This is a genomic window from Streptosporangium brasiliense (genome assembly GCF_030811595.1).
GTDB lineage: Bacteria > Actinomycetota > Actinomycetes > Streptosporangiales > Streptosporangiaceae > Streptosporangium > Streptosporangium brasiliense.
In genome coordinates this window covers 3067544-3124796 of the sequence record NZ_JAUSRB010000002.1, presented here as the reverse complement: position 1 = coordinate 3124796, position 57253 = coordinate 3067544, and the positions used below count along the sequence as shown (strand labels likewise).

Annotated in this window: 48 protein-coding genes (2 of these 48 cut by a window edge); 20 read left to right on the top strand and 28 right to left on the bottom strand. The window is 71.8% G+C overall.

The genetic code is table 11. The features are described from left to right. Both J2S55_RS23075 and sppA read left to right on the top strand, forming a co-directional pair. A protein-coding gene (locus J2S55_RS23075; protein WP_306864647.1) for a S8 family peptidase crosses the window boundary here: on the top strand, window positions 1–965 show its end. The gene continues 1051 nt to the left of window position 1, outside the view; 965 of the gene's 2016 nt are visible here — the last part of the coding sequence; the start codon falls outside the window, past its left edge; the stop codon is at window positions 963–965. Between the two features lie 30 nt (window positions 966–995). Beyond that, window positions 996–2696: a signal peptide peptidase SppA gene (sppA, locus tag J2S55_RS23070; protein WP_306864645.1), complete on the top strand. Its 1701-nt coding sequence runs from the start codon at window positions 996–998 to the stop codon at window positions 2694–2696. Here the strand turns inward: sppA and J2S55_RS23065 are convergent. Then, a complete protein-coding gene (locus tag J2S55_RS23065; protein ID WP_306864644.1) occupies window positions 2693–3160 on the bottom strand; it encodes a MerR family transcriptional regulator in 468 nt (155 codons plus the stop codon). The two genes, sppA and J2S55_RS23065, sit on opposite strands and share 4 nt — an antisense overlap. A 72-nt stretch (window positions 3161–3232) precedes the next feature. Here J2S55_RS23065 and J2S55_RS23060 point away from each other — a divergent pair, with 72 nt between their 5' ends. Beyond that, window positions 3233–4183, top strand: coding sequence for an NAD(P)/FAD-dependent oxidoreductase (locus J2S55_RS23060; RefSeq protein ID WP_306864642.1), 951 nt, complete (start codon window positions 3233–3235; stop codon window positions 4181–4183). After that, window positions 4180–5673, top strand: coding sequence for an MDR family MFS transporter (locus tag J2S55_RS23055; RefSeq protein WP_306864641.1), 1494 nt, complete (start codon window positions 4180–4182; stop codon window positions 5671–5673). The genes J2S55_RS23060 and J2S55_RS23055 overlap by 4 nt, the downstream gene beginning before the upstream one ends. An 84-nt stretch (window positions 5674–5757) precedes the next feature. Here the strand turns inward: J2S55_RS23055 and J2S55_RS23050 are convergent, their stop codons facing one another. From J2S55_RS23050 to J2S55_RS23040, 3 genes are all read right to left on the bottom strand, one after another. Then, window positions 5758–6237: a flavin reductase family protein gene (locus J2S55_RS23050; protein ID WP_306864639.1), complete on the bottom strand. Its 480-nt coding sequence runs from the start codon at window positions 6235–6237 to the stop codon at window positions 5758–5760. Window positions 6238–6330: 93 nt separating this feature from the next. Further along, complete coding sequence (locus tag J2S55_RS23045; protein WP_306864638.1) at window positions 6331–8640, bottom strand: transglycosylase domain-containing protein; 2310 nt, start codon at window positions 8638–8640, stop codon at window positions 6331–6333. A 190-nt stretch (window positions 8641–8830) separates the two neighbouring features. After that, window positions 8831–9409: a helix-turn-helix domain-containing protein gene (locus tag J2S55_RS23040; protein ID WP_306864637.1), complete on the bottom strand. Its 579-nt coding sequence runs from the start codon at window positions 9407–9409 to the stop codon at window positions 8831–8833. A 133-nt stretch (window positions 9410–9542) separates the two neighbouring features. Between J2S55_RS23040 and J2S55_RS23035 the strand changes: the two genes are divergently transcribed. Together J2S55_RS23035 and J2S55_RS23030 are read left to right on the top strand one after the other, a co-directional pair. Continuing rightward, window positions 9543–10502: an NAD(P)/FAD-dependent oxidoreductase gene (locus J2S55_RS23035; RefSeq protein ID WP_306864636.1), complete on the top strand. Its 960-nt coding sequence runs from the start codon at window positions 9543–9545 to the stop codon at window positions 10500–10502. Further along, window positions 10502–11788 carry an MFS transporter gene (locus J2S55_RS23030; RefSeq protein WP_306864635.1) on the top strand — a complete coding sequence of 429 codons (1287 nt, stop codon included), beginning with the start codon at window positions 10502–10504 and terminating at the stop codon, window positions 11786–11788. The genes J2S55_RS23035 and J2S55_RS23030 overlap by 1 nt, the downstream gene beginning before the upstream one ends. Window positions 11789–11841: 53 nt before the next feature. On the opposite strand, the gene J2S55_RS23025 is transcribed toward J2S55_RS23030, so the two are convergent. Genes J2S55_RS23025 through J2S55_RS23010 form a run of 4 tightly spaced genes read right to left on the bottom strand, consistent with a single transcriptional unit; the run spans window position 11842 to window position 15226 of the window. After that, the gene (locus tag J2S55_RS23025) at window positions 11842–12762 is read right to left on the bottom strand and encodes an ABC transporter substrate-binding protein (RefSeq protein WP_306864634.1); all 921 of its coding nucleotides are present in this window, start codon (window positions 12760–12762) and stop codon (window positions 11842–11844) included. A 37-nt stretch (window positions 12763–12799) separates the two neighbouring features. Then, window positions 12800–13495 (bottom strand): ABC transporter permease, encoded by a 696-nt coding sequence (locus tag J2S55_RS23020; RefSeq protein ID WP_306864633.1) that lies wholly within the window; start codon window positions 13493–13495, stop codon window positions 12800–12802. Beyond that, window positions 13468–14130: an ABC transporter permease gene (locus J2S55_RS23015; protein ID WP_306864631.1), complete on the bottom strand. Its 663-nt coding sequence runs from the start codon at window positions 14128–14130 to the stop codon at window positions 13468–13470. Before J2S55_RS23015 ends, J2S55_RS23020 begins: the two co-directional genes overlap by 28 nt. Then, entirely contained in the window at window positions 14123–15226 is a 1104-nt protein-coding gene (locus tag J2S55_RS23010) for an ABC transporter ATP-binding protein (RefSeq protein ID WP_306864628.1), read from the bottom strand. Before J2S55_RS23010 ends, J2S55_RS23015 begins: the two co-directional genes overlap by 8 nt. A 310-nt stretch (window positions 15227–15536) precedes the next feature. Here J2S55_RS23010 and J2S55_RS23005 point away from each other — a divergent pair, with 310 nt between their 5' ends. Next, a complete protein-coding gene (locus tag J2S55_RS23005; RefSeq protein ID WP_306864626.1) occupies window positions 15537–17252 on the top strand; it encodes an RNA polymerase sigma factor in 1716 nt (571 codons plus the stop codon). Window positions 17253–17424: 172 nt separating this feature from the next. Next, complete coding sequence (locus J2S55_RS23000; RefSeq protein WP_306864625.1) at window positions 17425–21144, top strand: S8 family peptidase; 3720 nt, start codon at window positions 17425–17427, stop codon at window positions 21142–21144. Between the two features lie 141 nt (window positions 21145–21285). On the opposite strand, the gene J2S55_RS22995 is transcribed toward J2S55_RS23000, so the two are convergent. From J2S55_RS22995 to J2S55_RS22965, 7 genes are all read right to left on the bottom strand, one after another. Continuing rightward, entirely contained in the window at window positions 21286–22284 is a 999-nt protein-coding gene (locus tag J2S55_RS22995; RefSeq protein WP_306864624.1) for a helix-turn-helix domain-containing protein, read from the bottom strand. Between the two features lie 121 nt (window positions 22285–22405). Beyond that, the gene (locus J2S55_RS22990) at window positions 22406–23578 is read right to left on the bottom strand and encodes a lipid-transfer protein (protein ID WP_306864623.1); all 1173 of its coding nucleotides are present in this window, start codon (window positions 23576–23578) and stop codon (window positions 22406–22408) included. Window positions 23579–23644: 66 nt separating this feature from the next. After that, complete coding sequence (locus J2S55_RS22985; protein WP_306864621.1) at window positions 23645–24058, bottom strand: MaoC/PaaZ C-terminal domain-containing protein; 414 nt, start codon at window positions 24056–24058, stop codon at window positions 23645–23647. Beyond that, window positions 24055–25014, bottom strand: a complete 960-nt coding sequence (locus tag J2S55_RS22980) for a bifunctional MaoC family dehydratase N-terminal/OB-fold nucleic acid binding domain-containing protein (protein WP_306864619.1) — start codon at window positions 25012–25014, stop codon at window positions 24055–24057. Before J2S55_RS22980 ends, J2S55_RS22985 begins: the two co-directional genes overlap by 4 nt. Beyond that, window positions 25011–26165, bottom strand: a complete 1155-nt coding sequence (locus J2S55_RS22975) for an acyl-CoA dehydrogenase family protein (protein ID WP_306864618.1) — start codon at window positions 26163–26165, stop codon at window positions 25011–25013. Before J2S55_RS22975 ends, J2S55_RS22980 begins: the two co-directional genes overlap by 4 nt. Beyond that, window positions 26165–27250, bottom strand: coding sequence for an acyl-CoA dehydrogenase family protein (locus tag J2S55_RS22970; RefSeq protein ID WP_306864617.1), 1086 nt, complete (start codon window positions 27248–27250; stop codon window positions 26165–26167). The genes J2S55_RS22975 and J2S55_RS22970 overlap by 1 nt, the downstream gene beginning before the upstream one ends. Further along, on the bottom strand, window positions 27250–28935 hold the full coding sequence (locus tag J2S55_RS22965; RefSeq protein WP_306864615.1) for an AMP-binding protein: 1686 nt from the start codon (window positions 28933–28935) through the stop codon (window positions 27250–27252). Before J2S55_RS22965 ends, J2S55_RS22970 begins: the two co-directional genes overlap by 1 nt. A 190-nt stretch (window positions 28936–29125) precedes the next feature. Here J2S55_RS22965 and J2S55_RS22960 point away from each other — a divergent pair, with 190 nt between their 5' ends. The 6 genes from J2S55_RS22960 (at window position 29126) to J2S55_RS22935 (ending at window position 34727) form a co-directional block, all read left to right on the top strand. Next, window positions 29126–29839 carry a TetR family transcriptional regulator gene (locus J2S55_RS22960; protein WP_306864614.1) on the top strand — a complete coding sequence of 238 codons (714 nt, stop codon included), beginning with the start codon at window positions 29126–29128 and terminating at the stop codon, window positions 29837–29839. A 114-nt stretch (window positions 29840–29953) separates the two neighbouring features. Next, entirely contained in the window at window positions 29954–31108 is a 1155-nt protein-coding gene (locus J2S55_RS22955; RefSeq protein WP_306864613.1) for a steroid 3-ketoacyl-CoA thiolase, read from the top strand. A gap of 103 nt (window positions 31109–31211) precedes the next feature. Continuing rightward, a complete protein-coding gene (locus tag J2S55_RS22950) occupies window positions 31212–32231 on the top strand; it encodes an MBL fold metallo-hydrolase (RefSeq protein WP_306864611.1) in 1020 nt (339 codons plus the stop codon). 36 nt (window positions 32232–32267) lie between these two features. Then, window positions 32268–32942, top strand: coding sequence for a FadR/GntR family transcriptional regulator (locus tag J2S55_RS22945; protein ID WP_306864610.1), 675 nt, complete (start codon window positions 32268–32270; stop codon window positions 32940–32942). Between the two features lie 76 nt (window positions 32943–33018). Further along, entirely contained in the window at window positions 33019–34011 is a 993-nt protein-coding gene (locus tag J2S55_RS22940) for an Lrp/AsnC family transcriptional regulator (RefSeq protein WP_306864607.1), read from the top strand. Window positions 34012–34256: 245 nt separating this feature from the next. After that, the gene (locus J2S55_RS22935) at window positions 34257–34727 is read left to right on the top strand and encodes a MarR family winged helix-turn-helix transcriptional regulator (protein WP_306864604.1); all 471 of its coding nucleotides are present in this window, start codon (window positions 34257–34259) and stop codon (window positions 34725–34727) included. Between the two features lie 105 nt (window positions 34728–34832). On the opposite strand, the gene J2S55_RS22930 is transcribed toward J2S55_RS22935, so the two are convergent. The 7 genes from J2S55_RS22930 to J2S55_RS22900 all read right to left on the bottom strand — a co-directional run bounded on the left by J2S55_RS22930 (window position 34833) and on the right by J2S55_RS22900 (window position 42456). Then, entirely contained in the window at window positions 34833–35774 is a 942-nt protein-coding gene (locus tag J2S55_RS22930) for an aldo/keto reductase (protein ID WP_306864600.1), read from the bottom strand. 118 nt (window positions 35775–35892) lie between these two features. Continuing rightward, window positions 35893–36906, bottom strand: coding sequence for an ABC transporter permease (locus J2S55_RS22925; protein WP_306864597.1), 1014 nt, complete (start codon window positions 36904–36906; stop codon window positions 35893–35895). After that, entirely contained in the window at window positions 36906–38399 is a 1494-nt protein-coding gene (locus J2S55_RS22920; protein ID WP_306864594.1) for a sugar ABC transporter ATP-binding protein, read from the bottom strand. The genes J2S55_RS22925 and J2S55_RS22920 overlap by 1 nt, the downstream gene beginning before the upstream one ends. Further along, the gene (locus J2S55_RS22915; RefSeq protein WP_306864592.1) at window positions 38399–39460 is read right to left on the bottom strand and encodes a sugar ABC transporter substrate-binding protein; all 1062 of its coding nucleotides are present in this window, start codon (window positions 39458–39460) and stop codon (window positions 38399–38401) included. The genes J2S55_RS22920 and J2S55_RS22915 overlap by 1 nt, the downstream gene beginning before the upstream one ends. Before the next feature lie 119 nt (window positions 39461–39579). Then, the gene (locus J2S55_RS22910) at window positions 39580–40326 is read right to left on the bottom strand and encodes an SDR family NAD(P)-dependent oxidoreductase (protein ID WP_306864590.1); all 747 of its coding nucleotides are present in this window, start codon (window positions 40324–40326) and stop codon (window positions 39580–39582) included. Continuing rightward, window positions 40319–41614: an L-fuconate dehydratase gene (locus J2S55_RS22905; protein ID WP_306864587.1), complete on the bottom strand. Its 1296-nt coding sequence runs from the start codon at window positions 41612–41614 to the stop codon at window positions 40319–40321. Before J2S55_RS22905 ends, J2S55_RS22910 begins: the two co-directional genes overlap by 8 nt. Beyond that, window positions 41611–42456, bottom strand: a complete 846-nt coding sequence (locus J2S55_RS22900; RefSeq protein ID WP_306864584.1) for a fumarylacetoacetate hydrolase family protein — start codon at window positions 42454–42456, stop codon at window positions 41611–41613. The genes J2S55_RS22905 and J2S55_RS22900 overlap by 4 nt, the downstream gene beginning before the upstream one ends. Window positions 42457–42924: 468 nt before the next feature. Here J2S55_RS22900 and J2S55_RS22895 point away from each other — a divergent pair, with 468 nt between their 5' ends. The 4 genes from J2S55_RS22895 (at window position 42925) to J2S55_RS22880 (ending at window position 48813) form a co-directional block, all read left to right on the top strand. Continuing rightward, complete coding sequence (locus J2S55_RS22895) at window positions 42925–45846, top strand: glycosyl hydrolase family 95 catalytic domain-containing protein (RefSeq protein WP_306864581.1); 2922 nt, start codon at window positions 42925–42927, stop codon at window positions 45844–45846. Between the two features lie 320 nt (window positions 45847–46166). Continuing rightward, complete coding sequence (locus J2S55_RS22890; protein WP_306864578.1) at window positions 46167–47372, top strand: cytochrome P450; 1206 nt, start codon at window positions 46167–46169, stop codon at window positions 47370–47372. Window positions 47373–47458: 86 nt separating this feature from the next. Then, window positions 47459–48115: a TetR/AcrR family transcriptional regulator gene (locus tag J2S55_RS22885; protein WP_306864575.1), complete on the top strand. Its 657-nt coding sequence runs from the start codon at window positions 47459–47461 to the stop codon at window positions 48113–48115. 56 nt (window positions 48116–48171) lie between these two features. After that, complete coding sequence (locus J2S55_RS22880; RefSeq protein WP_306864574.1) at window positions 48172–48813, top strand: class I SAM-dependent methyltransferase; 642 nt, start codon at window positions 48172–48174, stop codon at window positions 48811–48813. A 169-nt stretch (window positions 48814–48982) separates the two neighbouring features. Here J2S55_RS22880 and J2S55_RS22875 read toward each other — a convergent pair whose 3' ends face one another. From J2S55_RS22875 to J2S55_RS22850, 6 genes are all read right to left on the bottom strand, one after another. Continuing rightward, window positions 48983–49963, bottom strand: coding sequence for a polyprenyl synthetase family protein (locus J2S55_RS22875; RefSeq protein ID WP_306864572.1), 981 nt, complete (start codon window positions 49961–49963; stop codon window positions 48983–48985). A 224-nt stretch (window positions 49964–50187) separates the two neighbouring features. Continuing rightward, window positions 50188–51186, bottom strand: coding sequence for an RNA polymerase subunit sigma-70 (locus J2S55_RS22870; protein WP_306864569.1), 999 nt, complete (start codon window positions 51184–51186; stop codon window positions 50188–50190). 336 nt (window positions 51187–51522) lie between these two features. Beyond that, window positions 51523–52314, bottom strand: coding sequence for an SDR family NAD(P)-dependent oxidoreductase (locus tag J2S55_RS22865; protein ID WP_306864566.1), 792 nt, complete (start codon window positions 52312–52314; stop codon window positions 51523–51525). Between the two features lie 155 nt (window positions 52315–52469). Next, window positions 52470–53684 carry a macrolide family glycosyltransferase gene (locus J2S55_RS22860; protein ID WP_306864563.1) on the bottom strand — a complete coding sequence of 405 codons (1215 nt, stop codon included), beginning with the start codon at window positions 53682–53684 and terminating at the stop codon, window positions 52470–52472. A 166-nt stretch (window positions 53685–53850) separates the two neighbouring features. Beyond that, complete coding sequence (locus tag J2S55_RS22855) at window positions 53851–54201, bottom strand: hypothetical protein (RefSeq protein WP_306864562.1); 351 nt, start codon at window positions 54199–54201, stop codon at window positions 53851–53853. A gap of 252 nt (window positions 54202–54453) precedes the next feature. After that, window positions 54454–55482, bottom strand: coding sequence for a GDP-mannose 4,6-dehydratase (locus J2S55_RS22850; protein ID WP_306864559.1), 1029 nt, complete (start codon window positions 55480–55482; stop codon window positions 54454–54456). A gap of 241 nt (window positions 55483–55723) precedes the next feature. Between J2S55_RS22850 and J2S55_RS22845 the strand changes: the two genes are divergently transcribed. Together J2S55_RS22845 and J2S55_RS22840 are read left to right on the top strand one after the other, a co-directional pair. Then, window positions 55724–57004, top strand: coding sequence for a glycosyltransferase family 4 protein (locus J2S55_RS22845; RefSeq protein WP_370879793.1), 1281 nt, complete (start codon window positions 55724–55726; stop codon window positions 57002–57004). 46 nt (window positions 57005–57050) lie between these two features. Beyond that, on the top strand, window positions 57051–57253 hold the 5' portion of the coding sequence (locus tag J2S55_RS22840) for a class I SAM-dependent methyltransferase (RefSeq protein ID WP_370879693.1). 511 nt of this gene lie beyond the right edge of the window; the window shows 203 of its 714 coding nt (coding positions 1–203); its start codon is at window positions 57051–57053; the stop codon falls past the right edge of the window.

The following is a 57253-nucleotide window of genomic DNA, read 5'->3' as shown; positions in this document are numbered from 1 at the left end:
CCGGGGCGCCCGGGTGCATCTCCAGCGCGGTGACCGTGGGGGCCACCGACGGTGGCGACGTCATCCCCGACTGGTCCAACCGCGGCTCGATCCTCGACCTCTTCGCCCCCGGCGTGGACATCGACTCCTCGGTGCCCGGTGGCGGCCGGCAGGTCTACAGCGGGACCTCGATGGCGACCCCGCACGTGGCGGGCGCCTTCGCGCTGCTGACCCAGAAGTCGGCGGAGGCCACCCCGGACGCGCTCCTGGAGCAGTTGCGGAAGGCCGGCCGCCCGATCGTCTACGACGGGGTGACCACTCCCCGCCTCGACGTCTACGGCGCGCTCACCGACCGGGCCCCTTCTCCACCGGCGACCCAGTCGCCGGGCTCGGGCGACCCCACTCCGGACGATCCCGACGACGGCTCCGATGACGACCCGAGCCCCGACCCTAGCTCCGGCCCGGTGCCGGCCCCCGGCCCGGCGGACCCGCCCGCCCCCAGCCCGGTCCCGCTGCCGACGGTGACGGTCACGGTGACCGTCACCGCCTCACCCGCCACCGCGCCGGCGGTGTGCACCCGGGGCAAGGCCACCAAGACCCTGACCGCCGCCGGGTGGGCCACGGAGATGACCCGGGGCAAGGGAACGCTGACGGACGAGACGCTCGGCTGCTACCTGCGCCTGGTCGCGAAGGCCAGTGACGTCTTCCCCGAGCTCACCCGCGCCTCCACGCCGGGCGCGGCCTACCGGGTCCTCAAGCCCGCCAAGAAGACGAAGCTCACCAAGAAGGTCAAGCTGGAGAGCGAGCTGCTGGCCGCCTGGCTGAACTGGGCGCACGGCGGGGTCAACTTCACCGCGAAGGTCAACGGGTCGACCACCGTCAAGGAGGCTCTCGCCTCGGCGGAGAGGCAGCGGCTGAAGGGTACGTCCTCCGCTGCATACACCTCAATGCTGAAAAAGCAGGTGAACGAACGCCGTATCGCTTAAGTCCGAGATAGGTCGCTTAGGGTGATAGCCATGGACGCGACCAAGGTGATCATCGACACCGTCGACCGGTTCCGGCAGCGGCGCACCGCTCCACTGGTCCTTGAACTCGACCTCACCGAGGGCCTGACAGAGGGTCCTCCAGCCGATCCGCTGGGCGCGATCCTGTCCATGCGCAAGACGAGCCTGACCGACGTGCTGTCGGGGCTGAAGCGCGCCAGGAAGGACGACCGGGTCAAGGCGTTGATCGTTAAGATCGGCACCCAGCCGATGGGGCTGGCGATGGTGCAGGACCTGCGCGAGGCCGTGACCCGGTTCCGGGCCTCCGGCAAGCTGACCGTCGCCTTCGCCGAGACGTTCGGCGAGTTCGGCGCCGGCACCGTGCCCTACTACCTCGGCAGCGCCTTCGAGCGGGTCTACCTGCAGCCGTCGGGCGACGTCGGGCTGACCGGCGTCGCGATGGAGCAGCGCTTCCTGCGGGGGGCGCTCGGCAAGCTCGGCGTCGAGTACCAGATGGGCCAGCGGCACGAGTACAAGACCGCGGCCAACACCTTCACCCAGGACCACATGACCGACGCCCATCGCGAGTCGATGGGCCGCATCACCGAGTCGGTCACCGAGCAGGTCGTCGCGGGCGTCGCCGACGGGCGCGGGCTGGACCCCGCCAAGGTCCGCGAGCTCATCGACCGGGGCCCGTTCATCGGCGCCGAGTCGGTCGAGGCGGGGCTCGTGGACCGGCTGGCCTATCGCGACGAGGTCTACGACGAGGTCAAGCAGGCCGTCGGCGACGACGCCCTGCTGCTCTACGTGAGCCGCTACGCCAAGGGCCCGATCGCCAAGAAGCTCCCGCGCCCCGGCGAGCAGACCGTCGCGCTGGTCCACGGCCACGGCGCGATCCGGCTCGGCCGCAGCGGGCGGAGCCCGCTGGGCGGCGGCAGCGCGATGGGCTCCGACACCGTCTGCGCCGCCCTGCGCGCGGCCCGCCGCGACGAGCACGTCAAGGCCGTCGTCTTCCGGGTGGACAGCCCCGGCGGTTCGTACGTGGCCTCCGACGCCATCTGGCGCGAGGTGGTCCTCACCCGCAAGGCGGGCAAGCCGATCGTGGTCTCGATGGGCGACATGGCGGCCTCCGGCGGCTACATGGTCTCGATGGCCGCCGACACGATCGTGGCCCAGCCCGGCACGCTCACCGGCTCCATCGGCGTGTTCGGCGGCAAGGCGGTCATCAGCGGGCTGCTGGAGAAGATCGGCGTGTCCTCCGAGACGGTCGGCGAGGGCGCCAACGCCGGGATGTTCTCCTCCACCAACGCCTTCTCCGAGGCCCAGTGGGCGCGGGTCAACGCCTGGCTGGACCGGGTCTACGACGACTTCGTGAACAAGGTGGCCGAGGGCCGGGGCCTGTCCCGGGAGCGGGCCCACGAGCTGGCCAGGGGCCGGGTCTGGACCGGCGCCGACGCCCACGCCGGCGGGCTCGTCGACGAGCTCGGCGGCCTGGAGGACGCCCTCATCCTGGCCCGCAGGCAGGCCGGCCTGGCCGCCGACGCCCCGGTGCGCGTCTATCCCAAGCTGAGCCCGCTGGAGCGCCTGCGCCCGGCGGAGTCCAGCGAGGACAGGACCGCCGCCATGGCACGGCTCCGCCTGGAGGCCTGGGGACCGCTCGCCCAGCTGGCCGCCGAGCTGGGCCTGCCGTCCTACGGCCCGCTCATGCTCCCCGGCGGGTGGACGGTCCGCTAGAACGATCTCGGCGACGGTCGGCCGAGGGTCTCCCCGGCGGGCGGGTCTTCCCGCCGGCCGGTGGGGACGGGCAGGTCCGCGCACAGCCGCTGGAACGTCCGGCACCGGGTGAAGTCCTCCTCCCGGCAGTCCAGCGCGTGCTCGACCAGTTGCTTGGACATCTGGGTCTGCTGGATCCGCAGCTCCAGCTCCGCCCGGTGCCGGCTGAGCAGCTCGCGCCGCTCGGCGGAGGTGGCGGCGTTGAGGATCTCGCGGAGCTGCTCCAGGCTGAGACCGCCGGCCTTGCCTCGGACGATCATCGTCACCCGTGACAGGTGGTCGTCGGTGTAACGGCGCCGCCCGTTCGCCCTCCTCGCCGGGGTCAGCAGCCCCATCGCCTCCCAGTGCCGCAGCACGTGCGGGGCGAGGTCGAACCGCGCGGCGAGCTCTCCGATGGTCATCTCGGCCCCGGCGCTTGACTTCATGTTCACATTAACTTGCAGAGTTGGTCCCGCTGTCAAGGAACGGGGACCCGTCCCCGCCGCAGAGGAGACGACATGCTTGATGTGATCATCATTGGCGGCGGCCCGGCCGGACTCGCCGCGGCCCTGACCCTGGGCCGTGCCCACCGCACCGTGCTGCTGCTGGACGCCGGAGAGGGGCGCAACGCGCCCGCCGGGGCCGTGCACAACTTCTTCACCCGGGACGGGACGCCGCCGACCGAGGTGCGCCGGATCGGGCACGAGCAGCTCGGGGCCTACCCGTCGGTCCGGACCCGGAACGTCGCCGTGGACGAGGTGGGCCGCCTGCCCGATGACGGGTTCGAGGTCCGGCCGGCCGGCGGCGGCGCCGAGCGGGGCCGGCGGCTGCTGCTGGCCACCGGCCTGGCCGATGAGCTGCCCCCGATCAGCGGCGTCGAGGAGCTGTGGGGCCGCTCGGCCTTCCACTGCCCCTACTGCCACGGGTACGAGGTCAGCGGCGGGCGCGTCGCCGTGATCGGCGCGGGACCGGACCGGGTACGGCTGGCACTGCACCTGAGCCGGTTCACCGACGACGTCGTGCTGTGCACCGGCGGCGCCCCGCTGGAGCCGGCCATGCGGGACCTGCTGGCCCGCAACGGGATCCCGGCGCGCTGCGAGCCGATCACCCGTCTGGAGGGCGAGGACGGCAGGATCAGGCAGATCGTGTTCGAGGGCGCCCAGCCGCTGGCCCGCGACGCGCTGTTCGTCAAGACCACGCTCCGGCAGCGCTCCGGCATCGCCGGGAAGCTGGGGTGCGCCGGCTTCCCCGACTCCACCGTCGAGGTCGACGAGTTCGGCCGGACCAGCGTGCCCGGCGTCTACGCGGCGGGGGACATGGCCCGGCGGGCCACCGTGCCGATGCCGCTGGCCGCCGTCGTCGCCGCCGCGGCCTCCGGCACCGTCGCGGCCGGCGTGCTGGACCAGGACCTGCTCAGCGCGGACTTCGCGCTGCCCGCCCCGTTCCCCGCCGGGAAGGACCAGGCATGACATCCGACCGGACCGCCTCCCCCGACACCGGCACCGGCACCGGCACCGGCCAGAGCGTCCCGGCGGGCGGCCACGGGGCCGGGACCGGGAGGCTCCCCTTCGCCGTGGCGGGGCTCGTGCTGGGCATCCTGATGTCCGTCCTGGACCAGACGGTGGTCGCCATCGCCCTGCCGGACATCGCCGCCGACCTCGGCGAGGCGGGCTCCATCGGCTGGATCGTCACCGCCTACGTGCTCGCCTCCACCGCCACCGGCGCGGTCTACGGGCGGCTGAGCGACCGTTTCGGACGGCGTGCCGTCTTCCTGTCCGCGATCACCGTCTTCACCGTCGCCTCCGCCCTGTGCGGCCTCGCCCAGTCCATGCCCCAGCTCATCGCCGCCCGGACGCTGCAGGGCGTCGGGGCGGGGGCGCTGTTCACCGTCCCCAGCATCGCGCTCGCCGAGCTCTTCCCCCTCCGCCTGCGGGCCCGGGTGCAGGGCTACGTGGGCGGCGTCTTCGCCCTGGCCAGCGTGGGCGGCCCGCTCGTCGGCGGCTCCCTCACCGACGCCGCGGGCTGGCGCTGGATCTTCTACGTCAACCTGCCGATCGGCCTGCTGTCGATCGCCCTGGTCGCCACCTCGCTCCGGCTGCCCAGGAGCGGGGACGGCGCCCGCATGGACGTCGCGGGCGCGGTGCTGCTCGCCGGGGCCACGGTGAGCCTGCTGCTGGTCACCGAGTGGGGCGGGCGCACCCACTCCTGGACCTCGCCGGCCGTCCTGGGGCTCGTCGTGACCGCCCTGGCGCTGGCGGCGGCCTTCTGGTGGCAGGAACGGCGTGCCGCCGCCCCGCTGATCCCGCCGAGGCTGTTCGCCGGCCGTACGCTGCGCGTCGTGTTCCCGGCCACGGCGCTGCTCGGCGCCCTGCTGTACGGCTCGATCGTGTTCCTGCCCACCTACCTGCAGGTCGCCTTCGACCTCAGCGCCACCCAGGCCGGACTCGCCGGCAATCCGTACTTCATCACCTTCATCGTGGTCTCCGCGATCACCGGCGGCCGGGCCGGGAGAAGCGGGCGTTTCACGCCGTATCTGCTCTCCGGCGCGGTCATCGTGGTGCCGGGGCTGCTGCTGCTGAGCCGGGCGGACCTGGACAGCCCCTACGCGCTCGTGGCCGCGGGGATGGCGGTGCTCGGCGTCGGTTTCGGCCTGATCATGCAGAACCTCATGACCGTCGCGCAGAACGCGGTACGGCCCGCCGACCTCGGGGCCGTCACCTCGGCGGTGGTGACGGTCCGCGGGTTCGGCATGGCCGTGGGGGTCGCCCTGTTCAACAACCTCCTCATCCGCCACGTGGGGGACGACCAGCGGCCGGAGGCGATCGCCGGAGCGGTCCCCGAGGTCCTGGTCTGGGGGGTGGCGCCGGCGGTCGCCCTCGTCGCCCTCATGGCCGCCATGCCCAGGGCGGAGGCGTCCGGGAGGGCCGGGGCCGCTCCGGAGACCGTCCGGCCGTCGTGACAGCGGCCGCCGGGCGCTCGCCGTGACAGCGGTCACCGGGTGCGCGCCGTGACACCGGTCACCGAGTGCGCGCCGTGACAGCGGTCAGCCGGCCGGACGGTACCGGCTGCGGAGCCGTACGAGCGGGAGGACTCCCGCGTCGACGTAGCTCACGTCGAGCACCCGGGCGATGTAGAGGGTGTGGTCCCCGGCCGGGACGACCTGGGCCGTCTCGGCCTCCAGGGCGGTCACACCGCCGTCCACGACGAGCGCCTCGCTCAGCTCCCCCCGGTGGTGGGGCACGCCCGCGAGCAGCAGCCGGGCACCGGGCCGGCCGGCGGTGGCGAAGCGGCTGGCGATCGCCTTCTGCCCGGCGGACAGCACGCTGGCGGCCCAGCGGTCCCGGCGCAGCAGCAGCTCATTGAGGTAACCGGTGTTCTCCAGGCTCACCATCACCAGCCGGGGGTCGAGCGAGACGGAGACAAGGGTGCCCACCGTCGCCCCCACGTCGTCGCGCCCGTCCTTCACGGTGATGACCGTCACGGCGGTGGGCACCTGCGCCATGGCCTCGATGAACTCGTTCATACGGCAATCATTCCGGAAGGCCGCCGGCTCCAGGGTCCGGCGGCCGCCGGGGCCGGCCCCGGGAGCTCCGTCCCGGACCGGCCCACCGCACCGTCACCCCCGGTTACGGCCGTTCCCACGGCCCCAGCCGTCCCAACCGTTCCCCCGGTCCCGGCCGTTCCGGAGGTCCCAGCCGTTCCCTCGGCCGCCCTCGTCGTCGGTGTTGCGTCCCCTGTCCCAGGGCTCGTTCCGGACCTCCCGGCTGTCGCCGTCCGACCGGTCGGGAGCGCAGTCCTGGCCGCAGCCACCGAAGCGGGCGGAGTTGATCGGGTGGAAGGAGGTGGCCCTGACGCCCTTCAGCGCCGCCATCATGGTGTCCTTCCAGATCGGGCCGGGGAGGCTGGCGCCGGCGACGATGCCGTAGTACCTGCCGCCGATGGTGACGCCGGTGAGCTTGTGCTTCGTCGAGCCGCGGGGGTCGCCGATGCTCACCGCGCCGGCCAGGTCGGGGGTGAACCCGGCGAACCACGCGGTGGCGTACGCGTCCGTGGTGCCGGTCTTGCCCGCCGCGGGGCGGCCGATGCCGCCCACGCCGCGCATGGTGCCCTTGGTGAACACCCCGGACAGGACGTCGGCCGTCGCGTCGGCGATCTCGGGGTCCAGCGCCTGACGGCACTGCGGCGTGTAACGGGTCACCTTGCCGTCGCGGTCGGTGATCTGGGTGATGGCCATCGGCGCGCAGTACTTGCCGCGCGCGCCGATCGCGGCGTAGGCGTTGGCCACCGTCACCGGGTCCATCTCGTTGATGCCGAGGGTGAAGGTCTCGTACTCCTGCAGCGCCTGCCCGTCGGACCGCTTGATGCCCAGCGACTTGGCGGTCTCCACCGTGTCACACAGCCCCACGCGCTGCTCCAGGGCGACGAAGAAGGTGTTGACCGATCCCCAGGTGCCGGTCTGCAGCGTCTTGAACCCGGGCGAGCCCTCGTCGTTGGTGACGGTGTGGGTCGGGTCGCCGATGCTCTCGCCCTTGCAGTTCTTGAAGGCCGCGTAGCCGGGGGCGCGGTAGCCGGCGCCGGTGGTGATGCCGTCGCTGACCTTCATGCCCTTCTTCAGCGCGGTGATCAGTGTGAAGGTCTTGAACGTCGAGCCCGCCTGGAACCCCACCCCGCCGCCGTGCGCCGCGTCGGCCACCACGTTGTAGGACATCTCGTTCCTGCGCTTGGCGATGCCGTACTTCCGGCTGGCCGCCATCGCCTTGATCGCACCGGTGCCCGGCTGCACGAGCGCCTGGGAGGCCATCGGGTTGTCGGAGGCGTACACCCGCTTCCTGATCGCCGCGTCGGCCGCGGCCTGCATCCTCGGGTCCAGCGTCGTCCTGATCGTCAGCCCGCCGCGGTTGAGGAACTGGAGGCGGGCCTTCTCGGTCTTGCCGAAGGCCGGGTTGCCGGAGATCTCGTTGCGCACGTAGATGCAGAAGTAGGGGTAGGGGCTGGCCTCGCACCCGCCCGGCAGCGGCGTGCCCTTGTAGCCCAGCTTCTCCTTCTTGGCCTTCGCGGCCTCCTCCGGCGTGATCTTCTTGAGCTGCGCCATCCGGTCGAGCACCAGGTTGCGCCGCTCCAGCAGCCGCTGCCGGGCCTTCCTGCCGGCCTCGGGGTCGGTGCTGTTGGGAGACTGCACGGCCGCCGCCAGGGTCGCCGCCTGCGGCAGGGTGAGCTTGGACGCCGGCACCCCGAAGAACCGCTTGGCCGCCGCCTCGACCCCGTTGGCCCTCGCCCCGAAGAAGGCGATGTTCAGGTATTTCTCCAGGATCTGGTCCTTGGAGTATTTCTGCTCGACCGCCATCGCGTGACGCAGCTCGTTGAGCTTGCGCGCGTAGCTGGCCTCCAGCACCTTGTTCTTCTCTTTCTCGGTGACCGCCGCGTTGAGCAGCACCTGCTTGACGTACTGCTGGGTGATGCTGGAGCCGCCCTGGCTCACCCCGCCCGAGGAGAGGTTCTTGGCCAGGGCCCGCATGGTCCCCTCGATGTCGATGGCGCCGTGCTCGTAGAAGCGGTAGTCCTCGATCGAGATGATCGCCGTCTTCATCACATCGGCCACCTTGCTGAGCGGCACGACCTCGCGGTACACGTCCCAGAACTGCGCGATCTGGTTGCCCCGGGCGTCCAGGACCGTCGTCTTCTCCGCCAGCGGGGGCTCCTTGAGGTCCACCGGCCTGATGTTCAGCTCCTCCGAGGCGGTGAGGACCACCGCCCCCGCGCCGCCCACGGCCGGCAGCGCGAGAGCGCTGGCCAGCAGCCCCGCGGCCACTGCCGCTCCGGCGAGCCGGGCGACCTTCCGGACGGCCGATCCGTCGGCTCCGGTGTCGTGCGACCGGCGGCCGGTCCCCCTGGCGTCGGTGAGCAGCCGCTCGACGGGCGCACGCATACGGTTCTCCCTCGTTACCCCTTTATGGCCGGTCTTTAACCTATATGTGGAATGAAGGGCATGCCGCTGGATGTCGCGGAACGGGGCCTCCTCGACGCCGTACGGTCCGCGTGGTCACACGGATCCCGCTCACCTGATCGGCTGATCCGGACGAGCGCGGCCGGCTCACGGGCCGGCACGTGCTCCCGCGTCAGCGCCGTGGGGTGCGCAGGTGGATGCGTTCGCCCTGCTTCCCGAAGAGGCTGAGCAGTTCGACGCTGCCGCGTCCGGCGGCGCCGAACCAGTGCGGGATCTGGCAGTCGAACTCGGCCGCCTCGCCGGCTCCCATGAGGAAGTCGTGGTCGCCCAGTTTCACGCGGAGCTGTCCGCGGAGCACGTAGAGCCATTCGTAGCCCGAGTGGGTCCGCAGGTGGGGCTCTCCGTCGTGCGCCGGAATGGTCATCTTGTACGCGCGTGGTTCTCCCTGGTGTCGCGACAGCGGGATCAGCACTCGGCCGTCTTTTCTGGTGGGCTGCTGCGGCACGCGCGGATCGAGTATCCGGGGTACGGCGACGATCTCGTCGAGGGGGATGCCCAGCACCGCGGTGATCGGCAGGAGCAGCTCAAGGCTCGGCTTGCGCTGAGCCGACTCCAGCCGGGACAGCGTGCTGGTCGAGATGCCGGTGGCTCGCGCGAGGTCGGCCAGGCTGATGCCCTTCTTCTCGCGGGCGCGTCGCAGCCGAGGGGCGATCTGCTCTATCACGGCACTGACGCTCGGTTGCTCGTCCATGGGACGCAGTCAACCAATGTGTCCCGGAATCAGCAACAGAGTTTGTCGATTCCGGCCAAGTCTCCCGATCCTCTCCATGGAGGTGATCCGAATGGACGCAACAACGGACCCAACGAGCGGATCGGGGTCAGAGATGCTGTGGGACACGATCGTCATCGGCGGCGGGGCCGCCGGCCTGTCGGCCGGGGTCGTGCTCTCGAGAGCACGGTTCGCGACTCTGGTCGTCGACGGCGGAGAGCCCCGGAACGGGCCCGCCGATCACATGCACGGGTACCTGACCCGGGACGGCATGGCGCCGGGAGAGTTCGTCGCGACCGGACGAGAGGAGCTCGCCCGTTACGGCGGGACACTTGTGCGGGCATCGGTGACCGGCGCGCGGCGCGCCCCGGACGGCACGTTCGAGCTGCGGCTCGACGACAACCGCGCCCTGCGCGCCCGGTCGGTGCTGGTCGCGACCGGGCTGACCGACGAACTGCCCGACATCCCGGGGCTGTCCGAGCGGTGGGCGTCCGAGGTGCACCACTGCCCCCACTGCCACGGCTACGAGGTGCGGGGGCGCACCATCGCCGTGATCGGCGGCGCGATGGCGGCGGTATCGGCGCACCTGGCCGCGCTGATGCGCCGTCACAGCTCCTCGGTGACCTTCTGCGTCAACGGCGCCGAGGTCAGCACCGCCCAGCGGCAGCGCCTCACGGCGTACGGCGTGCGCCTGATCGACGCGCGCGTCACACGGGTCGTGGCGAATGCCGGCACCGCGGGCGGGGACCCGGTCGCGATCGAGCTCGACAACGGCGGGACGGTCGCGTGCGAGGCCATCTTCGTGGCCCCCCGCCCGGTGCCCCATGAAGCGGTCCTGACCGCGCTCGGCGCGGGCAAGGACCCGGTGAGCGGACTCGTCGCCGTCGATCCCCAAGGTGCCACGGATGTCCCCGGGGTCTGGGCGGCCGGGAACGTGGTCAACCCCCGGGCGCAGGTCATCGCCGCCGCGGGCGCGGGCTCCACCGCCGCCATCAACATGACAGGCTGGCTGCTCGAACGGGAGCTGTCCGCTGCCCTCTCGCCCGACGGGCCCGACGCCGGGGGTGCGATCTGATGGCGGGCATCACCGCGGAGACGCCCCGGGACACTCCCTCCGCCAGGTTGCCCGCCGGTGTGTACCTGCTCGGTTTCAGCCTGTTCGCGATGGGGACCGCGGAGTTCCTGCTGGCCGGCGTACTGCCGGCGGTGGCCGCCGATCTGGACGTCACGCTCTCCTCGGCCGGGTTCCTGATCACCGCGTTCGCGCTGGGTGTCGTGATCGGCGGGCCACCGTTCGCGGTGCTCAGCCTGCACTGGCCTCGCCGCACCGCGCTGGTGGCGACGCAGGGCGTCTTCGCGGCCAGCATCGTCGTCGGCCTGCTGGGCGACTACCAGGTCCTGCTGCTGTCGAGGGTGGTCTCGGGTATCGCCTACGCGGGCTTCTTCGCCGTCGCGTCGGTGACCGCGATCAGCCTGGTGACGCCGGACCGGAACGCCCGCGCCTCCGGAGTCGTGGTCAGCGGGCTCAGCGTGGCGATGGTCATCGGCGGCCCCGCGGGCACGCTGCTCAGCCACTTCATCCAGTGGCGCGGCGGCTTCTGGGCCGTCGTGGCCCTGACGGTCGCCGGGATCGCCGGTTGCCTCCTCGGACTCCCCGCCGCCGGCTCGGGCGTCGACCGGTCCACCGGGCCGAGTGTCTCGCGGGAGCTCGCCACGATGCGGAGACCGATGCTCTGGGGCATCTACGCGATCACGATCCTGACCACCGCGGCGTACATGATCACGTTCAACTACCTGGCGGCCATGCTCGCCGACATCACCGGCGTCCCCGAGGTCTGGATCCCGGCGATCCTCGCGCTCTTCGGGGTCGGCGCCTTCGTCGGCCTGTCCGTCGGCGGCCGCGTCTCCGATCGGCGCCCCCACCTCGCGCTCCTCACCGGCGCGTCGGCGATCGTGATCCTGTCGGTCGTGATGGCCGGCGTGATCCAGCAGGTCTGGGCGGTGGTGCCCACGGTTCTCCTGATCGGCGTCGCCGCGTTCGTGCTGAACCCCGCTCTCTACGGACGTGTCTTCGCCATCGCGGCCGATGCGCCGACCCTCGCCGGCGCCACCACCGTGTCGGCGTTCCAGCTCGGCATCAGCATTACCCCCGTCCTGGCAGCCGCCCCACTCACACAAGGGGTCACTCTCACATCGGTCTGCCTGATCGGGGCCGCCCTCGCCGCGGCCGCCGTACCCCTCATCCTCCTGGACCGGGCACGACAGGACCGCCCGACGCGACGCGCGGCGGCTGACACGGCCCCGGCCGCCGTCCGTCCGGCTCACGACGGGGCCGCCGGGAAGGCCCGGCCGGTGGCCTGACGCGGCGCGGCCCGCGCGGAGGTCCGCGCGGGCCGCAGGCGGTGCCGGAGTGCCTAGAGCAGGTTGTTCTGGGTCAGCCAGTCCTTGGCGACCGTGGCGGCGTCGTCCTTGTCGATCGCCACGCGCTTCATCAGCGCCAGGAGCCCGGCGGTGTCGAGCTTGGCGGAGACCGCGTTCAGCGTGGTCCGCACGGTGTCGTTCACCCCGGCCTTGTTGACCAGGGGAGCGATGTTGTCGGCGGCGAAGGCGTTCTTGGTGTCCTGCAGCGAGACCAGGTCGTTGAGCACGATCTTGGGGTCGGTGGTGAAGACGTTGCCGACCTGGACGGTGCCGTCCTTGATGGCGTCGGCGGTGGCGTCGCCGGTCTTCTTCCACTCCTTGAACTCAAGGCCGTAGGTGTCCTTGAAGTTCTTCTCCTGGCGGGACTGGAACTCCGGCGGGCCGCCGACCGCGTAGTTCTTGGCGACCTTGACCAGGTCCTCGATGGTGGTGAGGCCGTCCTTGGTGGCGGTCGCCTTGGTCACCGTCAGCGAGTTGTTGTCCTCGGCGGCCGCGGGCTCCAGCACCTCCAGCTCGGCCGGGAGCTTCTCCTTGAGTCCGGCGACGACGTCGTCCTTGGTCTTCGCCGTGGTCGTCTTGTCGACGAAGGCGAGCAGGGAGCCGATGTATTCCGGCAGGACCGTCAGGCCGCCGCTCTTGGCCTGGTCGAACAGGACCTCGCGGCTGCCGATGTTGAGCTTCTTCTCGACCTGGACGCCCTTGGCCTCCAGCGCCTGGGAGTAGATCTCGGCGAGCAGGACGTTCTCCGGGAAGTTGGCCGAACCGACGACGACCTTCCCCCCGGGGGCGGCCGCGGATCCCGAGCCCGCGGGGCTCGCGGACGCGCTGGTCAGCGGGTCACCACCACCACCGCACGCGGTAAGAGTGAGCGCCGCGGACAGGACGACTGCCGCGGTGCGGAAAAGGCGCTTCATCGTGCTTTCCCTTCTAAAACGGGGGGTAATAAGGAGATTACCGTACGGTCTGGCGCTGACTCACCCCCGGGGAGACCGTGACGCGTTGCACCAGAGCGAAACCCAGTTGGACGATCAGAGCCAGCAGCGCCACCAGGACGGCCCCTCCGATCGTGCGTGGGAAGTCCTTGGTCGCCAGGCCGTCGACGATGTAGCGGCCGAGGCCGCCCAGCCCCACGTAGGCGGCCACGGTCGCGGTCGCCACCACCTGGATCGCGGCGATCCGCAGGCCGAGCAGGATGAGCGGCAGCGCGACCGGCACGAGCACCTTGCCGAGGACCTGGCCGCCGCGCAGACCCATGCCGTAGGCGGCGTCCCGCAGGTCGGGATCCACCCCGCGCAGGCCCTCGTAGGTGTTGACCAGGATCGGCGGTACGGCGAGCGCCACCAGCGGGATCAGCACCGGGACGATGGTGCCGACGCCCATCAGCAGCACGATGAGCACCAGCAGGCCCAGCGTCGGGAGGGCACGGGCCGCGTTGGCGCTCAGGATCGCGAACAGCGCGCCCCGGCCCGTGTGGCCGATCCACAGCCCCAGCGGCAGCGCGATCAGCATGGCCAGCAGCAGCGAGAGCCCGGAGAACTCCAGGTGCTCCAGCAGCCGGGCGGGGATGCCGTCCGGGCCGGACCAGTTGTCCGGGTCCCCGAAGAAGTCGATCAGCCAGTTCACGCCGTCCCCCTCGCCCGCGACCATGGGGTGAGCAGCCGCTGCGCCAGGACCAGCAGCAGGTCGGCGACCGCCGCCAGCGCCACGACCAGCACGATGCCCACGATGATCGGGGTGTAGAACTGCCGCTGCCAGCCGTCGATGAACAGGTAGCCCAGCCCGCCCCTGCCGACCAGCGCGCCCACGCTGACCAGGCTGATGCTGGAGACCGCCGCCACCCTGAGCCCGGCCAGCACGACCGGGACCGCGATCGGCAGCTCCACCCGCAGCAGCCTCCGCATCGGGGTGAAGCCCATCGCCACCGCCGACTGGCGCACGTGGTCGGGGACCGAGGTGAGCCCGTCCACGACGGCCGGGATCAGCACCGCCATGGAGTAGAACGTGAGCGGGACCATGACGGTCGTCCGGGTGGCCAGACCGGTGACCGGGATGAGCACGATGAAGACGGCCAGCGAGGGCAGCGAGTAGATCACGTTCATCACGCCGACGGTCGGCTGGTAGAGCCAGCGCCAGCGGACGCCGGCCAGCCCGAGCGGGAGCGCGATGAGCAGCCCCACGACGACCGGCACCAGCGCCATGACGACGTGATCCTCCAGCAGGACCTGGATGGAGGCCCAGTTGCGCCCGATCCAGTCCCAGCGGATCAGCGGTTCCTCATGCACCGACGCCCCCGGCGACCTTGCCCAGCGCCTCGTCCAGCGCCTCGCGGGTGGCCACGCCCGCCACCCTGCCGTCCTCGTCCACCGCGATCGCGCTCCCGGAGGGGGACAGCAGCGCCGCGTCCAGCGCGCCGCGCAGCGAGTCGCGGCCCCTGACGAACGTCCCGTACGGCGCGAGCGGCACGTCCGCCACCGTGCCCGACTCCGGCAGGTCCTTGACGGCCGCCCAGCCCAGCGGCCGGTCCGCCCCGTCCACCACGGCCAGCCAGTCCTCGGCCGTGTCGCGCACCGAGGAGACCTCCGCGGAGGCGGGCACCGTCAGGTCGGCGCGCAGCCGCAGCCCCTCGTCGGAGATGAACGACAGCCGGCGGATGCCCCGGTCGCGGCCGAGGAACTCGCGGACGAAGTCGTCGGCGGGCCGGGCCAGCAGCGTCGGGGGGTCGGCGAGCTGCGCCAGATGTCCGCCGACGCGGAGCACGGCCACCCGGTCGCCAAGTTTGATGGCCTCGTCGATGTCGTGGGTGACGAACACGATGGTCTTGTTGAGCTCGGCCTGCAGCCGGAGCAGCTCCTCCTGCAGGCTCGTCCGCACGATCGGGTCCACCGCGCTGAACGGCTCGTCCATCAGCAGCACCGGCGGGTCGGCCGCCAGCGCGCGGGCCACGCCGACGCGCTGCTGCTGACCGCCGGAGAGCTGGAAGGGGTAGCGGTCGGCCATCTTGAGGTCGAGGCCGACCCGCTCCAGCAGCTCCATCGCCCGGTCCCGGGCCTTCTTCCGGTCCCAGCCGAGCAGGTGGGGCACCGTCGCCACGTTGTCGACGATCTTGCGGTGCGGGAAGAGCCCGGCCTGCTGGATGACGTAGCCGATGCCCCGGCGCAGGGTCGGCGGGTCGATGCTCTTGACGTCCACGCCGTCGAGGAGGATCTGCCCCTCCGTCGCGTCGATCATTCTGTTGATCATGCGCAGGGACGTCGTCTTGCCGCACCCCGAGGGGCCGACGAACACCGTTATCTCTCCCGTGGGCACCTCAAGGCTCAGACCGTCGACGGCGATGGTCCCGTCGGCGTAGCGCTTGGTCACCCGGTCAAATTTGATCATGCGCAACCTCTTGCTCCTCGGCAGGGCCGCGGCCCCCTGCCACAACTGCCCCATGATCTATCGCGGACCACCCTATGACCCATGACCGACATTTCCGGTCTGTCTTCCCGGCTTCATCCGGAGGTCCCCGCAAGCCTCTCCAACCATCGCGATATCTATCAAATGGACATTCAATACTGCGGAGAACCTCAACGGACCGGCACGATTACCCATATCGTGGAGATTGACACCTTCAGCGCCACACGCACCACCGGCCCCAAGGCCTCCACTCTCCACCACGCTCGCTCGAACCTTCAGAGGAACCGGTCCCGTGCCCCAACCGCTCCTCGGTCAACACTCGCGCGGCGAACTGATCGCCGAGCTCTACGACCGTCACGCCGCCGGCCTGTTCGCGTACTGTCACGATCAGCTCGGCGATCCCGGCTCGGCCGCCGACGCGCTGAGAGCCGTCCTCGCCGCCGTCCCGGACCTGGAGCCCCCGCGCGCCGCACTTTACGCGGCCGCCCGCCGGGAGATCTACCTGCGAGACGTGGTCCACGCCCCGCCCGCCGCCGGCGCCGACCCGGTCGCCGCCTTCGTCGAGCGCGTGCTGCGCGACCTGCGCCCCCACCAGCGCGAGGTGCTCTACCTGTCCGGCGTGCGCGAGATGGACACCGCCGAGCTGTCCTGGGTGCTCGACGTGGCCACCGACACCGCCGACGAGCTGACCGTGAGCGCCTGCCGGCGCTTCGCCCAGTCGCTGAACCTGGCCCTGGCCTCCACCAGGGTGCCGGACCACCTGGCCGAGGTGTTCGGCGCCCTCCCCGTCGCCCCGGTCCGCGACGTGCTGGTCCGCGCCCCCTGGGCCACCCCGCCCGCGGCGCTGCGCGCCATGACGCTGGGATCGCCGTCCCGTACGGCCGCCACCCCACCGCCGGCCGCCCTGCAGGTCAGGCAGCTCTGGCCGACGGCCCCGGCGTGGCCGCCGGCCGAGACCGGTACGCCCGCCGCCCCCGGCGTGTTCTTCCTGCCGGACCGCGCGCCCGCCCCCTTCCCCGACCCCTTCGCCGCCCCGGATCCCGAGGTGGTCTCCACGCACGAGGCCACCACCGAGCCGATGCCCAGGCTCAAGGACACCGTCCTGACGGCGCTCGACGACGTGCTCACCCGGCCCCGGCGGCCGAGGCCGAAGCGGCCGAGACCGCGCGGCGCGGCCCCCCTGGCCGCCCCGGCCGCGTCACCGCCGCCGGCCGCGCCGTCCCTGCCGGCCCCTCTCCCCGCCGACGTGCTCGACGACCCCCCGGCGCCGCCCGCCGGCCTCTCCCCTCCGCCGGAGGACCTGTTCCGCCCGCTCAGCCCCGAGGCGCGGGCGACCCGGGCCTACACCGACCGGCTGGTCGCCGCCGCGCCCCGCGCGGAGCCGGCCCCCGCCGCGCCCGAGAGCCGGCCCGCGCCCGTGGAGCCGCCGGGCGCCCCGCCGTCCTCCGGCAGGCACGCCCGTACGGAGCCACCCCTGCCGGGCTGGCCCCTGCGGCCGGAGGAACTGGACGCCCTCCAGCCCCGGCCCGCCGCCCAGCCCGGGGAGACCGCCCAGCCCGGCGAGGTCGCCCAGCCCTGGGCACCCGTCCGGTCCGGAGACCTCCTCCAGCCCGAGGAGCCCGGCCCGGCCGAGGAGACCGCCCGGCCCTGGGAGCCCTCACGGCCCGGAGACCTCCTCCAGCCCTGGGAACCGGCCCGGCCGGAGCACCTCACCCGGTCCGGGGAACCCGTCCGGCCCGGGGACCTCCTCCAGGCCGGGGGGCTCACCGCTCCCGGAGCCGGTCCGGAGAAGGCCACGTCCGGCGCCGCCGGGGCGGGCCGGGCGGAGACCGGCCAGGCAGCGGCCCCCCGACCGGCGCGGGCGGGCAGGCGGGCACGTCGCAGGCACCAGGCGTCCGCCGCGGGCCGCCGTCACCGCGACTGGGTGTGGGAAGTGATCGGCTTCCTCATCTGCGTGGCGATAGCGATGATCGTCTTCTTCACGGTCCCGACGATCGTCACCCCGTAGGCCCGCCGGGCCGACGCGGCACAGCCAGGGTGGTCACGCGCCCTCGCCGTACGCCAAGTTGTCATATTGGCGACATGTCATGTTTAGGGCAGGCTAGAAATCGTGACGCGGGGGGTCATCATCGCCCACCCTCGTGATCGGTAGTACCGAATCACGGAAGGGCGCCCCCCTCATGCACTGGCTTGCCCGCCTCACCGCCGTCGGAGCGGTGTCCCCACTCCTCGCCCTGCCGGCCCTGCCGGCCGCGGGCGGGGCCGCCCCCGCACCGCCCCCGGCGGCCCCCTCGCACCGGGTCACTCTCATCACCGGGGACGTGGTGACCGTCCGCCAGGCCGCGGCCGGGAAGTGGGCGGTGACGGTCGATCCCGCCAAGGGCCGGGAGCGGATCAGGTTCTCCACCCACGACATCGACGGGAAGCTGCAGGTGCTCCCCGACGACATGGTCCCCTACGTGGCCGGCGACCTGATCGACAAGAGCCTGTTCGCGGTCGGCGACCTGATCGCCCAGGGGTACGACGACACCGGCAGCCCCGCGCTGCCGCTGCTGCTCTCCTACGACAAGGGCGCCCGGGCCGCGGGCGCGCTGCCCGGCGTCAAGCCGGTGGGCGAGCTGGAGAGCATCGACGCGCGGGCGGTGAACGCCGGCAAGAGCGAGCTGGCCGCGTTCTGGAAGGCCGTCGGCGCGGCGCCGGCGGCCCGCTCCAGCGAGCCCCGGCTCGCCTCGGGGATCAAGAAGATCTGGCTGGACGCCAAGGTGAAGGTCGACCTGGAGCGCAGCGTCCCGCAGATCGGCGCCCCCGAAGCGTGGAAGAGCGGGTTCGACGGCAAGGGCGTCAAGGTGGCCGTCCTGGACACCGGCGCCGACGAGAACCACCCCGACCTCGCCGGGAAGATCGCGGACAGGCGCAACTTCACCCCCGCCCCCTCGACCCAGGACGGTCACGGGCACGGCACCCACGTCGCCTCCACCATCGCGGGCCTCGGCACGGCCTCCGAGGGCCGCCGCAAGGGCGTGGCTCCCGGCGCCGAGCTGATCGTCGGCAAGGTGCTGGACGACGACGGCTCGGGCAGCTTCTCGCAGATCATCGAGGGGATGGAGTGGGCCGCGACGTCCGGTGCCGACGTCGTGAACATGAGCCTGGGCGGCGCGGCGACGGACGGCACCGACCCGGTCAGCACCGCCCTGAACACGCTGACCGAGCAGACCGGCGCCCTCTTCGTCGTCGCGGCGGGCAACGAGGGGCAGGAGTATTCGGTCGGCACCCCCGGCGCCGCGACGTCGGCGCTGACCGTCGGCGCGGTCGACGCGGACGAGGCGCTCGCCCCCTTCTCCAGCCGTGGCCCGCGTCTCGACGACGGCGCCAAGCCGGACATCACCGCCCCGGGAGTGGCGATCGTGGCCGCGCGGGCCGAGGGCACCTCGATGGGCCAGCCCGCCGACGAGCGCTACACCGCCGCGTCCGGAACCTCGATGGCGACGCCCCACGTGGCCGGCGCCGCCGCGATCCTCAAGCAGCGGCACCCGGACTGGAAGGCCCGGCAGCTCAAGGACGCCCTGGTCTCGACCGCCAGGACCGCGCAGGACCTGACCGTCTACGAGCAGGGCGGCGGACGGGTGGACATCGCGCGGGCCGTACGGCAGGGCGTCACGGCCACCGGCGTGCTCGACCTGGGCACCCACAAGGACGGTGGCTCCACGAGTCCCTCCGGGACCGTCGCCTACACCAACTCCACCCAGGCGCCCGTCTCCCTGACGCTGGCCGTCACCCTGAGCAACCTGGACGGTGACGCCCCAGCCCAGGGCGCGCTCACCCCGGGGTCGACGTCGGTCACCGTCGACGCCGGCGCCACGGTCACGGTCCCGGTGACCGCCGACCTGGCGAAGCTGGCGTACGGCCGGCACTCCGGCCACCTCACCGCGACCACCGCGGACGGATCGGTCTCCCTGCAGACCACGCTGGCGCTCACCAAGAGTCCCCGCACCCACAAGGTGCACATCAGCGCCATCGGCAAGGACGGCAAGCCGGCGAGCATGAGCAACATCTTCATGTTCGGCCCCGGCCGGCAGGACAACCTCCTCACCTACATCATGCCGTGGGAGGCCGAGGAGGGGAAAACCTTCGAGGTCCCCGAGGGCACCTACTTCGCGCAGGGCCATTCCGGCGAGGAACGCCTGGACGGGCACGTCATCGACATCAAGATCGACATTCCCGAGTTCCAGGTGGACGGCGACGTGGAGCTGGTGTTCGACGCGCGGAAGACACGGCCGATCGTGATCAAGACGCCGCAGCCGGTGGTCCAGGAGGGCATCTCCACGTTCGCCAGCTACCGCGACACCGGTTCCCGGAAGATCTCCTCGTCGTTCATGAACTTCCCCACGGTCGAAGAGCTGCACGTGGCCGGGACGCAGCCGGTCCGCAAAGGCACCTTCGAGTTCACCTCGCGCTGGCAGTACGGCGCGCCGAGGCTGTCCTCACGGGTCAACGGCTTCAAGGAGCCGCTGGACCTCTTCCCGATGGTGAGATCACCGGAGTGGAGCGGCCGGTACCGGTGGGAGCTCGTCGACGGCGGTCACGGCACCCCCGAGGAGCTTCGCGCTCTCACGCTGCGCGGCCGGGCGGTCATCCTGTCGAGCACCTTGGACGGTCCCCAGTGGGACGAGATGATCGCGGCCGCCGCCGAGGCGGGCGCCGCGGCGGCGATCGTCGTGCCGACCCGCGACGACGGCGCGTGGCAGTACTGGTGGCCGGGCGAGGACAGGCAGGCGATCCCGGGCGCCTCGATCCCCTACGGGCAGGGGCAGAAGCTGCTGGAGCGGGTCCGCAAGGGCCGGGCCGTCCTCGACGTGACCGCGAACATGGCCATCCCCTATCTCTACGACATCTCGCAGGTCTCCAAGGGGCGGATCCCGGAGCAGATCGTCTACGAGGCCAACGCCTCCAACCTGGCCCGAGTGGACACCGGCTACCACGAGACCGGCGGTTTCGGCTGGGCCAAGGAGCAGCGGTTCGGCTGGCGGCCGTGGCAGGTCTTCTCCAACGAGGGGCAGCGCTGGGTCCGCACGGGGTCCGAGCGCGTCGAGTACGTCACCTCGGGTGACACCCAGTGGGAGCACGTGGCCCAGCACATGTTCACCTGGGATGCGATGAGCCCGCTCGCCCCCGGGCTCACCGGCGGGCCGCGCAGCTACACCGCCGGTGAGAAGGTCGGCGAGCGGTGGTTCGGCCCCGTCGTACGGCCGGCGATCCCGCCGAACAGGCCCGAGTTCACCCCGACCCGGACGGAGGACACGCTGAGGCTCGACATCCCCGAGTTCGTCGACGCCGCCGGCCACTACGGCTACGCGTTCACCTCCGACGAGGAGGACGTGGTCTCCGCCCGCCTCTACCGCGATGGCGTGCTCGTCGCGGAGCCGCGACGGGCCGTGGGGGACTTCCCCGCCGTTCCCGGGAAGGCCACCTACCGGCTGGAGCTGTCCACCAAGCGCTCGTCGGAGGAGTGGACGTACGCCACCGAGACCAGCACGGCGTGGACGTTCGGTTCCGCCCGGCCGGCGTCCGGCTCCGAACCGCTGCCGCTGCTCGGCGTCGACTACACCGTGCCCGCCGACCTGAACGGCCGGGTCCGCCGGGCGCTGCCGGTCCCGCTGGACTTCGCCGTGCGGAGCACCGCGCCCGGCCTCGCCCTGCGGAAGGTCACGGCCGAGCTGTCCTATGACGACGGCAAGACCTGGAAGCGCCTGGCGCTGCTGCCCCGCGGCAAGGACCGCTACTCCACCCTGGTCTCCCACCTCGCGGGCGAGGGCCGGTATGTCTCGCTGCGGGTCAATGCGGAGGACCGGGCGGGGAACGCGGTCAGCCAGACCGTGCTCCGCGCCTACGGCGTGAGGTGACGGGTCCGGGCGCCGGTACGGCATCACCGTGCCGGCGCCCGGACCCTCGGCACTCGGCCGCCGCCCGGACTCTGGGCACGCGGCCGGCGCCCGGACCCGCCGGAGGACACCGGTCCGCGGACCGCCGGCCGGGGCCGCCGGTCAGAGCCAGCGCTCCCGGGCGGCGTGCCAGGCGAGCTGCATCCGGGTCTGCGCGCCGGCCAGCTCCATGATGTGCGAGAGGCGCCGCTGCACGGTCCGCTGGCTGATCCCGAGCTGGCTGGCGATCGACTTGTCCGGCACCCCGGCGACCAGCAGCGACAGCAGGTACAGGTCGTCGGAGTTCAGTGGGCAGGGATGAGTCCCCTCGGCGAGGGCGCCGTCCTCGCCGATCCGCAGCGGCGTCGCCCGGTCCCAGTAGCTCTCGAACAGCGCGATCAGCGCCTCCAGCAGCTCGCCGCCCCGGATCAGCGCCGCCGTCGGCTCCGATATCCCGGCGTGCCGCACCAGCGGCAGCAGACCGATCTCCCGGTCCACGACCATCAGCCGGACCGGCAGCCGGGGCAGGGCTCGGGCGCGCTCGCCCAGCTTGACGCCGTAGGCCACGTTGGCCTGCATCCCCGGCTCCTCCAGCAGGTCGCGCTCGTAGACCACCCGGTAGACCACCCCGCGGCGCAGCGCGTCCAGCTCCGCGTCGTTCTCGGTCGAGTGCATCACGATCGCGCTCCCCCGGCAGAAGCAGAGGACCTCCTCGCGGGCGTTCTCCTGCAGGTGTTCGAGCTGCTCGCGCAGCGCGATCCGGTTGGGCAGCACCTCCACGAGGAGGCCAGCGTCACGGCGGCGGGCGTTGCCCCGGTACTCCTCCGACAGCTGCTCCACGGTGCGCCGCGCCCAGTCGAGCGACTGCTGCTGGCGCAGCAGGCGCGCGCCCAGCACGATGTCGGGGGAGACCGCGGTGAAGCGCCGCTCCGCCGGAGCGGCCGTCTCCGCGGAGGCCGTCCGGACCAGTCCCCTGGCCTCCATGGACGACAGCACCGTCTCGACCGCGCCGACGTCGAGGTCCAGCTCCGCGGCGAGATCGACGACACCCGCCTCGGCCGCCGTCACCAGGAACCGGTAGAGGCGTTCCTCCACCGGATCCAGCCCGACCGTTTCCAGCATGTCGCAATAATGCCATCCAAAACACGCATAACGGATGCAACTTCACCTCACAGGACGAGACCGCCGCGGGAACCGCCCGTGGATGACGACGCCCGGTCCTACCCGGGCGCCGGTGCGGCCGTCACCCGGCCGACAGGATCAGGCCGCTGGTGGGCACGCCGGTCCCCGCGGTGACCAGGACGTTGCGGACCCCGGATACCTGGTTCACCGAGGTGCCCCGGACCTGCCTGACCGCCTCGGCGATGCCGTTCATGCCGTGGATGTACGCCTCGCCGAGCTGCCCGCCGTGCGGGTTGACCGGCAGGTGGCCGTCGATCTCGATGCCGCCGTCGGCGACGAGGTCCCGCGCCTCGCCGCGCCCGCAGAAGCCGAGCTCCTCCAGCTGGGTGAGCACGAACGGGGTGAAGTGGTCGTACAGGATGGCCGTCTGGACGTCGGCCGGGCCGAGCCCCGACTGCTCCCAGAGCCGGCGGCCGACCACCCCCATCTCCGGCAGACCGGTCATCTCGTCGCGGTAGTAGCTGGTCATCATCAGCTGGCCGGCGCCGGCCCCCTGGGCCGCGGCGGCGATCAGAGCGGGTGACCTGCGCAGGTCCCTGGCCCGTTCGGCGGAGGTGACCACCAGCGCCACCGCGCCGTCGCTCTCCTGGCAGCAGTCGAGCAGGTGCAGCGGCTCCACGATCCACTTGGACGCCTGGTGCTCCTCCAGCGTGATCGGGCGCCCGTGGAACCAGGCCGCGGGGTTGGTGGCCGCGTGCCGGCGCATCGCCACGGCCACCCGGCCGAAGTCCTCGGACGTCACGCCGTAGGCGTGCATGTAGCGCCGGGCGAACATGGCGACCCAGCCCGCCGGGGTCATCAGTCCGTACGGCACGTGCCAGCTCATCTCCAGGCCCTGGGAGGACGGCTCGCCGCCGATCCGGGCGTCGGGCTGGCCGAACCTGCGGCCCGAACGCTCGTTGAAGGCGCGGTAGCAGACCACGGTCTCGGCGGCCCCGGTGGCGACCGCCATCGCGGCGTGCAGCACGGTGCCGCACGCCGCGCCGCCGCCGTAGTGCACGCGGGAGAAGAACGTCAGATCGCCGATGCCCACCTCGCGGGCCACGGCGATCTCCTGGTTGGCGTCCTGGGTGTAGGTCACCAGCCCGTCGACGTCCGCGGGGCTCAGGCCCGCGTCGTCCAGCGCCGCGAACACCGCCTCGGCGGCGAGCTGGAGCTCCGACCGCCCTGACTGCTTGGAGAACTCGGTCGCGCCGATACCGGCGACAGCCGTACTCCCCGGGAGGGAGACCACGGTGATGGGTGCCTTTCTGCGGTGGGGCGTGTGGGGGCGTGCCCGGCGTCCGGACGGGGCGGGCGCTCAGCGTCCGGGCAGGGCGAAGCGGACGGTGCCGGAGGCGTGGTCGCCGAGGCTGACCCTGCCGCGGACCTCGACCGTGAACTCGCCGTCGTCGTGGGCGACGACGGCGCCGGTGAAGGTCAGCGTGTCGCCCGCGTAGGCGGGGACGCCGAGCTTGACGTTGATGCCGCGGATCAGCGCCTCGGGGCCCGCCCAGTCGGTGACATAGCGCTCGACGAGGCCCATCGTGGTCAGGATGTTGAGGAAGATGTCCTTGGAGCCCTGTGCCCTGGCGCCCTCGACGTCGTGGTGGACCGGGGTGAAGTCCATCGTCGCCAGCGCCGTCGAGATGATCACGGTGGGGGTCAGCCCGATCACGAGTTCCGGGAGGACCGACCCGATCTCGACCTGGTCTTCGGTAAGCGTCCGCATCATGACTCCTGGGGGACCCACATCGGCAGGATCAGCTCGTCGTCCATCTGGCGATACGTCACACGCAACTGCATACCGATACCCACTTCTTCCGGCGGACAGTCCACGACATTGCCCACGATCCGCACCCCTTCCGGCAGCTCCACCACAGCGACCACATAAGGAGTGCTCAGCCCCGGGACCGGCGGGTTGTGGTGCACGACGTAGCTGTAGACCTCGCCTGTACCGCCCGCCACGACGTGCGTCCGGTCGGCCGAACGGCACGACGGGCAGATCGGGCCCGGGGGGTGCCGGAGCTCTCCGCAGTCCGCGCATCTCTGGATCCGGAGCTCGCCCCTGGCGACACCTTCCCAGAAGAACGCGGTGTCCCTGTTGACCGCGGGTCTCAGCGGGTACGGCTCGCGTGCCTCGGGCGTGGTTTTCCGCTCCCGGGGGCGAAATTTCAGTACCCGGAACAGCATGTGGGCCACGGGCTCCTCCCCCGAGTACCACGTGACGTTCCAGGTGACGAAGTAGCCCTCGCCGAGCGCCGTCTTCTTCGGCCCGGAGAGCCCGGCGAACCGGGTGGCCGGCACCAGCCGCTCGCCGACCCTGAGGTAGCGGTGGTAGGTCTGCTCGCAGTTGGTCGCGACCACGCCGGTGTAGCCGCTGCCGTCCAGCGCCCTGAGCACGTCGTCGACCGGGGTGCTCTGCTGCCCGCGGTCCCGGTTCACCCCGGGCATGTTCCAGACCTGGATCATCGCCGGGGGCGCCACGACCTCCCCGTGCACGCTGCCCGCGGCGGCCTCCGCGTCGGTGTAGACGGGGTTGGCGTCCCCCATGGCGTCGGCCCAGTGCCGGATCATCGGGAGGTTGACCGGGTCCGCGGCGGCCGCACCCCGGACCTCGCCGAGCTCGATCTGCCGCCCGGCCAGGGCCATGAGCCGGTCGTGGAGGGCGGGCTCCGCCGTCGCGGTCATCGGGGCGGCCTCGGCAGGCTCAGGCCGAGCATGGCGATGAGCTCGCGCTGGACCTCGTTGACGCCGCCGCCGAAGGTGAGCACGATCGCGCCCTTGACGCCGTGGTCGAGGCGGTCGACGAAGTCGGCCGTCTCCGGGTCGGCCGGGTCGCCGTAGCGGGCCAGGACGTCGCCGACGATCCTGCCGACCTCCTGCATCCGCTCCGATCCGTAGATCTTGGTGGCCGAGGCGTCGGGGGCGCCCAGCCAGCCCAGGTCCATGTTGGCCGCGACCTGCCAGTTCAGCAGCTCGTTGGTCCGGAAGCAGGCGTAGACCCGGCCGAGCGCCCGCCGTACGGCCGGCTCCTCGATGAGGCCGGTGCCGCGGGCCCAGCGCAGGAACCTGTCGTAGGTGTGGGCGATGTTGCCCGCCGGGCCCAGCGTGACCCGTTCGTGGTTGAGCTGGTTGACGATCAGGTCCCAGCCCTTGTTCTCCTCCCCCACCACCATGTCCACCGGCACGCGCACGTCGGCGTAGTAGGTGGAGTTGGTGTGGTGGCGCCCGTCCATGGTCGTGATCGGCGTCCACGAGAAGCCGGGGTCGGCGCAGTCGACGATCATCATCGTGATGCCGCGGTGCTTGCGGGCCTCCGGGTCGGTGCGGGCGGCCAGCCAGATGTACTGGGAGTAGTGCGCCCCCGAGGTGAAGATCTTCTGTCCGTTGACGACGTAGTGGTCCCCGTCGCGGACCGCGGTGGTGCGCAGGGACGCCAGGTCGGTGCCCGCCTCGGGCTCGCTGTAGCCGATCGCGAAGTGGCACTCCCCCGCCAGGATGCGCGGCAGGAAGAACTCCTTCTGCGCCGCCGTGCCGTACTGCATGAGGGTGGGGCCGACGGTCTGCACCGTGATGATCGGGTAGGGCACCTCGGCGCGGGCGATCTCGTTGGCGAAGATCTGCTGCTCCAGCGGGCCGTACCCGCCGCCGCCGTACTCCCGCGGCCAGCCCAGCCCGAGCTTGCCGTCGCGGCCGAGGTTGCGGCAGTGCTCCATGTAGGCGTCGCCGAACGGGTCGGTGGAGATCTTCTTTCGGTCCTCGGCGGTCAGGCAGCCCCGGAAGTACTCGCGCAGCTCGTCGCGGAGCCTTTTCTGCCCGGGGGTCAGGTCGATCATCATCAGACGAGCGCTCCGATCGTGTCGAGCCGGGCCTCCACGCCGCCCAGCAGGTGGGCGTGGTGCTTGCCCCAGGCGAAGTAGCGGTGCAGCGGGTAGGTCACGTCCAGGCCGATCCCGCCGTGCAGGTGCTGGCAGGTGTAGAGCGCCCGGAGCGCCGAGTCCGTCACGGTGAGGGCTCCGACGGCGAGGTCGGTCTCGGCCTCCTCTGCCGCGCCCTCGGCCAGCCGCCACGCCCCGGACCACACGGCCACGTCCAGTGCCCGGCCGGCGATGTAGACGTCGGCGATCTGCACGGTCACCGCCTGGAACTCGGCCAGCGCCCGGTCGAACTGCCTGCGGGTCCTGACGTACTCCGTGGTCAGCGCCAGCGCCCCGGCCAGCACGCCGGAGGAGACGGCGATGATCCCGGCCAGCGCCAGCCTCCGCAGGCCGTCGAACGCCTCGCCGTCCTGGGCCCCCACCGGCTCACCGGGGGTGGCCTCCAGGATGAGCGTGGCGGCGGGCTCGCCGGTGGAGACGGACTCGGGCCGCAGGGTCATCGCCTCCGGCGAGGCCAGGAACAGGCCGACGCCGCCGTCCGTGACGGCGGGGACGAGGATCCTCGACGCCTGGGCCGCGTACGACACCGTGCTCTTGCGCCCGTCCAGCACCCAGCCGCCGCCGTCCCTGCGGGCGGTCACGGCGGGTGCGGCGCCGAGGTCGCGGCCGGGCTCGCGCAGCGCGGAGGTCAGCACCAGCCCGCCCTCGGCCAGGGGGGCCAGCGCCTCGCGCTGCTCGCGGGAGCCGTACCGGGCGACGGCCAGCGCCGCGACGAGGCTCTGCTGGACGGGGACCGGGGCCACGTGTGCGCCGACCTCCCGCAGGAGGACCGCCATCTCGACCGGCCCGAACCCGGCGCCGCCCGCCTCCTCCGGCAGGCACGCGCCCAGCAGCCCGGCCTGGGCCAGGGAGCTCCACAGCCGCGCGTCGTACGGCGCGCCGCTTGCCTCATGGGCCTCCAGCCTGCCGGCGCTCACCTCCCGGTCGAGGAGCTCCACCGCGAGTTTGCGCAGGTCACTCTGGGTCTCATCAAGATTGAAGTCCACTAGCGCTCCAGGGGGTGCCGCCGGCCGTGCCGGACGAACTCGTCGTCGATCTCGGTGATGTCGTCGGGGGTCAGCGGCCGCCATCCCGGCTGTCCCGGGGGCCGCCACCAGACGGGGTCGCCGGTGTGCCAGCCCTCCGCGGCGAGGACCCGCTTGACGACCTTGTTCGAAGCGGTCTGCGGCAACTCCTTACATATGCGGATATATCGAGGTATGGCCTTGGGACCGAGGTCCCTCCGGCCGGCCAGGAAGCCCGCGAAGGCCCCCTGATCGAAGTCGCCGTCGAGCACCAGGGCCGCCATGACCTGGTCTCCCGCCGCCGCGTCGGGCACCGGGTAGACGGCCGCCTCGATCACGCCGGGGAACTCGCGGACGACCGCCTCGACCGGCGCGACCGCCAGGTTCTCCCCGTCCACCCGGAGCCGCTCGGTGCCGCGCCCGGCGAAGAAGACATGGCCCCGCGCGTCGGCGTAGGCCAGGTCGCCCGACCAGAACACGCCCTCCCGGATCCGCTCGCGGTCGGCCTCGGGGTCGTCGTAGTAGCCGTCGAACAGGCCCGGCCCCTCGGTGTTGACCAGCTCCCCGATCGCCTCGTCCCCGTTGAGCAGCCGGCCGTCCTCGATGACGGCGGCCGGGCATCTGCGCCCGCTGGACGGGTCGCGGATCTCGATGCCGTCGGGCAGCCTGCCCAGGCAGCCGGGCGGTCCCGCCGGGTCGGGGGTGATCGCGATCGCGGTTTCGGTGGAGCCGAACGCGTCGATGACGTGGCATCCGAACCGTTCGCCGAACCGCCGGACCGCGGTGGCGCTCCCCTCGTTGCCGAAGGCGATCCGGAGCGTGCCGTCCCGGTCGCCGGGCTCCGGCGGGGTGGACAGGACGTAGGAGAGCGCCTTGCCGACGTAGTGCAGGTAGGTGACCCCGTAGCGCCTGACGTCGGGCATCAGCCCGGAGGCGGAGAACCTCCGCCGGAGCACCAGCGCCGCCCCCGACGCCACCGCCGGGGCGTAGGCCGCCATGACGGCCCCGGAGTGGAACAGCGGCATGGAGCAGTAGACGACGTCCTCGGGCGAGAGCATCGCCGCCAGGCTGACGCCGGGGACGGCGATCTTCCGCTGGGTGACCCGCACCGCCCGGGGCCGGCCCGAGGTTCCCGAGGTGAAGATCAACATGACCAGCCCGTCCTCACCCACCGGCACGGCCCCCGGGGAGCCGGTCCGGAGGGAGCCGTCCCGCGCGGGACCGTCCTGCGCGGAGCCGGTCCGGGCGCCCCCGTCCCGCGCGGGGCCGGCGCGGGCGGAACCGGCGCGGGCGGGAGGCGGCGCCGTAGCGCGGAGTCCGGCGATCTCCGCGGCGAGCTCCGCGTACGCGGGTCCGTGGACGATGAGGTCGGCGTGGGTGGCGTCCGCGTCACGGGCGAGCTCGGCGGCGCTCCTGGTCGTGTTCAGCGCGACGAGCACGTGGCCGGACAGGGCGGCGCCGCCCAGCAGGAACAGCATCTCGGGGACGTTGTCGAACAGCGCCCCGACGTGCGCGGCCCGGCCCAGGGTGTCCATCCAGGCGCCCCTGGCCCGGCACTCCGCGACGTATTCGCGCCAGCTCCACACCTGGTCCTCGAACAGGAGGCCGGGCCGGTCGTCCCCGGCCCGCCGCTCCAGCAGCTCCGCCAACGTCTTCCCGGACATCATGCCTCCCAGCGATGAGGCTCAGGCCAGCCGTTCCGAAAAGTAGAACAGATTCTATTATCTGTCCATAGGGAATCTGTGGCAATAAGTCATCACATACACCGACGTAGCACATATCCCATGTAAGGACGGGCCGCGCTTGTGACTGGCGAGTAACTCATCGGAGCAACCGGAAATCAGATAACGTGTTCTCATGCGTACCCCGCATGCGACCACCGAGGCGCCGGTCGCCTCGCGCCTCCCCACCCCGCCGGCCCCGGGCGCCGCCGGACCGGCCAAGACCAAGGGGGCACCTGGCGTGCAGAGCGAATCGGCCTCCACCGGCGTCCGCACCCGGAGCCAGCACCAGCGGCGCAAGCGCATCGTCCAGGCCGCCGCCGCCCTCGCCTCCCGCGGCGGCGTCGAGGCCATGCAGATGCGCACCGTGGCCGAGCGGGCGGGGGTCGCCCTCGGCACCCTCTACCGCTACTTCCCCTCCAAGATGGATCTGGTGGTCGCCGTCGTCGGCGAGGAGATCGACCTTCTCGAGAGCAGCATCGAGCGCCGCCCGCCCAGCGCCACCACGGCCTCGGGCCGGGCCGTCGACATCCTGATGCGCGCCACCCGCGGCCTGATGCGCGAGCCGGAGCTCGCCGACGCACTCATCCGCTCACTGATCATGGCCGAGGTGGACACCCCGTTCGGCGACCGCATGGCGAGCCTGCTGCTGCGCGTGGCCGCCGACGAGCTCACCGCGGAGACCGCCACCGAGGAGCAGTTCGCCCTCGCCGGCTCCCTGGCCAGCGTCTGGGTGCACGAGCTGCTGGAGATGCTCCGCGGCCGGCGCACCTACGAGCAGATCCAGCGCCGCATCGAGATCGCCGCCATCCGCCTGCTCGCCGACTTCCAGCCGCCTTCTTCCGCCTGAAAATAGAACGCGTTACAGTCACAGTCGGAAGACGACCAGAGCGACGTTCTAGAGCGACGCGCCGAGGGACCGGCTCGCGGGCGCCGGGACCCGGCCGCCAGGCGAGGAGATCGTATGGGTGCAGTGATCGTCGAGGCCGTGCGGACCCCGATCGGCAGGCGTAACGGCTGGCTGGCGGGGCTGAAGCCGCTGGCGCTGCTCGCGGCGGCGCTGAACGGCCTGGTGGACCGGTCGGGGATCGACCCGGCGGCCGTGGAACAGGTGTTCGCCGGATGCGTCACCCAGGCGGGCGAACAGGGTGGGCACGTCGGGCGGCACGCCTGGCTCTACGCCGGCCTGCCGTACCAGACGGGCGTGACCACGGTCGACGCGCAGTGCGGCTCCTCCCAGCAGGCCGTACACCTGGTCGCCGCCCTCATCAACTCGGGCGTCATCGACGCCGGCATCGCCTGCGGCGTCGAGGTGATGAGCCGCGCCCCGCTCGGCAGCAACGTGCTCCCGGCCCGGCCCCGGCCCGACGACTGGGCCGTCGACCTGCCCGACCAGTTCACCGCCGCCGAACGGATCGCCCAGCGGCGCGGGCTGACCCGCGAGCGGCTCGACCGGTTCGGCGCCCGGTCCCAGCGGCTGGCCGCCGAGGCGTGGGCCGAGGGCCGGTTCGACCGGGAGATCGTCGGGGTGACCGCGCCCGTCCTCGGCGAGGACGGGCGGCCGACCGGCGAGAACCGCACCGTGGACAGGGACCAGGGACTGCGCGAGACGACCGCCGAGACGCTGGCCGGGCTCAAGCCGGTGCTGGACGGCGGCATGCACACCGCGGGCACCGCCTCGCAGATCTCCGACGGCGCGGCGGCGGTGCTGCTGATGAGCGAGGAGGCCGCCGCCCGGCACGGCCTGCGCCCCCGGGCCCGCATCCTCGCCCAGGCGCTCGTCGGCGCCGAGCCGTACTACCACCTGGACGGTCCGGTGGACGCCACCGCCAAGGTCCTGTCCGCCACGGGCATGACCGTCGCGGACATCGATCGGTTCGAGGTAAACGAGGCGTTCGCCTCGGTCGTCCTCTCCTGGGCGTCGGTGCACGGGCCGGACATGGACCGGGTCAACCCGGGCGGCGGCGCCATCGCGCTCGGCCACCCGGTCGGCGCGACCGGTTCCAGGCTGATCACCACCGCCCTGCACGAGCTGGAGAGGTCCGACTCCTCCACCGCGCTGGTGTCGATGTGCGCGGGCGGGGCGCTCGCCACCGCGACCGTTCTCGAACGGTTGTGAGAGCGGTCGCCGGGCGGCGGGGAGAGACCTCGACCGGGAAAGACCGTGAGACGACGGCGGCCGCGAGACAGCGGCGGCCGTGAAAGAACGAGGAGCACCACATTTGAGATCCCGCCGCAGGCCCTACAGCGAGCAGCGCCCGACCGACGTCGGCGGCGGGGTGTGGAGCGTGCCCGTCCCGATCCCCGGCAACCCGCTCGGCTACACGCTGGTCTACGCCGTCGAGTCCCCCGCCGGGCCGGTGCTGGTCGACGCGGGCTGGAACCACCCGGAGGCCTGGCTGGCGCTGCGGGACGGGCTGGCCGCCGTCGGCATGGACGTCCGCGAGGTCCGAGGGGTGGTGGTCACCCACTTCCACCCCGACCACGCCGGGCTGGCCGGCCGGGTCCGGGAGGAGTCGGGGGCGTGGATCGCCATGCACGAGGCCGACGTCGCGCTGGTCAAGCTCATCCGCGACGTCGACGAGGGCGCGCATCGCGCCTTCCAGGCCGACATGCTGCGCCGGGCGGGGGCCACCGGGGGCGAGGTGGCGGAGGTGACGGCGGAGCGGCCGCAGCCGCCCGCGCTGCCCGACCGGACGCTCGGCGACGGCGACCTGGTCGACCTGCCCGGCCGCGCGCTCCGCACGGTCTGGACCCCCGGCCACACCCCGGGCCACATCTGCCTGCACCTGGAGGACACCGGCCGGCTCTTCACCGGCGACCACGTGCTGCCGGGCATCACCCCGCACATCGGCGTCTACCCCTACGACCGCACCGACGTGGACCCGCTCAGCGACTTCCTGGACTCGCTGGCGAAGGTGGCGGGCCTGGGCTCGCTCGAAGCCCTGCCCGCTCATGAGTGGATATTTCAAGACACGGCGGCCCGGGCGGTGGAGATCCGCACGCACCACGAGGAGAAACTCCTACGGCTCGCCGCCCTGCTGGCCGAGGCGGGCGAGCCCCTCACCATCTGGGAGACCGCCGGCCGGATGACCTGGAACCGCCCCTGGGAGGAGCTCCCGGCGATGCTGAGGGGGATGGCCGCCGGAGAGGCCGCGGCCCATCTGCGCACCTTGGAGGTCCGAGGTGTGATCCGCCGCACGGCGGAGGTGGGACCGGTCCGCTACGCCCTACACTCTTAGACATCCGATGTCTGAGGGACCCGAGGATGGTGAAGCGTGGCGGTCACCGACGCCGCTATCGACAGGATCAAGCAGATGATCCTCGCGGGCGAGCTCGCCCCGGGCAGCAGGCTGCCGAAGGAGGCCGACCTGGCCGAGCGGCTCGGCCTGTCGCGCAACTCCCTGCGCGAGGCCGTCCGCGCCCTCGCCCTGATCAACGTGCTGGACGTGCGCCAGGGTGACGGCACCTACGTGACCAGCCTGGAGCCGCGGCTCCTGCTGGACGCGATGTCGTTCGTGGTGGACTTCCACCAGGACGACACCGTGCTGCAGTTCTTCCAGGTCCGGCGGATCCTCGAACCGGCGGCGACCGCGATGGCGGCCACGCGGATGACCGAGTCCGAGGTCGCCGAGCTGCGCAAGATCCTCTCCGAGCTGCCCGCCGACCCCAGCGTCGAGCAGCTCGTCGCCAACGATCTGGAGTTCCACCAGCGCATCGCGGCGGGCTCGGGCAACGCGGTGCTGTGCTCTCTCATAGAGAGCCTGTCGGGCCCCACCACCAGGGCCCGGATCTGGCGGGGGCTGACCCAGGAGAACGCCCTGGAGAAGACCCGCGAGCAGCACGCCGCGATCTGCGACGCCATCGCCGCCCGGCAGCCCGAGGTCGCCCGCGCGTGGGCGACCGTCCACATCGCCGGGGTCGAGGAGTGGCTCCGCAACGCCCTCGCCTGAACCGATCCCCCACCAGAAAAGATCACAAAGTCGTACTCTTGGGGCGGACCGCTCCCGCGACCACGAGGATGACCCGATGCAGCCACTCGACGGAGCCGATCTCAGGGTGGTCGCCGCCCTGCAGGTGAACGGGCGGGCCACCTGGGACCGGATCGGCCGGGTGCTGCGGGAGCCCACCCGCAACGTGGCCCGGCGGGCGGGCCGGCTGATGGAGTCGGGTGTGCTCTCGGTGATCGGCCTGGTCGACGACCGGCGGCTGGACTCGGCGCTGCTCCGGGTGCGCTGCCGTCCCGGATCGGCCGTCGAGGTGGGGACGGCCCTGGCCGAGCTGCCCCAGACCCGGTCCGTCACGCTGCTGTCCGGCCCGGTGGACTGCGCGGCGGAGCTCTCGGCGGCCGACGACACGCTGGTGGACCTGCTCCTGCGGGACATCCCGGCGATCGACGGGGTGCTGGGGAGCACCGCGTATCCGGCGTTGAAATACTTCAGCACGCCCCTCGACTGGCATCTGGGCGTGCTCACCCCGCAGGAGGCCGAGGGGCTGCGCGAGCAGTGGCACGCCCCGCCGGAGCGCTCCCCGCGCCCGGGCGAGGAACCCTCCGCCGACGACGAGCGGATCATCGCGGCGGTGGTCACCGACGGCCGCGCCACCCATGCCGAGGTCGCGCTGGCCGCCGGGATCAGCGAGTCGACCGCCCGCCGCCGCCTGGACGCCCTGCTCCGCAGGGGCGTCCTGCGCATCCGCGCCGAGATCGAGCCCGCGTGCCTGGGGCTGCCGGCCGAGGCCGTGCTCTGGCTGCGGGTGGCCGGCGACGAGGTGGACGCGGTGGGGCGCGCGCTGGCCGCCCGCCCGGAGGTCAGGTTCGCCATGGCCGTGGCCGGCGACCACCAGTTGGTGGCGCAGGTCGCCCTGCCCGGCCGGCCGGAGCTGTACGAGTTCCTGCGCGAGATCGGCGGGCTGCCGGGCATCATGGCCGTCGAGACGGCCATGATGCTCCGCACGTTCAAGCGCGCCTTCCTGATCAAGCGGGACTGCCGGGTGGAGCGCTGGGCCGGGCCGGTCGGCTAGGGCGGTGACCGCACGTCTCCGCGCTTCTCGGCGCGTCTCCGAGTGTCACGCCTGTCCGGCCTGTCTCGGCGCTTCGCGGCACGTCACCGCGCTTCACGGCGCGTCTCCGAGTGTCACGGCGCGTCTCGGCCTGTCCGGTCTGTCCGGCCTGGCCGGCGGCTCCCGGCGTGGCGGATGACAGGCGGCGGATAATCTCCTAAATTGGACAACCCAGTTGCCGGAATCAGCGAGCCAGGTGGTCCGACGTGCCAAGTGACCCGCCGGGTTTCGAGCTGCCGCTACGGCTGTTCCTCGGCTTCCGCGTCCTCATCGACGGAGTCCACGCCGAACTCGCCCGCCAGGGGCACCCCGACCTGCGGCCGATGCACGGCTTCGTCTTCCAGGCGATCGGCCCCGAGGGCACCACGGCCGCCGAGCTCGGCCGCCGGCTGGGGATCTCCAAGCAGGCGGCGGGCAAGACCATCGACTCCCTGGAGCAGCTCGGCTACGTGGAGCGCGGCTCCGACCCGCGTGACGCGCGGCGCAAGGTCATCCGGCTCACCCAGCGCGGTGTCGACTCCCTCGTCCGGTCGGCGCGCATCTTCGACGACCTGCGGGCCCGCTGGGCGGAGGCGCTCGGGGAGGAGCGCCTGCGCGCGCTGGAGACCGACCTGCGCAAGGTCACGCCGTCGGAGGTCTTCCGGCTCGACATCCCCGGCTGGTTCGGCGGCTACTGACCCCCGCCCCCGCTGCCCCGCCCGTGCCTTTTCACCCGCTCCGCCCGCCCCGCGGCGCGCGATGAGCGGCGGGGACCCAGCCGCTCCCCGCGGGAGCGGGACCGCTCAGGCGATCAGCCCTTCGGCCGCGAGCTCGGCCCAGAGGTCCTCCGGGACGGGCTCCGCGACGAGGCCGGCGTTGCGGGTGACCTCGGCGGCGGACCTCGCGCCGACGACCACCGAGGCGACCGCCGGATGGCGCAGCGGGAAGGCCAGCGCCGCCTGGGGCAGGGTGACGCCGTGGCGCTCGCACACGGCCGCGACGCGGCGGGCACGGGCCAGCAGCGGCTCGGGGGCCGGGGCGTAGTCGTAGGTGCCCGACGGGTCGTGGGTGGCCAGCAGGCCGCTGTTGAACACCCCGGCGGCGACCACCGAGACACCGCGCTCGTCGCACAGCGGCAGCAGCTCCTCGGCTCCCGACTGGTCGAGGAGGGTGTGGCGGCCGGCCAACATGACCATGTCCACGCCGGTCTCGCGGACGAAGCGGGTGAGCATCTCCGCCTGGTTCATGCCGACCCCGACGGCCTTGACGACCCCCTGGTCGCGCAGCTCGGCCAGGGCCGGGTACGCCTCGGAGACGGCCTGCTCCCAGTGGTCGTCGGGGTCGTGGATCAGCACGACGTCGACCGTGTCGAGGCCGAGCCGGACCAGGCTCTCCTCCAGCGACCGCCGGACCCCGTCCCGCGAGAAGTCCCACACCCGGCGCAGGTCGGCGGGGACGTCGAAGCCCTGGCCGTCCCGGCCCACGGGACCGTCGCCGGTGGACGGCACGAGCAGGCGGCCGACCTTGGTGGACAGGGTGTAGGAGTCGCGGGGCCGCCCGGCCAGGGCCGCGCCGAGCCGCCGCTCCGACAGGCCGAGCCCGTAGTGGGGCGCGGTGTCGAACAGGCGGAACCCGGCGTCGTAGGCGGCGTCCACCGCCGCCCGGGCCTCGGCGTCGCTCACGGCGGTGAACAGGTTGCCGATCGGAGCGGCACCGAAGCCGTACTTGCTCACGGAGAAGGTCATGACCGTCAATCCTGCGCCTTGCCGTAGTCCCTCGGAAGGAGGGTGGTGGTGGTCGGTTCCGTGTCCCGCCGTACGGACCCGGAGGACCGTGGACGCCCGGGAAGGGGGGCGGTCGCCGTCAATCCTGCGCCTTGCCGCCGGCGAGGCGGCTGATCATCAGGGCGATCAGGATGATCGAACCGTAGACCAGCTGCTTCCACTCGCCGGGGACGCCCTTCAGCGTCAGGATGTTCTCCACCAGGCCGATCACCAGGACACCGGTGAGGGCGCCCAGGATCGTGCCCTTGCCGCCGTCCATGCTGACCCCGCCGATGACCGCGGCGGCGAAGGCCATGAAGATCCAGCCGACGCCCTGGTTGGCGCTGATGCCGCCCAGGCGGCCGGTCTCCAGCACTCCGGCGAGCGCGGCGACCACACCGCCGACGACGAAGACGACCCAGACGACCCGCTCGACCCGGATGCCCGCCGCGCGGGCGGCGTCGGCGTTGCCGCCGATGGCGTAGAGCGAGCGGCCGGCCCGGAAGTAGCCGAGCGCGGCGATGGCCACGGCGAAGAGCAGGCCGGTGATCCAGATGGACACCGGGACACCCAGCCAGATGGCGCTGCCGAGGTAGAGGAACGACTCGGGCAGCTCGAACAGGCTCTTGCCCTGGGTGAGTCCGAGCTGGAGGCCGTGGACGACGATCATCATGGCCAGGGTGACAATGAAGGCCGAGAGCTGGAAGCGCATGATCAGGAAGCCGTTGAAGGCGCCGACCAGCCCGCCGATCAGCAGGCAGATCGGGATCGCCAGGATCCCGGGGAGCTCCAGGCCGAACCCACCGGCCGCCACCGGGATGACCAGCATCACCCCCACCGCGGGGGCCATGCCGACGGTGGACTCCAGCGACAGGTCGAACTTGCCCGCGATGAGGATCAGCGCCTCGGCGAGCACCACCAGCGCCAGGGCCGACTGCTGCTGGAGCACGTTGGTCAGGTTGCCGGGGGTGAGGAAGATCGGGTCCACGAAGGACCCGGCGATCAGCAGGACGACGATCACCGGGACCAGCGTGAGGTCGCGGAAGCGCCCGAGCTGGATCCGCCGGCCCGGTGCGGGCGCGGTCGCCACGGGCGTCGTCTTCGTAGTGGTCATCAGTCGTCGATACCTTCCATCGCCGCCACCAGTTCGGTGTCGGTCCAGCCTCGGGGCACGTCCTTCACGACCCTGCCGTGGAACATGACCAGGACCCGGTCGCAGATCCGCAGGTCGTCGAGTTCGTCGGAGACCAGTACGGCTCCGGTCCCCCGGGCCGCCGCGTCCTCCACGGCGCCGAGGAGTGAGTGCTTGGCCTTCACGTCCACCCCGGCCGTCGGGTTGATGACCACGAGCGCCCGGGGGTCGTCGGCGAGCGCCCTGGCCAGCACGACCTTCTGCGCGTTGCCGCCGGACAGGTCGGCCACCGGCTGGTCGGGACCGGTCGTCTTGATGTCCAGCTCGGCGATCATCCGGGCGCCGTGCGCGCGCCGTCTCGCCGGGGAGATCACGCCGTACCGGCCGAGCTTGTGCGCGATCGGGATGGTGGCGTTCTCGGCGATCGACAGCAGCGGCACGAAGCCCTCGTGGTGGCGGTCCTGGGGGACGAAGCCGAGACCGGCGGCGAGCACGGACGGCACGTCGCCCGGCTTGACCTCGGTGCCGTTGACGGTCACCGCGCCGGTGTCGGCCCGGCGGAGGCCGACCAGGGTCTCGGCCAGGCCGACCTTGCCGCTGCTGCCCGAGCCGGCCAGGCCGACGATCTCCCCGGCCCGGACGGCCAGATCCACGTTCTCGTAGCGGCCGCCGAGGCTCAGTCCCCGGGCGGCGAGCACGACCGGCGCCGAGGCGTCGGCCGTGCGGGAGCGGTACTCGTAGGCGGCGGTCGTCTCACCGGTCATCGCGTCGACCAGCCGGTCGTGCGGCAGGTCGCCGACCTGGGCGGTGACGATGTGCCGGGCGTCGCGGAAGACCGAGACGCTCTGGCAGATCTCGTACACCTCCTCCAGGTGGTGCGAGATGAACATCATCGTCACACCCTGCTCCCGGAGCGCCCGCATCCGCTCGAACAGCCGCTGGATGGCCGGGCCGTCGAGCTGGGCGGTGGGCTCGTCCAGGATGATGAACCGGGCGCCGAACGACAGCGCCCTGGCGATCTCCACGAGCTGGCGCTGCTCGACGCCCAGGTCTCCGGCGAGGATGTCGGCGTCCACGTCCACGCCGTACTGCTCCAGGAGCTGCCTGGCCCGGGTGCGCAGGACGCCCCACCTGATCGCGCCCCGGTCCGTCTGCCGGTTCAGGAAGAGGTTCTCCGCGACGGTCAGCGTGGGGATGATCGTCGACTTCTGGTAGACGCACGCGACCCGCTGCCGCCAGGCGTCCCGGTCGGCCAGCGGCGGCGCGAGCTCCCCGCCGAAGCGGACCTCTCCCTCGTCGGGGCGCTGCAGCCCGGTCAGGATGGACACCAGCGTGGACTTGCCCGCGCCGTTCCGGCCGACCAGCGCGTGCGTCTCCCCCTCGGTGATGGCGATCCCGGCGCCGTTGAGCGCGGTGGTCGGGCCGAAGCGCTTGGTGATCCCGAGCGCTTCAACCGCCTTAGCAGAAGATGTCATCACTTGACCTGATTGCCCCAGAGATTCTTGTCGTCCACATTCTCCTTGGTCACCAGCGGGGCGGGAAGCTGGTCCTCAAGGCCGTTCGGCAGCTGGATGATCGTGCTGTCGTGGTCGGTCGGACCCGGCTGGAAGGTCTTGCCCTCGATCGCGGCCTTGGCGTAGAAGAGCGCGTACTTGGCGTACAGGTCGGCCGGCTGGGAGAGCGTGGCGTCGATCTCACCCTTGCGGATCGCCTCGAACTCCTGCGGGATCCCGTCGTTGGAGATCACGAAGACGTGCTTGGGGTCCTCCGGCGGCGCGATCAGGCCCTTGGCCTTGAGCACCTGCAGGGTCGGGGCCAGATGGACGCCGCCGGCGTGCATGTAGATGCCCTTGATGTCCGGGTGCTGCTGGAGGCGGGTCTGCAGCATCGAGGCGGCCTTGGTGCCGTCCCACTCGGTCGGCTCCTCGAAGACCGTGATGCCGGGGAACTTCTCCTTCATGCACGCGCCGAACGCCTCGGCCCTGTCCCGGCCGTTGATCGACGACAGTGCGCCCATGAGCTGGACGACCTTGCCCTTGCCCCCCAGTTTCTCGCCGAGGAACTCGCACGCCTTGGTGCCGTAGGCCTTGTTGTCGGCCCGCACGACCATGAAGACCTTGCCCTTGTCGGGGCGGGTGTCCACCGAGACGACCGGGATGTTCTTGCTCTCCAGGGTCTGCAGCGTGGAGGCGATCGCACCGGTGTCCTGCGGGGCCATGACGACCGCCTTGGCCCCCTGGCCGATCATCGCCTGGGTGTTGGCGACCAGTTTGGCCACGTCGTTCTGGGAGTTGGTCGGCGGCATCAGGTCGACGCCCAGCTCGGCGGCGAGCTGGGGGACGTATTTGTTGTAGGAGTTCCAGAAGTCGGAGTCGGCGCGCGGGAAGTCGATCCCGACCTTGCCGCCCTTGGCTCCGGCGTCGGCGGCGGGCTTGGCGCTGCTGCCGGCGCCGGCGGTCTCCGACGAGCCGCATGCCGAGATCGTGAGGGCGAGCCCGAGCAGTGCCGCGCCTGTCGCCGCAGTTCCGAGTTTCATACCGTTGCCTCGATTCGAAACCATGTGGGGGGTGAAATATTGCTGGGCCGATGTCTCATCCGGCCGTCTGTCCGATCATCTGGCCGCCCGGCGGGGAGGCCGCCCGGCGGCACGTCACCTCAGGTCGCCGGCCGGAGCCTGAGCCCCTGCATGCCCCCGTCGACCGCCAGGACCGTGCCGGTGGTCGAGGCCGCGAGCGGGCTCGCGAGGTAGACGATCGCGGCCGCGACCTCCTCCGCGCTCACCAGGCGGCCCATCGGCTGGCGTCCCTCCAGGGCCGCCCGCTCGGCCGCCGGGTCGGGCGCCGCGTCGAGCAGGCGCTGGACCCAGGGCGTGTCGGCGGTGCCCGGGTTGACGCAGTTGACGCGGATGCCCTCGCGGACGTGGTCGGCGGCCATCGCCAGAGTGAGCGACTGGATGGCGCCCTTGGAGGCGCTGTAGAGCGCCCGCTGGGGCAGTCCCGCCGAGGCGGCGATCGAACAGGTGTTGACGATCGCCGCGCTCGCCGAGCGCCGCAGGTACGGCAGGGCCGCCCGGGTCACCCTGACGATGCCGAGGACGTTGACGTCCAGGACTCTGGACCACTCCTCGTAGGGATTGTCCTCGATCGTGCCGGCCGCGCCGATCCCGGCGTTGTTCACCAGGACGTCGAGTCCGCCCATCCGCCCGGCCGCCTCGGCGACCGCCGTACGGACCGCGGCCTCGTCGGTGACGTCCGCCGTGGCCGGGATGAACGGCTCGCCGGGCGGGTTGACGTCCAGGCAGGCCACCGTGGCCCCGCGGGCGGCGAGCAGCGTGGCGGTGGCCAGGCCGATGCCGGAGCCGCCGCCGGTGACCAGGGCGCGCAGGCCGTCGAACTCAGCCATTGAGGGACCTCCAGACCGGGCCGTCGGGGTAGGTGTGGTCGGTGATCGACCGGGGGTGCATGGCGGCTCCGAAGCCGGGCCGGCTCGGCGCGACGTAGGCGCCGTTCTTGATGACCACGGGGTCGGCGAAGTGCTCGTGGAGGTGGTCGACGTATTCGATCACCCGGTTCTCCATCGAGCCGCTGACCGCGACGTAGTCGAACATCGACAGGTGCTGGACCAGCTCGCACAGGCCCACGCCGCCGGCGTGCGGGCAGACCGGGACGCCGAACCTGGCGGCGAGCAGCAGGATCGCGATGTTCTCGTTCACGCCCGCGACGCGGGCCGCGTCGATCTGCAGGTAGGAGATGGCGTCGGCCTGCAGGAGCTGCTTGAAGATCATGCGGTTCTGCACGTGCTCGCCGGTGGCAACCGGGATCGGCGCGATGCCCCGCGCGATGGCGGCGTGGCCGAGCACGTCGTCGGGGCTGGTCGGCTCCTCCACCCAGTGCGGCCGGAACTCCGCCAGGGCGTTCACCCAGGCGATGGCCGACTCCACGTCCCAGCGCTGGTTGGCGTCGATGGCGATGGGGAAGTCGTCGCCGCAGGTGTCGCGCGCGATGCGCATCCGCCGCCGGTCGTCCTCCAGGTCGGCGCCGACCTTCAGCTTGATCTGGGTGAAGCCCTCGGCCATCGCCTCCTTGCACAGGCGGCGCAGCTTGTCGTCGCTGTAGCCGAGCCAGCCGGGCGAGGTGGTGTAGGCCGGGTAGCCGTGCTCCTTCAGGTAGGCGATCCGCTCCTGGCGGCCCGGCTCGGCGGCGCGCAGGATGTCGAGCGCCTCCTGCGGGGTGAGCGCGTCGCTGAGGTAACGGAAGTCGACCAGCTCGACGAGCTCCTCGGGCGACATCTCGGCCAGCAGCAGCCACAGCGGCTTGCCCGCCCGCCGGGCCTTCAGGTCCCACAGCGCGTTGACCACGGCGGAGATCGCCATGTGCATGACGCCCTTCTCCGGGCCGAGCCAGCGCAGCTGGGAGTCGTGGACCATGTCCTTCCAGAGCCTGCCCAGGTCCTCGACGTCCTTGCCGAGCACGTACGGCTCCAGCGCCTTGATGGCGGCGGTCTGCACCTCGTTGCCCCGGCCGATGGTGAAGGCGAAGCCGTGGCCCTCGGCGCCGTCGTCGGTCCTCAGCACCAGGTAGGCGGCCGAGTAGTCCGGGTCCGGGTTCATCGCGTCGGAGCCGTCGAGCTCCAGCGAGGTGGGGAAGCGGATGTCGTAGGTCTCCAGCGCGGTGATGCGGTAGGCGCTCATGCCTGGCCCACCGTCTGCCGCTGCCGGCCCAGACCGTCGATCTCCAACTCCATGACCTGGCCCGCGCGCAGGTACGGCGTGCCCGGCAGGCCGAGCGCGACGCCGGCCGGGGTGCCGGTGTTGATGACGTCACCGGGCTCCAGGACCATGAACCGGCTGAGGTAGCGGACGGTCTCGGCGACCTGGAAGATCATGTTCTTGGTGCCGCCGTCCTGGTACGGCTCGCCGTCCACCCACAGCCGCAGCCCCAGGGCCTGCGGGTCGGCGATCTCGTCGGCGGTGACCAGCCAGGGGCCGAGCGGGTTGAAGGTCTCGCAGGACTTGCCCTTGTCCCACTGGCCGCCGCGTTCGAGCTGGAACTCGCGCTCGGAGACGTCGTTGGAGATCGCGTAGCCGGCGACCGCCGCGAGGGCCTCCTCGTCGGTCTCCGCGTAGCGGACGGTCCGGCCGATGACGACGGCCAGCTCGACCTCCCAGTCGGTCTTCACGCTGCCTCTGGGGATCAGGACCTCGTCGTAGGGGCCGACGACCGTGTTGGGGGCCTTCATGAAGACGATCGGCTCGGCGGGGATCGCGGCGCCCGTCTCCTCCGCGTGGTCGCGGTAGTTGAGCCCGATGCACACGACCTTCCCGGGCCTGGCGATCGGTGCGCCGATCCGCAGCCCCTCGGCCTCCAGCACGGGCAGCTCGTCCCGCTCCAGCGCCTCGCGGACGCGCGCCACTCCCCCGGAAGCGAGGAAAGCACCGTCGATCTCGGGGTCCGAGATTGCACGGAGGTTACCGGCCTGGTCCATGACGGCCGGTCGCTCCTGGCCGACGGGTCCAACTCGCAGCAGCTTCACACCGCACCCTTCAGTCATACATCGGATGTCTTGTTCCGTGATGCTGGAGGACGCCAAAGCCCGATGTCAACCCCTCACCGAGGGATACATCCGATCCGTTATAGAGGAGAAACCGCAGATGGTGGCCTTATGACGGGATCTTTCCCGACCGACCCCGACCAGTCATCGGATTTAACCGGGGCGGGCGGCCGCGCGGCCCATCCACAGGAACTCCTATGGCGCGGGCGGTTTCGTTGATCCACTGGCTTCAAACATCGGAGGACGAGCCTTGTTACTCCGAGGTTTCGGTGCTATCTCCTTGAGACAGGTCGGCCCTGTGATCGGAGGAATCGGTTGTCCCACCCCCCAAGACGACGACTCAGCATCACCGCGCTAGCCGCAATCACCCTTGCCACCAGCTTCTATGGGCAGAATCTGGCCCATGCGGAGCCGAAGAAGGGTGCGGCAGCCGTACAGACACCCGACGATTTGACGCTCTGGTACGACAAGCCCGCCACCGACTGGGAGACCCAGGCGCTGCCGATCGGCAACGGCGCGCTGGGCGCCATGGTGTTCGGCGGGGTCGCGAGCGAGCAGATCCAGTTCAACGAGAAGACGCTGTGGACCGGCGGCCCCGGCTCCAGCGGATACAACTCCGGCAACTGGACCACCCCCCGGCCGAACGCCATCGCCGAGGTCCAGGCGCAGATCGACCGGGACGGGAAGATGTCCCCCTCGGCGGTGGCGGCCAAGCTCGGCCAGCCCAAGAGCGGGTTCGGGGCCTACCAGACCTTCGGCGACCTCTGGCTGGACGTGCCGGACGCCCCGGCCGCCCCCACCGGCTACCGGCGGGAGCTGAGCCTGCGCGAGGCGATCGCCCGGGTCGGCTACACCGCCGACGGCGTCACCTACTCCCGGGAGTACTTCGCCAGCCACCCCGGCGGCGTCATCGTCGGGCGGATCTCCGCCAGCCAGGCGGGCAAGGTCTCCTTCACGCTCCGGACCTCCTCCCCCCGCTCGGACAGGCAGGTCTCGGTCGCGGGCGGCCGCCTGACCGTCCGGGGCGCGCTCGCCGACAACGGCATGCGGTTCGAGTCGCAGATCCAGGTCATCACCCAGGGCGGCAGCCGTACCGACGGGACCGACCGGGTCACCGTCACCGGCGCCGACAGCGCGATGTTCGTGCTGTCGGCCGGTACCGACTACGCCGGCGTCCATCCCTCCTACCGGGGCCCGGACCCGCACGCCGCGGTGACCGCCGCCGTCGACACGGCCGCCGCCAAGAGCTTCGACCAGCTCAAGACGGCCCACCAGCACGACTACCGCAAGCTGTTCGACCGGGTGAAGCTGGACCTCGGCCGGCGGGTCCCGGCGATCCCCACCGACCGGCTCCGCGCGGCCTACACCGGCGGCACCTCGGCCGACGACCGCGCCCTGGAGGCGATGTTCTTCGCCTACGGGCGCTACCTGCTCATCTCCTCCTCGCGCGACGAGGCGCTGCCGGCCAACCTGCAGGGGGTGTGGAACAACTCGACCAGCCCGCCCTGGTCGGCCGACTACCACGTCAACATCAACCTGCAGATGAACTACTGGCTCGCCGAGCAGACCAACCTCACCGAGACGACCGTCGCCTACGACCGCTACATCAAGGCCATGGTGGCCCCCGGCCGGAAGACCGCGCAGGAGATGTTCGGCTCGCGCGGCTGGGTGGTGCACAACGAGACCAACCCGTTCGGGTTCACCGGCGTGCACGACTGGGCCACCGCCTTCTGGTTCCCCGAGGCGGCGGCCTGGGTGACCCAGCAGATGTACGATCACTACCGCTTCAACGGCGACACCGCCTACCTGCGGGACACCGCCTACCCGGTGATGAAGGGCGCGGCCGAGTTCTGGCTGGACAACCTGCACCTCGACCCGCGGGACGGCAAGCTCGTGGTCTCCCCGAGCTACTCCCCCGAGCAGGGCGACTTCTCCGCGGGCGCCTCGATGTCCCAGCAGATCGTCTTCGACGTGCTGACCAACAGCCTGGAGGCGGCGAAGAAGCTGAACGTCGACTCCGCCTTCCAGGCCGAGGTGACGGCCGCGCTGGCCAAGCTCGACCGGGGCATCCGGGTGGGCTCCTGGGGCCAGTTGCAGGAGTGGAAGACCGACTGGGACGACCGCGCCAACACCCACCGGCACGTCTCGCACCTGTTCGCCCTGCACCCCGGGCGGCAGATCGTGGCGGGCACGCCGGAGGCCGCGGCCGCCAAGGTCTCGCTCACCGCGCGCGGCGACGGCGGCACCGGCTGGAGCAAGGCGTGGAAGGTCAACTTCTGGGCCCGGCTGCTGGACGGCGACCACTCCCACAAGATGCTCAGCGAGCAGCTCAAGTCCTCCACGCTGGACAACCTCTGGGACACCCACCCCCCGTTCCAGATCGACGGCAACTTCGGCGCCACCTCCGGCATGGCCGAGATGCTGCTGCAGAGCCAGCACGGCACGGTCCACGTGCTGCCCGCGCTGCCGTCGGCCTGGCCGACCGGCTCGGTCACCGGCCTGCGCGCCCGGGGCGACGTGACCGTGGACGTCTCCTGGCGCAACGGCACCGGTGAGAAGATCACCCTGCGTCCCGGGAGGAGCGGGACCCTCAAGGTCCGCGCGGCCCTGGTCGCGGGCCGCTACCGGGTCCAGGACGAGACCGGCGCGACGGTCACCCCGGGCCGCGACGGCGAGACGCTCACCTGGAACGCCCAGGCGGGCAAGACCTACACGATCACCGATGAAGGCGCCGTCCCGCCCTGCGCGCCGGCCCCCGCCGACCGGCCGGTCGTCGCCTGGGACCCGTCGTCGGGTACGGCGGTCGCCGACGACTCGGGCAACGGCCGCGACGCGACGGTCACCGGCACCGCGACCTACGAGAGCTCGGCGCCCACCGGCAGCGGGCTGGTCCTGAACGGCTCCACCTACCTCACCACCGCGAACACGACACTCGGCTTCCTGCGCGAGGCCACCTTCGCCGCCGAGGTCAAGATCGGCGGGACCGGCTACCGCCGGCTCTTCGACTCCCAGCCCTCCGGCGACCCCGGCACCGACGGCGTCATCGTCGACATCACCCCGGCCGGCAAGCTGCGCTTCATCGGCGCCGGGCGCAATGTGACCACCGACGCCACCGTTCCGACCGGCCGCTACGTCGACCTCGTGGTCACCGCCGACCGGACCGGCGCGATCTCCGTCTACGTGGACGGCGCCCGGATCGGCGGCGGCACCACCACCGCGAGCGGCGTCAACGGCTGCGCCTCCCGCCCCCTGCGCTTCGCCGCCGACCAAGGTGGCGGCCAGCGCCTGACCGGAGCCGTCGACCGCATGGCCATCCTGCCCAGAGCCCTGCCCCCGGCCGAGGTCGGCACCTGGCAGGACCTGGCCTTCTGACCCCGGCCCGGCCGACGGCCCGGCCTGCTGACCTTGACCCACCCAACCGGCCGACCTGACCCACCCAACCGGCCAACCGGCCGGGACGGCCGGGAGCCGGGGCCTCGCGCGGGCCCCGGCCCTTGACTGTCCCGGCCACCCGTAATAGAACACGTTTCAGAAAGAGAAGTAACCAAGCGCTTGATCAAATACCTGACGGCGGAGCGAGCCCCCGGGAGGCGGGTGGCGGGTGTCCGGCCCGCCGGTGAGGCGCGACGGCCGCGCTCCGGTCTCGTCAAGGGCATCGAGGAGATGCTCGTATGGTTCTCATGGGAGAGCAGATGGAAATCGACCTTGTCGACCAGGACTTCTACCAGCGGAGCGGCGCGCCGCACGGCCAGCTCGCCTGGCTGCGGGCCAACGCGCCGGTCTACCGGCACGGAGGCGACCCCGAACGGGGCTGGCCCGGCTTCTGGGCGGTCACCAGACACGCCGACGTGGTGCACGTCTCCCGCCACTCCGACCTGTTCTCCTCCAGCCGGAAGCTCGCGCTGTTCAACGAGATGCCCGAGGACCAGCGCGCGCTCCAGCGGATGATGATGCTCAACCAGGACCCACCGGAGCACACCCGGCGACGCTCCCTGGTCAACCGGGGTTTCACCCCGCGCATGATGGGCGCCCTGGAGCAGCACATCCGCGACATCTGCCACGGGCTGGTGGACGAGGCCAAGGGGCGCGGGTCGACCGACTTCGTCAGGGACATCGCCGCCCCGCTGCCGCTGTATGTGATCTGCGAGCTGCTCGGCGCCCCCGTCGAGGACCGGGACAAGATCTTCAACTGGTCCAACCAGATGATCGGGGCCGAGGACCCGGACTACGCGGCCGACCCCACCGAGGGCCAGAACGCGGCCATGGAGGTCTACGCCTACGCCAACGCCCTGGCCGCCGAGCGGCGCGAGCAGCCCCGGGAGGACATCGCCACCAAACTGATCATGCCCGACGCGGCCGACGAGACCCTCACCGAGGAGGAGTTCGACCTGTTCGTGCTCCTGCTGGTCGTCGCGGGCAACGAGACCACCCGCAACGCGGCCTCCGGGGGCATGCTCGCCTTCTTCGAGCATCCCGACCAGTGGCGGCGGCTGGTCGCCGAGCCCGCCCTCGCCCGGACCGCGGCCGACGAGATCGTCCGCTGGGTCTCCCCGGTGAACCTCTTCCGCCGTACGGCCACCGCCGACACGACGATCGGCGGGCAGGAGGTCAAGGAGGACGACAAGATCGTGGTCTTCTACAGCTCCGCCAACCGGGACGAGGACGTGTTCGCCGACCCCGGAACCTTCGACATCGGCCGTGACCCCAACCCGCACATCGGCTTCGGCGGCGGCGGGGCCCACTTCTGCCTCGGCAACCACCTCGCCAAGCTGGAGCTCCGGGTGCTCTTCGAGGTGCTGGCCGAGCGGCTGCCCAAGCTGGCCCAGGCCGGCCCGGCCCGCCGGCTCCGCTCCAACTTCATCAACGGCATCAAGGATCTGCCGGTCACCCTCGCCTGACGCGCGGCCGACCGCCCCGGTCGGCCCGCGGCCGGTTCCGGCGGGCCTCACGCCCCCCTTCTGGCCGATCGTGCTAAATTATGGCCATGCGGCCAGAAAATGAGCCAGACGGCCAGAAGCGGCGGTCGTTCATCGAGCAGGCCAGGCGCGCCCAGATCATCACCTCCGCCGTCGAGGTCATCGCCGACGCGGGGTTCGCGAAGGCGTCACTGGCCCTGATCGCCAAGCACGCCGGCATCAGCAAGGGTGTGATCTCCTACCACTTCGCCGGCAAGGACGAGCTGATGGAGGAGGTCGTCAACCACGTCTACGACGGCATCCTCGCGTTCGTCACAGCCCGGATGGAGCAGGAGCAGACCGCGACGGGCCTGCTGCGCACGCATATCCTGACCGTCGCCGAACACATGCGCGGTAACAGGACCCAGATCAAGGCGCTCGGCGAGATCTTCTACAACCTGCGCCAGCCCGACGGCTCGCCGCGCTTCGGCATCGCCGCCAGCGAGCCGCTCTTCCAGGCACTGGAGGAGATCTACCGCCTCGGCCAGCGGAGCGGGGAGTTCCGCGCCTTCGACCTGCGGGTGATGGCCGTGGCCCACGCCGGCTCGATCGACAACATGTTCGCCTACTGGGTCACCCACCCCGAGCACGACCTCGACGCGCACGCACGCGAGCTGGCCGACCTCTTCGAACACGCTACCCGGGCGGAGAAGCCTCATGACAGCGTGCCAGAAAACAGTCATTGATCACTAAAGTTCGTAAATCTGACATAACCCCCTAGTGGTGGGGGAATAAGCTGCTGGTGCTGCCTGGAACCCGTCCCGGCGACGGCGACACCCGCACCTTCCTCGGTGCGATCATGCGTAATCCCCACCAGCTGGGCGCGATCGCGCCCAGCTCGAAGGCCGTCGCCCGGCTGGCCACCTCGGTCGTCCCGGGCACCCGCGGAGCCGTGGTCGTCGAGCTCGGCGCCGGCGGCGGCGTGATCAGCGACGCGATCCGCGACCGCCTGCCGCCGGACGGGCGGCAGCTCGCCATCGAGCTCAACCACGACATGGTCCGCCACCTACGGCGCAGCCGCCCCTGGCTGGAAGTGATCGCCGGCGACGCGGGCGACCTGGGCAGGTTTCTGGGGCGGGCCGGGGTGACACAGGTCGACGCGGTCGTCTCCTCCCTGCCCTGGACCCTGTTCGACGAGCGGCAGCAGAAGCGCATCCTGGACGAGGTGTCGGCCGCGCTCGCCCTGGGCGGGATGTTCAGCACCGTCACCACCCTGACCGCGATGCCCTTCCGGCGCTTCCGGCTGTTCCGCGGGCTGCTGGAGAGCACTTTCACCACCGTCGGCACCATGGGCCCGGTCTGGCACAACGTCCCGCCCGCGCTGGTCTTCACGGCCTCGGAGGGCCCGCCCCCGGCCGCGGGGGACGGGCCGGGGCGCCGTTGACGGCAGCGCCGGCACGCGGACCGGCGGGAGACCGCCCGCCCCGCCGTACGGCCCGCCCTGGGGTCCGCCCGCCCTGCCATACAGAGCCCCGCCCTGGGGTCCAGCCCGCGCCGCCGTACGGCCCGCGCGGCGGTACGGCCCGCGCCACCGTACCGCCCACCCCGGAGGTTCAGCCGGCGACCAGCGACTCGGCCCAGTTGATGTAGGCCGTCGGCAGGTCGTGCAGGGCGGCGGCGATCCGCGGGTCGGCGACGGCCGGGAGCGAGGCCAGCGCCTCGGCGGCGAGATCGCGGCAGTAGGCCAGGGTGCCCTCGACCATGTGGCTGCGCCGCAGGCGGGCGAGCAGGATCGTGATCTCGTCCTCGCGCAGCCGCCTGCCGAGGAAGGAGCGCAGGTCCCCGCAGTCGTCGCGCAGCGCCAGCAGCAGCGGGAGGGTGTAGACGCCCTGCCGGAGATCGTTGCCGACCGGCTTGCCGAGCCGGTCGGCGGTGGAGGCCAGGTCCAGCAGGTCGTCGAGGACCTGGAAGAGCACGCCGAACCGTTCACCGTACTCGGCCATGCTCCGCCCGTCCGGGTGCGCGACCAGGCAGCTCGCCCGGAACAGGGACGCGGTCTTCCCGGTGATCGACCGCAGCGCGTCCTCCGGGGTGCGGCCGGGGTCGAACAGCTCGGCGGCCTCCTGGAACTGCCCCTCGGCGAGCTCGACGACCACGGCGGCGAGCGTCGCGGCGACCGGCTTGGAGACCAGGGCGAGCGCGGCGAGCCCGGCCCTGGCCAGCATGAAGTCCCCGACCACCAGCGCCCTGGCGTCGCCGAGCTCGGCGTTCAGGGTCCGCACTCCCCTGCGCTCGACGGCCTTGTCCATGAGGTCGTCGTGGACCAGCGAGCCGGCGTGGATGAGCTCCACACACGCCGCCGCGGTGACCACCCGGTCGCTGACGGACCCGCCCAGCGCGAGCGCGGTCGCCAGCGTCAGCGCGGGCCGCAGCCGCTTCCCGCCGGCGCCGGTGATGCGCCCGGCCGCGCTGTTGATGAGAGGCAGCCGGGAGGAGGTGCTCAGTCTGTGGATACGGCGCTCCACCCGCAGCAGCCCGGCCGAGACGGCCGGGCTGCCGAGGATCTCCTCGGGACGCGTGACATGGGTGAGCACGGCGATTCCTCCTCAGGTCACCTGATTACGCCCTCCACGCTGCCCGATCACCGCTGAGGCGACGCTGAGCGTCGCTGAGATCCCTCTCAGCCCGCCATGCGACGCGCAGCCCGCCATGATGCGACGCGGGGCGGGCCCGTGGTGTGGCTGCGCGGGGTGGCCCGTGGCTGCGCGAGACGGGGTGGCCCGTGCCTGCGCGGGGCGGCGGGGGCGGGGGTGGCGCGTCAGAGCGTCGGCGGGAGGCCGAACGCCGGGAAGAGAGCGGCGCCGAAAGTGGTGATCTCCGCGACGAGGCCGTCCTCGACGCGGATCACGTCGATCTTGAAGGCCCGGAACTCGGAGTCGCCCGGCGCCCGGAGGTAGCTGGCGGCGGCCGGCTGGCGGTTGGCGCGGGTGGGCAGCAGCCGCCACTCGCCGGGGTCGGTCAGCGCCGCCTGGAGGGCGGGGGCGATCACCTCCAACCCCTCGAAGCACATCGGCGCGGGGGGCATCGTGATCCGCACGTCGTCGCGTAACAGCGCGATCGCGGCGGCGGCGTCGGCCCGCTCGTGGGCCTCGATGAAACTCCTCAGCAGCGCCCGCTCCGCCTCGCTCGGATCCGGGGCGGACCACTCGTCCCGGCGGGCCGGCAGCCGCTCCTGGATCGTGGCGCGGGCGCGCTGCAGCGCGCTGTTGACCGCGGCCACCGTGGTGTCGAGGATCTCCGCGGTCTCACCGGCCGACCGGCCGAGCACATCGCGCAGGATCAGCACCGCCCGCTGGCGGGGCGGGAGGAGCTGGATGGTCGCGAGGTAGGCGAGCTCGATCGTCTCCTTGGCGACGACGACGGAGTCCGGCTCGCTGTCCCTCGGCGCGATCTCGTCCAGCAGCCGGTCCGGGTAGGGCTGGAGCCAGGGGATCTCCGCGAAGGACGTCAGCGACGACAGCTGACGCGAGCTGCGCCGGATCGCGTCGAGGCAGGCGTTGGTCGCGATGCGGTACAGCCAGGCCCGGAACAGGGGGCCGCCCTCGAAACTCGCACGCTTGCGCCAGGCCCGCAGGAAGGTCTCCTGCACCAGGTCCTCGGCCTCCTCGAACGAGCCGAGCATCCGGTAGCAGTGCACGTGCAGCTCCCGCCGGTGGCGCTTCACCAGGGCCGCGAAGGCCGATCCGTCGCCCGCCGTCGCGGCCGCGACGGCCGTGTCCTGCTCGGTGGCGCCGGGGGTGGTGTCGATGTCGGGCACGGAACGGCTCTCTCGTCCGGGAGCGTGGTGACGGTTCATGGACCGTACAACGTGCGGTGGCCGGGAACTCATCGGTCAGGGCATCGGCGGGGCATCGGCTGGGCAAAATCCCCGCGGGCATCGCCCCTCGCCCCCTCGGGCGAGCGGACCGGCTCCCCGGGCCCCCGGGAGACGGTGAGACGACCCCGGACCGGCTCGCCAGGCCCCGGCAGCCGCCTCACCCGGCTCCCCGGACCCCGGCCCCGCCTTAACCGCCCCGGACCGGCTCGCCAGGCCCCGGCGACCGCCTCACCCGGCTCCCCGGACCCCGGCGGCCGCCGCACCGTCCTGGACCGGCTAGCCGGCGACCAGACCGCAGGTCACGTTGGTGATCGTGCTGGTCACGGCACTGGCCCGATCCGAGGCCAGGAACGCCGCCACGTCGGCGACCTGGGCCAGCCGAGGCGCCCGGCGGAGCATGGTCATCCCGGCGAGCATCTGCTCGAACGCCGCCGGGTCGAAGTCGGCCATCCCGTCGTTGACCTCGACGACCTTCTCCCGCGACATGGTCTCCACGACCCCGGCCGTGTGCAGGCCGACGACGCGGACCCCGTGCGGCCCGACCTCGGCCGCCAGATAGCGGAGGAACGTCTCGACCGCCGCGTCAGCCGGTCCGGTACCGCCCATCATCGGGGTGGTGGCCTTGGAGGACCCGCTGGTCAACGAGAGGATGACGCCCGACCCCTGCTTGATCATCTGGCGCGCGGCCGCCTGTGCGGTGAGGAAGGTCGACGTCAGACCCGTCGTGACGGGGCAGGTCAGGTCCGCGACGGTCATGTCGACCAGCGGGATCCCCTGCACGTCCCCGCGTGAGATGAGGTTGAAGGACACGTCGACACCACCCGCCTGGGCGGTCACGGCCCGGACGTGCTCCTCGACGGCCCGCCCGTCGAGGGCGTCGAGCTCGGCCACCTCGGCGGACCCGCCGTCGGCCGCGATGTCCTCGGCGACCGCCTCTAGTGTCTTCAGGGTCCGCCCGGTGAGGAAGACCCGGGCCCCCTCCCGGGCGAAGGTCCGGGCGACGCCGCCGCCGATCCCCCCGCCGGCCCCATAGATGATCACGTTCTTGTCCTGGAGTAGCAGTGTCATGTGAGCTGTAACGACGCCCGCCGCTCGGACTCATCGGTGCCGCCGAAGATTTTTCCGGCCCGCCCCGGCCCACCCCGGCCAGGCCCGCCCCGGCCCGATCTGACCCCACGATCGGTCCGGACACCCTCGGGTCCGGGCACCGCTTCACCCCGTCCTCACCCGTCGGAGGTCCGCGACGGCGCGGTGGTCTCCAGCAGTTCCTCGATGAGGTCGGCCGCGCGGGTGGTGCCGCCCTCGGCCCGGACCTCGGCGCGGATCTTCTCCAACCGCAGCGCGACCTCCGGGTCGGAGGTGAGCTCCAGCAGGGCGGCGCGCAGCGCCTCGGGCGTCGCCTGCGCGGTGTCGATCCGCCGGCCGACACCGAGCTCGACGATCTTGTCCGCGTTGTCGAACTGGTCGGTGGCCTGCGGGACGGCGATCATCGGGACGCCGCAGTACAGGCCCTCCTGGGTGCCGCCCATGCCCGCGTGGGTGACGAACGCGTCGGCCTGCTCCAGGATCGACAGTTGGGACACCCAGCGGTGCACCTCCACGTTGGCGGGGATCTCGCCGAGCTCGGCCGGGTCGACGAACCTGCCGATCTGGAGCACGACGTGCCAGCCGGGCAGGTCGCCGAAGGCGGCCAGGCAGGAGCGGTAGAAATCGGGCAGGTCGGTGAAGGCCGAGCCGAGGGAGACCAGCAGCACCTTTCCGGCGCCGTCCGGCCGCTTCCACGCCTCCTGGTGGGAGCGCTCACCGAAGCACGGCCCGGTGAAGGTGATCCGCGCTGGGTCGACCCGGTCGGCGTTGGGCTGCATGACCCGTGGGATGAGCGCGAGCGCCCGCTCCGGAGAGCCGACGAACGCCTGGGAGTCGGTGCCGGTGATGCCGTTGTCGGCCAGCCACCGGTCGAACCGCCGGTAGTGCTCGGCTCCGCCGGGGGCCTTCTTCAGCTCCTCGATCATCGGCGCCGTGTCCTCCTTGTAGCCTTCCCAGGCCACGTAGGTCGGCGAGAGCTGCATCGCCGGGATGCCCCAGTTCTCGGCGAGGATCCGCGCCGAGTAGCCGCCGATGTCGTAGAGGAACAGGTCGGGCCGGTCGTCGCCGTAGGCGTCACGGAGCTGCGGCAGCATGGAGATCGCGTCGTCGAGGAAGACGTCGAGCTGGGCGATCGTGTCCTCGGGCCAGGTCGCGGTGTCGCCCATCGGCAGGGTCGAGCCGTACGGCACGAGCTCGGCCCCGGCCGCCTCGATCACCTCGGCGAAGGACGGGTCGTTGGCGTAGGTCACCCGGTGCCCCCGCGCCACCAGCTCCCTGATCACCTCGATGCCGGGGTTCACATGACCCGGGGCGGGGATGCTGACCATGGCGATGTGCGCGCGGCGCGTCATGTCACTCCTCTGGTTGCGTCGTCATACGTGACGAAACGTATCGTCTCGTTAGAGATTAACACATAGGGCCGCACAGCCCGCCGTGCCGGCTGTGCGGCCCCGGTGACCTCGCGGGCCACCCCCGCCCGGAGACGCGCGATCACGGCGCCGCCGGGCGGGACGGCCGTTACTTCACGTAGCTGATCAGGAAGGGGAGCCGCTGGCTGCCGTCCTCCACGGTGCCGATCGCCCCGCTGGGGTGGAGCACGACGTTGTCGTCGCCGTAGTGGTCACCCCTCCAGGAATAGATCCACGTCGGGCCGTCGAGGTATTTGGCGGCGCTGGTACGCCACACGTCGGAGGGGATGTCGGCCAACTGGCGGCCCTCCCCCTGGGCCGCGGCGAAAACGCGCGCCTCCTCGCGGGTCTTCTTGAGGCCCTTGCCGTACCAGTACAGGTGGTACGTGCCGGTGGCGAGCGCGCCGTCCTCCTCGGAGCCATCGACGGAGATGGGGATCTGTGTCAGCTGTTCGGTCATCGCTGTCCTACCTCTCACTCGGGGGAGGCGCACGGAGCACCGTCCCCCACCCGTTACGCACAGCTACATTTCCGTCACGGAAGGTAGTGAAACGGGGAGAGGGTGGGCGGGTCGACCGGAAGGGGGCACCCGAGGACGGCAAGGCCGGAGTCAGCCGGAGCCCGGGGCCGGACAGCAGGCCCGGAGTCAGGCCGGAGCCCGGAGCCGGACGGCAGGCCCGGAGTCAGCCGGAGGCCGGGGCCGGACCGGGACTCAGGGCCAGGAGGAGTCCTGGTCTGGGTCGCCGCCGTCGGACAGGAGCTTGACGTCGGACTCGACCATCATCGCGACGAGCTCCTCGAAGGAGACCGACGGCTCCCAGCCGAGCTGGACGCGGGCCTTCTTCGGGTCGGCGCAGAGCAGGTCCACCTCGGCGGGGCGGTGCAGGGACCGGTCACCGACCACGTACCGCTCCCAGTCGAGGCCGGCCGCGGCGAAGGCGGCCTCCACCAGCTCGCGGACGCTGTGGGTACGGCCGGTGCCGATCACGTAGTCCTCCGGCTCGTCCGCCTGGAGCATCAGGTGCATCGCGCGGACGTAGTCGCCCGCGTAGCCCCAGTCGCGGCGCGCCTCCATGTTGCCCAGGCGCAGCTCGGAGGCGATGCCGAGCTTGATCCTGGCCACGCCGAGGCTCACCTTGCGGGTGACGAACTCCGCGCCCCGGCGCGGGGACTCGTGGTTGAACAGGATCCCCGACACCGCGTACATGCCGTACGACTCGCGGTAGTTCTGGGTCAGGAAGTGGCCGTACGCCTTGGCCACGCCGTACGGCGAGCGGGGGTGGAAGGGGGTGATCTCGGTCTGCGGGGTCTCGCGGACCTGCCCGAACATCTCCGACGAGGACGCCTGGTAGAAGCGGATCTGCCCCGATCCGGCGGCCGTCCGCGAGGACGAGATGCCCGAGCAGACCCGGATGGCCTCCAGCATGCGCAGCACGCCCATGCCCGTCACCTCGGCGGTGAGCTCGGCCTGCTCCCACGACATCGGGACGAACGAGATGGCCCCCAGGTTGTAGACCTCGTCCGGCTGGACCTTCTCCACGGCGGAGATCAACGAGCCCTGGTCGAGCAGGTCGCCGCGGACGAGCTGGACGTCCTGCAGGAGCTTGCGCACCCGGGAGACGCGCGGGTTGGCCTGCCCGCGGGCCAGACCCCACACCTCGTATCCCTGATTCAGCAGGCACTCGGCCAGATAGGAACCGTCCTGCCCGGTGATACCGGTGATCAGTGCGCGCCTGGCCAACGCGTCCTCCTTGTTCGTCGAGCGGACCTCGTACCGCTGATTGGCGAATGTACCGCCATGCCCATAGATGGGCACCATGTCGGTCACACCACGACTAGAACGCGTTTCACCGAATCATACTCGGTCAGCCTAACTCCGCAGTTCGGGCCCTGTGCGAATTGTTCTGGGAACAATTACACCTCCGGTCCAAGAGAGCTCCCGAATGGTAGGGTCCGACTACGAAGGTCATCTTTCACGGTACCTGTCCCCTTCCGGACAGGGTGAGGAAGGGGTTGCCGTGCCAGGTGCGGACTCACTGCGGGTCGCGCTGCTGTCCTACCGCAGCAAGCCGACCTGCGGCGGCCAGGGCGTCTACCTGCGTCACCTCAGCCGGGAACTGGTCGCCCTCGGGCACCACGTCGAGGTCTTCTCCGGCCAGCCGTACCCGGAGCTCGACGAGGGCGTCATCCTCAACAAGGTCCCCAGCCTGGACCTCTACCGCGACGAGGACCCCTTCCGCACCCCCAAGCTGGGTGAGTACCGCGACTGGATCGACTGTCTAGAGGTCGCGACCATGTGGACCGCCGGGTTCCCCGAGCCGCTGACCTTCACTCTCCGGGCGCGCCGCGAGCTGAGCAAGCGCGTCGGCGACTTCGACGTCGTGCAGGACAACCAGACGCTCGGCTACGGCCTGCTCGGCATCCAGAAGCTGTTCCCCGTGGTCGGCACCATCCACCACCCGATCAGCGTGGACCGCCGGATCGAGCTGAAGGCCGCGCCGCTGCGCAAGAAGCTCTCGCTCAGACGGTGGTACGGCTTCGTGCGGATGCAGGCCAAGGTCGCTCCCCGGCTGAACCCGATCCTGACCGTCAGCGAGTCCTCCCTCGCCGACATCCACCGCGACTTCAACGTGCCCCAGGCCAACATGCGGCTCATCCCGCTCGGCGTGGACACCCGCTACTTCCACCCGCGCCCCGAGATGCCCAAGCGGCCCGGCTCGATCGTCGCGGTGGCCAGCGCCGACTCCCCGATGAAGGGCGTGGCGACGCTGCTGCGCGCGGTGGCGAAGCTCGCCACCGAGCGCGACGTCAACCTGACCGTGGTCAGCAAGCCCACCCCCGGCGGCCCGACCGAGAAGCTGGTCGCCGAGCTCTCCCTGCACGACCGGGTCCGGTTCGTGCACGGCATCTCCGACACCGAGCTGGGCGAGCTGATCGCCACCTCCGAGATCTCGGTCGTGCCCTCGCTCTACGAGGGCTTCTCGCTGCCGGCCGTCGAGCACATGGCCTGCGGCACCCCGCTGGTCGCCAGCCGTACCGGCGCGCTGCCCGAGGTGGTCGGCGACGCGGCCGTCCAGGTGGCCCCCGGCGACCCCGAGGAGCTGGCCGCCGTCCTGCGCCGGCTGCACGACTCCCCGGAGGAGCGGGCCGCGGTGGGCAGGAAGGGCTACGAGCGGGTCATGGAGCGCTACACCTGGAACGTCGTCGCCCAGCGGACCGTGGAGGCCTACCACGAGGCCATCCAGGCCCGCCGGGCGAAGTGACCGGATCTCAAACCGAACATCTCAAAAGGCTCAAGAGGAGCGGCGAGTGCTGACTGTCGACTTCGGCCGGTTGCCCGTGGGGCCCGGAACCCGAGTTCTGGACCTGGGCTGCGGCGGCGGACGGCATGCGTTCGAGGTGCTGCGCCGGGGCGCCGACGTCGTGGCCTTCGACATGGACGCCGAGGAGCTGGAGGGCGTGGCGAGCATGTTCGCCGCGATGGACAAGGCCGGCGAGGTGCCCGCGGGCGC

What these genes read in the sequence shown, in the direction of transcription:
- sppA (WP_306864645.1), top strand. Translation starts at nt 996, where the DNA reads ATGGACGCGACCAAGGTGATCATCGACACCGTCGACCGGTTCCGGCAG.
- J2S55_RS23065 (WP_306864644.1), bottom strand. Translation starts at nt 3,160, where the DNA reads ATGAAGTCAAGCGCCGGGGCCGAGATGACCATCGGAGAGCTCGCCGCG.
- J2S55_RS23060 (WP_306864642.1), top strand. Translation starts at nt 3,233, where the DNA reads ATGCTTGATGTGATCATCATTGGCGGCGGCCCGGCCGGACTCGCCGCG.
- J2S55_RS23055 (WP_306864641.1), top strand. Translation starts at nt 4,180, where the DNA reads ATGACATCCGACCGGACCGCCTCCCCCGACACCGGCACCGGCACCGGC.
- J2S55_RS23050 (WP_306864639.1), bottom strand. Translation starts at nt 6,237, where the DNA reads ATGAACGAGTTCATCGAGGCCATGGCGCAGGTGCCCACCGCCGTGACG.
- J2S55_RS23045 (WP_306864638.1), bottom strand. Translation starts at nt 8,640, where the DNA reads ATGCGTGCGCCCGTCGAGCGGCTGCTCACCGACGCCAGGGGGACCGGC.
- J2S55_RS23040 (WP_306864637.1), bottom strand. Translation starts at nt 9,409, where the DNA reads ATGGACGAGCAACCGAGCGTCAGTGCCGTGATAGAGCAGATCGCCCCT.
- J2S55_RS23035 (WP_306864636.1), top strand. Translation starts at nt 9,543, where the DNA reads ATGCTGTGGGACACGATCGTCATCGGCGGCGGGGCCGCCGGCCTGTCG.
- J2S55_RS23030 (WP_306864635.1), top strand. Translation starts at nt 10,502, where the DNA reads ATGGCGGGCATCACCGCGGAGACGCCCCGGGACACTCCCTCCGCCAGG.
- J2S55_RS23025 (WP_306864634.1), bottom strand. Translation starts at nt 12,762, where the DNA reads ATGAAGCGCCTTTTCCGCACCGCGGCAGTCGTCCTGTCCGCGGCGCTC.
- J2S55_RS23020 (WP_306864633.1), bottom strand. Translation starts at nt 13,495, where the DNA reads ATGGTCGCGGGCGAGGGGGACGGCGTGAACTGGCTGATCGACTTCTTC.
- J2S55_RS23010 (WP_306864628.1), bottom strand. Translation starts at nt 15,226, where the DNA reads ATGATCAAATTTGACCGGGTGACCAAGCGCTACGCCGACGGGACCATC.
- J2S55_RS23000 (WP_306864625.1), top strand. Translation starts at nt 17,425, where the DNA reads ATGCACTGGCTTGCCCGCCTCACCGCCGTCGGAGCGGTGTCCCCACTC.
- J2S55_RS22995 (WP_306864624.1), bottom strand. Translation starts at nt 22,284, where the DNA reads ATGCTGGAAACGGTCGGGCTGGATCCGGTGGAGGAACGCCTCTACCGG.
- J2S55_RS22985 (WP_306864621.1), bottom strand. Translation starts at nt 24,058, where the DNA reads ATGATGCGGACGCTTACCGAAGACCAGGTCGAGATCGGGTCGGTCCTC.
- J2S55_RS22980 (WP_306864619.1), bottom strand. Translation starts at nt 25,014, where the DNA reads ATGACCGCGACGGCGGAGCCCGCCCTCCACGACCGGCTCATGGCCCTG.
- J2S55_RS22975 (WP_306864618.1), bottom strand. Translation starts at nt 26,165, where the DNA reads ATGATGATCGACCTGACCCCCGGGCAGAAAAGGCTCCGCGACGAGCTG.
- J2S55_RS22965 (WP_306864615.1), bottom strand. Translation starts at nt 28,935, where the DNA reads ATGATGTCCGGGAAGACGTTGGCGGAGCTGCTGGAGCGGCGGGCCGGG.
- J2S55_RS22960 (WP_306864614.1), top strand. Translation starts at nt 29,126, where the DNA reads ATGCGTACCCCGCATGCGACCACCGAGGCGCCGGTCGCCTCGCGCCTC.
- J2S55_RS22955 (WP_306864613.1), top strand. Translation starts at nt 29,954, where the DNA reads ATGGGTGCAGTGATCGTCGAGGCCGTGCGGACCCCGATCGGCAGGCGT.
- J2S55_RS22940 (WP_306864607.1), top strand. Translation starts at nt 33,019, where the DNA reads ATGCAGCCACTCGACGGAGCCGATCTCAGGGTGGTCGCCGCCCTGCAG.
- J2S55_RS22930 (WP_306864600.1), bottom strand. Translation starts at nt 35,774, where the DNA reads ATGACCTTCTCCGTGAGCAAGTACGGCTTCGGTGCCGCTCCGATCGGC.
- J2S55_RS22925 (WP_306864597.1), bottom strand. Translation starts at nt 36,906, where the DNA reads ATGACCACTACGAAGACGACGCCCGTGGCGACCGCGCCCGCACCGGGC.
- J2S55_RS22920 (WP_306864594.1), bottom strand. Translation starts at nt 38,399, where the DNA reads ATGACATCTTCTGCTAAGGCGGTTGAAGCGCTCGGGATCACCAAGCGC.
- J2S55_RS22915 (WP_306864592.1), bottom strand. Translation starts at nt 39,460, where the DNA reads ATGAAACTCGGAACTGCGGCGACAGGCGCGGCACTGCTCGGGCTCGCC.
- J2S55_RS22910 (WP_306864590.1), bottom strand. Translation starts at nt 40,326, where the DNA reads ATGGCTGAGTTCGACGGCCTGCGCGCCCTGGTCACCGGCGGCGGCTCC.
- J2S55_RS22905 (WP_306864587.1), bottom strand. Translation starts at nt 41,614, where the DNA reads ATGAGCGCCTACCGCATCACCGCGCTGGAGACCTACGACATCCGCTTC.
- J2S55_RS22890 (WP_306864578.1), top strand. Translation starts at nt 46,167, where the DNA reads ATGGAAATCGACCTTGTCGACCAGGACTTCTACCAGCGGAGCGGCGCG.
- J2S55_RS22885 (WP_306864575.1), top strand. Translation starts at nt 47,459, where the DNA reads ATGCGGCCAGAAAATGAGCCAGACGGCCAGAAGCGGCGGTCGTTCATC.
- J2S55_RS22865 (WP_306864566.1), bottom strand. Translation starts at nt 52,314, where the DNA reads ATGACACTGCTACTCCAGGACAAGAACGTGATCATCTATGGGGCCGGC.
- J2S55_RS22860 (WP_306864563.1), bottom strand. Translation starts at nt 53,684, where the DNA reads ATGACGCGCCGCGCGCACATCGCCATGGTCAGCATCCCCGCCCCGGGT.
- J2S55_RS22855 (WP_306864562.1), bottom strand. Translation starts at nt 54,201, where the DNA reads ATGACCGAACAGCTGACACAGATCCCCATCTCCGTCGATGGCTCCGAG.